Annotated in this window: 40 protein-coding genes and 1 pseudogene; 25 read left to right on the plus strand and 16 right to left on the minus strand. The window is 44.3% G+C overall.

The window, feature by feature from the left end:
• Positions 1–26: 26 nt before the first annotated feature.
• Positions 27–1,208, minus strand: a pseudogene (locus ACX5KA_RS15630) (M48 family metalloprotease); the annotation flags it as partial.
• Positions 1,209–1,554: 346 nt separating this feature from the next.
• Between ACX5KA_RS15630 and ACX5KA_RS15635 the strand changes: the two are divergent.
• On the plus strand, positions 1,555–2,628 hold the full coding sequence (locus tag ACX5KA_RS15635) for an AI-2E family transporter (RefSeq protein ID WP_039220808.1): 1,074 nt from the start codon (positions 1,555–1,557) through the stop codon (positions 2,626–2,628).
• A 160-nt stretch (positions 2,629–2,788) separates the two neighbouring features.
• Here the strand turns inward: ACX5KA_RS15635 and bcp are convergent, their stop codons facing one another.
• On the minus strand, positions 2,789–3,253 hold the full coding sequence (bcp, locus tag ACX5KA_RS15640; RefSeq protein ID WP_014949662.1) for a thioredoxin-dependent thiol peroxidase: 465 nt from the start codon (positions 3,251–3,253) through the stop codon (positions 2,789–2,791).
• Positions 3,231–3,794, minus strand: a complete 564-nt coding sequence (locus tag ACX5KA_RS15645) for a glycine cleavage system transcriptional repressor (RefSeq protein ID WP_014949661.1) — start codon at positions 3,792–3,794, stop codon at positions 3,231–3,233. The genes bcp and ACX5KA_RS15645 overlap by 23 nt, the downstream gene beginning before the upstream one ends.
• 178 nt (positions 3,795–3,972) lie before the next feature.
• Here ACX5KA_RS15645 and dapA point away from each other — a divergent pair, with 178 nt between their 5' ends.
• The 6 genes from dapA (at position 3,973) to ACX5KA_RS15675 (ending at position 10,389) form a co-directional block, all read left to right on the plus strand.
• Positions 3,973–4,857 (plus strand): 4-hydroxy-tetrahydrodipicolinate synthase, encoded by an 885-nt coding sequence (gene dapA, locus ACX5KA_RS15650; protein ID WP_014998514.1) that lies wholly within the window; start codon positions 3,973–3,975, stop codon positions 4,855–4,857.
• 12 nt (positions 4,858–4,869) lie between these two features.
• On the plus strand, positions 4,870–5,973 hold the full coding sequence (bamC, locus tag ACX5KA_RS15655; RefSeq protein ID WP_039220813.1) for an outer membrane protein assembly factor BamC: 1,104 nt from the start codon (positions 4,870–4,872) through the stop codon (positions 5,971–5,973).
• A 12-nt stretch (positions 5,974–5,985) separates the two neighbouring features.
• Complete coding sequence (purC, locus tag ACX5KA_RS15660; protein ID WP_039220816.1) at positions 5,986–6,699, plus strand: phosphoribosylaminoimidazolesuccinocarboxamide synthase; 714 nt, start codon at positions 5,986–5,988, stop codon at positions 6,697–6,699.
• 187 nt (positions 6,700–6,886) lie between these two features.
• Positions 6,887–7,765 (plus strand): DMT family transporter, encoded by an 879-nt coding sequence (locus ACX5KA_RS15665; protein WP_458731619.1) that lies wholly within the window; start codon positions 6,887–6,889, stop codon positions 7,763–7,765.
• A 51-nt stretch (positions 7,766–7,816) separates the two neighbouring features.
• Positions 7,817–7,990 (plus strand): GGDEF domain-containing protein, encoded by a 174-nt coding sequence (locus ACX5KA_RS15670; protein ID WP_458731630.1) that lies wholly within the window; start codon positions 7,817–7,819, stop codon positions 7,988–7,990.
• 65 nt (positions 7,991–8,055) lie between these two features.
• The gene (locus ACX5KA_RS15675; protein ID WP_458731620.1) at positions 8,056–10,389 is read left to right on the plus strand and encodes a sensor domain-containing phosphodiesterase; all 2,334 of its coding nucleotides are present in this window, start codon (positions 8,056–8,058) and stop codon (positions 10,387–10,389) included.
• 38 nt (positions 10,390–10,427) lie between these two features.
• Here the strand turns inward: ACX5KA_RS15675 and ACX5KA_RS15680 are convergent, their stop codons facing one another.
• Together ACX5KA_RS15680 and ACX5KA_RS15685 are read right to left on the minus strand one after the other, a co-directional pair.
• On the minus strand, positions 10,428–11,525 hold the full coding sequence (locus ACX5KA_RS15680; RefSeq protein ID WP_458731621.1) for an NADH:flavin oxidoreductase: 1,098 nt from the start codon (positions 11,523–11,525) through the stop codon (positions 10,428–10,430).
• Positions 11,526–11,791: 266 nt separating this feature from the next.
• On the minus strand, positions 11,792–12,148 hold the full coding sequence (locus ACX5KA_RS15685; protein ID WP_458731622.1) for a hypothetical protein: 357 nt from the start codon (positions 12,146–12,148) through the stop codon (positions 11,792–11,794).
• 226 nt (positions 12,149–12,374) lie between these two features.
• Between ACX5KA_RS15685 and ACX5KA_RS15690 the strand changes: the two genes are divergently transcribed.
• Positions 12,375–12,617: a DUF2164 domain-containing protein gene (locus tag ACX5KA_RS15690; RefSeq protein WP_039220826.1), complete on the plus strand. Its 243-nt coding sequence runs from the start codon at positions 12,375–12,377 to the stop codon at positions 12,615–12,617.
• A gap of 101 nt (positions 12,618–12,718) precedes the next feature.
• Here the strand turns inward: ACX5KA_RS15690 and yfaE are convergent, their stop codons facing one another.
• The 4 genes from yfaE to ubiG form a co-directional block, all read right to left on the minus strand.
• Positions 12,719–12,991, minus strand: coding sequence for a class I ribonucleotide reductase maintenance protein YfaE (yfaE, locus tag ACX5KA_RS15695; protein ID WP_039220829.1), 273 nt, complete (start codon positions 12,989–12,991; stop codon positions 12,719–12,721).
• Between the two features lie 12 nt (positions 12,992–13,003).
• Complete coding sequence (nrdB, locus tag ACX5KA_RS15700; protein ID WP_039220832.1) at positions 13,004–14,134, minus strand: class Ia ribonucleoside-diphosphate reductase subunit beta; 1,131 nt, start codon at positions 14,132–14,134, stop codon at positions 13,004–13,006.
• 122 nt (positions 14,135–14,256) lie between these two features.
• On the minus strand, positions 14,257–16,578 hold the full coding sequence (gene nrdA / locus ACX5KA_RS15705) for a class 1a ribonucleoside-diphosphate reductase subunit alpha (protein WP_136781687.1): 2,322 nt from the start codon (positions 16,576–16,578) through the stop codon (positions 14,257–14,259).
• A gap of 544 nt (positions 16,579–17,122) precedes the next feature.
• Complete coding sequence (gene ubiG / locus ACX5KA_RS15710; RefSeq protein WP_458731623.1) at positions 17,123–17,827, minus strand: bifunctional 2-polyprenyl-6-hydroxyphenol methylase/3-demethylubiquinol 3-O-methyltransferase UbiG; 705 nt, start codon at positions 17,825–17,827, stop codon at positions 17,123–17,125.
• Positions 17,828–18,129: 302 nt separating this feature from the next.
• Between ubiG and gyrA the strand changes: the two genes are divergently transcribed.
• The 10 genes from gyrA to pyrF all read left to right on the plus strand — a co-directional run bounded on the left by gyrA (position 18,130) and on the right by pyrF (position 31,110).
• Positions 18,130–20,844, plus strand: a complete 2,715-nt coding sequence (gyrA, locus tag ACX5KA_RS15715; RefSeq protein ID WP_458731624.1) for a DNA topoisomerase (ATP-hydrolyzing) subunit A — start codon at positions 18,130–18,132, stop codon at positions 20,842–20,844.
• A 143-nt stretch (positions 20,845–20,987) separates the two neighbouring features.
• Positions 20,988–22,073 carry a 3-phosphoserine/phosphohydroxythreonine transaminase gene (gene serC, locus ACX5KA_RS15720; protein ID WP_039220845.1) on the plus strand — a complete coding sequence of 362 codons (1,086 nt, stop codon included), beginning with the start codon at positions 20,988–20,990 and terminating at the stop codon, positions 22,071–22,073.
• Position 22,074: 1 nt separating this feature from the next.
• Positions 22,075–23,361 carry a 3-phosphoshikimate 1-carboxyvinyltransferase gene (gene aroA / locus ACX5KA_RS15725; RefSeq protein ID WP_039220902.1) on the plus strand — a complete coding sequence of 429 codons (1,287 nt, stop codon included), beginning with the start codon at positions 22,075–22,077 and terminating at the stop codon, positions 23,359–23,361.
• Between the two features lie 168 nt (positions 23,362–23,529).
• Positions 23,530–24,201, plus strand: a complete 672-nt coding sequence (cmk, locus tag ACX5KA_RS15730) for a (d)CMP kinase (RefSeq protein WP_014976668.1) — start codon at positions 23,530–23,532, stop codon at positions 24,199–24,201.
• A gap of 118 nt (positions 24,202–24,319) precedes the next feature.
• Positions 24,320–25,990, plus strand: a complete 1,671-nt coding sequence (gene rpsA / locus ACX5KA_RS15735) for a 30S ribosomal protein S1 (RefSeq protein ID WP_039220847.1) — start codon at positions 24,320–24,322, stop codon at positions 25,988–25,990.
• 76 nt (positions 25,991–26,066) lie between these two features.
• Positions 26,067–26,354, plus strand: a complete 288-nt coding sequence (ihfB, locus tag ACX5KA_RS15740; protein WP_014949641.1) for an integration host factor subunit beta — start codon at positions 26,067–26,069, stop codon at positions 26,352–26,354.
• A gap of 202 nt (positions 26,355–26,556) precedes the next feature.
• Positions 26,557–28,899, plus strand: a complete 2,343-nt coding sequence (locus ACX5KA_RS15745) for a PilZ domain-containing protein (protein ID WP_458731625.1) — start codon at positions 26,557–26,559, stop codon at positions 28,897–28,899.
• 76 nt (positions 28,900–28,975) lie between these two features.
• Entirely contained in the window at positions 28,976–29,236 is a 261-nt protein-coding gene (locus ACX5KA_RS15750) for a LapA family protein (RefSeq protein ID WP_240485789.1), read from the plus strand.
• Positions 29,236–30,405: a lipopolysaccharide assembly protein LapB gene (gene lapB / locus ACX5KA_RS15755; protein WP_039220853.1), complete on the plus strand. Its 1,170-nt coding sequence runs from the start codon at positions 29,236–29,238 to the stop codon at positions 30,403–30,405. Before ACX5KA_RS15750 ends, lapB begins: the two co-directional genes overlap by 1 nt.
• 6 nt (positions 30,406–30,411) lie before the next feature.
• On the plus strand, positions 30,412–31,110 hold the full coding sequence (gene pyrF / locus ACX5KA_RS15760; RefSeq protein WP_039220856.1) for an orotidine-5'-phosphate decarboxylase: 699 nt from the start codon (positions 30,412–30,414) through the stop codon (positions 31,108–31,110).
• Positions 31,111–31,259: 149 nt separating this feature from the next.
• On the opposite strand, the gene ald is transcribed toward pyrF, so the two are convergent.
• The gene (ald, locus tag ACX5KA_RS15765) at positions 31,260–32,393 is read right to left on the minus strand and encodes an alanine dehydrogenase (RefSeq protein WP_039220857.1); all 1,134 of its coding nucleotides are present in this window, start codon (positions 32,391–32,393) and stop codon (positions 31,260–31,262) included.
• A gap of 185 nt (positions 32,394–32,578) precedes the next feature.
• Here ald and lrp point away from each other — a divergent pair, with 185 nt between their 5' ends.
• From lrp to ACX5KA_RS15800, 7 genes are all read left to right on the plus strand, one after another.
• Positions 32,579–33,064 carry a leucine-responsive transcriptional regulator Lrp gene (gene lrp, locus ACX5KA_RS15770; RefSeq protein ID WP_039220858.1) on the plus strand — a complete coding sequence of 162 codons (486 nt, stop codon included), beginning with the start codon at positions 32,579–32,581 and terminating at the stop codon, positions 33,062–33,064.
• A gap of 287 nt (positions 33,065–33,351) precedes the next feature.
• The gene (locus ACX5KA_RS15775; RefSeq protein ID WP_371342149.1) at positions 33,352–36,141 is read left to right on the plus strand and encodes a DNA translocase FtsK; all 2,790 of its coding nucleotides are present in this window, start codon (positions 33,352–33,354) and stop codon (positions 36,139–36,141) included.
• A gap of 16 nt (positions 36,142–36,157) precedes the next feature.
• A complete protein-coding gene (gene lolA, locus ACX5KA_RS15780; RefSeq protein ID WP_039220863.1) occupies positions 36,158–36,970 on the plus strand; it encodes an outer membrane lipoprotein chaperone LolA in 813 nt (270 codons plus the stop codon).
• A complete protein-coding gene (locus tag ACX5KA_RS15785) occupies positions 36,957–38,264 on the plus strand; it encodes a replication-associated recombination protein A (RefSeq protein WP_458731626.1) in 1,308 nt (435 codons plus the stop codon). Before lolA ends, ACX5KA_RS15785 begins: the two co-directional genes overlap by 14 nt.
• Before the next feature lie 75 nt (positions 38,265–38,339).
• Positions 38,340–38,723 (plus strand): fluoride efflux transporter CrcB, encoded by a 384-nt coding sequence (gene crcB, locus ACX5KA_RS15790; protein ID WP_039220867.1) that lies wholly within the window; start codon positions 38,340–38,342, stop codon positions 38,721–38,723.
• A 10-nt stretch (positions 38,724–38,733) separates the two neighbouring features.
• Positions 38,734–40,032 (plus strand): serine--tRNA ligase, encoded by a 1,299-nt coding sequence (serS, locus tag ACX5KA_RS15795; protein WP_039220870.1) that lies wholly within the window; start codon positions 38,734–38,736, stop codon positions 40,030–40,032.
• Between the two features lie 101 nt (positions 40,033–40,133).
• Positions 40,134–40,847: an SOS response-associated peptidase family protein gene (locus tag ACX5KA_RS15800; RefSeq protein WP_458731627.1), complete on the plus strand. Its 714-nt coding sequence runs from the start codon at positions 40,134–40,136 to the stop codon at positions 40,845–40,847.
• Positions 40,848–40,924: 77 nt separating this feature from the next.
• Here the strand turns inward: ACX5KA_RS15800 and ACX5KA_RS15805 are convergent, their stop codons facing one another.
• The 6 genes from ACX5KA_RS15805 to ACX5KA_RS15830 form a co-directional block, all read right to left on the minus strand.
• On the minus strand, positions 40,925–41,362 hold the full coding sequence (locus tag ACX5KA_RS15805; protein WP_458731628.1) for a host attachment protein: 438 nt from the start codon (positions 41,360–41,362) through the stop codon (positions 40,925–40,927).
• A gap of 364 nt (positions 41,363–41,726) precedes the next feature.
• Positions 41,727–42,074 (minus strand): TusE/DsrC/DsvC family sulfur relay protein, encoded by a 348-nt coding sequence (locus ACX5KA_RS15810; protein WP_014949623.1) that lies wholly within the window; start codon positions 42,072–42,074, stop codon positions 41,727–41,729.
• Entirely contained in the window at positions 42,071–42,403 is a 333-nt protein-coding gene (locus ACX5KA_RS15815) for a hypothetical protein (protein WP_039220877.1), read from the minus strand. The genes ACX5KA_RS15810 and ACX5KA_RS15815 overlap by 4 nt, the downstream gene beginning before the upstream one ends.
• Positions 42,403–42,771 carry a DsrE family protein gene (locus ACX5KA_RS15820; protein WP_039220880.1) on the minus strand — a complete coding sequence of 123 codons (369 nt, stop codon included), beginning with the start codon at positions 42,769–42,771 and terminating at the stop codon, positions 42,403–42,405. The genes ACX5KA_RS15815 and ACX5KA_RS15820 overlap by 1 nt, the downstream gene beginning before the upstream one ends.
• Positions 42,771–43,160, minus strand: coding sequence for a sulfurtransferase complex subunit TusD (tusD, locus tag ACX5KA_RS15825; protein WP_458731629.1), 390 nt, complete (start codon positions 43,158–43,160; stop codon positions 42,771–42,773). The genes ACX5KA_RS15820 and tusD overlap by 1 nt, the downstream gene beginning before the upstream one ends.
• A gap of 55 nt (positions 43,161–43,215) precedes the next feature.
• Positions 43,216–43,881, minus strand: a complete 666-nt coding sequence (locus ACX5KA_RS15830; protein ID WP_014949619.1) for a Bax inhibitor-1/YccA family protein — start codon at positions 43,879–43,881, stop codon at positions 43,216–43,218.
• Positions 43,882–44,145 lie beyond the last annotated feature (264 nt).

The following is a 44,145-nucleotide window of genomic DNA, read 5'->3' on the forward strand; positions in this document are numbered from 1 at the left end:
AGAGGGGAAAATCCCTAGAACCCCTATTTGTTTGCGCTTATGTAAGCATTGGCCTGGTTTAATGCCAATACTTGATTTCTAGGGTTATGCGTAACGTGAGGTCTTAGCATTTCAACGGCTTTTAAAGGCTCACCTTGCGAAATATAGATATCTGTCATAGCGTCGAGATAAAAGAGGTTTCCTCTATCTTTTGCTATTAACTCATCCATAATGTCTTTGGCTTTTTCGATTTTTTCGGCGCGCATATAAGCAAGCGCTAAACCATATAATGACGCTTCTTTACTGCGCTGTACGTCTTGAGCCACTGCCGCTTCGAAATATTCTACAGCGTAATCAGCTTTAAACGAGTAGCGTGCCTTTATACGTGCTTTAGCCAACTCGAATTGCTTGTTAATGGGTAAGTAGCGTCTAGGATAGTCACCAGCGCGATTTCTCGCATCAGCAATACGGGTTTCGGTTAAAGGGTGAGTGAGCAGCCTTGCGGGTGGACGAGAAACCATACGGTATTCTTCTGCCATTGTTGAGAAAAACGATGCTGCAGCATTGGGATCAAAACCGGCTCTCGCCAGCATAGCAATGCCTATTCTGTCTGCTTCTTGTTCGTTGGAGCGGGTGTAGTCGATTTGCATCTGTGCTGAGGCTGCTGAACCTGCCTGCATGGCGGCAATGCCCGCTTCTGGGTTAGCCATTGCAATGAGTACACCGCCGATAAGTGACGCCAAGGCTAGGGGAGATGAGCGCTGCTGCGCCTGCATACGTCGCGCTATGTGGCGTTGAGTTACGTGAGAAATTTCGTGCGCTAGCACCGAAGCCAGTTCACTTTCATTTTCAGCACGACGCATTAAACCTGTGTGAACACCAATGTGACCGCCAAAAAACGCAAATGCGTTAATGGCATCATTATTGACCCAGAAAAATTCAAAAGGAAACTTGGCGTTGTCAGCATGGACAACCAATCGGTTGCCAACATCCTGTAGATATTCATCCAGAACCGGATCTGAGATTACTGGACTTTGACCGCGCATTTGCCGCATTACGGCATCGCCAACGATCATCTCCTTATCAAGCGATATGGCGTCTGACGCAACAACACCTATTTCAGGTAACGCATTTTTATTACTGTAATTGGCATCTTGTGCAACAGCCGTGAGGCTCGATGTGAGCACGAAGGAAAGGGCAACCAAAGATGCTGAAAACTTTTTTCTCATGAACCTACAATCATTGTATATGGTTAATACTGCTTAATCCTTAGAGCGCTAAGTTGCTAAACAGTTTCAATTTTTATTTATTTCTTATATGCGTTATTTTCGAATAAACGAGACAATATCGCCTACGCTATTTCGTTTATGACACGACGTTTGTACCAATGCGACACACAAACGCATCCAGTTTATTCTTTTACTGTTGTAACAACCACTCTACACATTAATGCTTATACTGTAAAAACATCATACCAGTTTGATTTTGAAAGATTCTTAACTACTACTTATTGCTAATTGCCTGCGCTATCAACTATGATGCGTGTCCTATTCTTGGTTATTTCTAGGCGTTCCTATGATTAGCGTTTTTGGTCGATGGTACCGACGCAAATTTTCCGATCCAGATGCAGCGATGCTGCTGATTTTGATTCTTCTAACTACAACAGTATTGCTGTTGTGGGGCGAACTAATTATGCCTGTGCTGGTTGCAGCGGTTATAGCTTATTTGCTTGACTGGCCGGTAAGTCGCTTAGTGAATGTTGGTGTTAGTCGCACCTTGGCATGTGGCGTTGTATTGCTCGGGTTTATCACCATCACTATTTTAACCTTGATTGGTCTGGTTCCCATTATTTCCAAGCAGAGTGTAAACCTTATTCAGGAAACGCCGTTAATTTGGCAAAAAGCTCAAGAGTGGATATTGACGTTGCCAGATAAGTATCCAGATTACGTGCAGGTGTATCAAATCCATCAAATGATGGAAGGGCTAAATGACAAGTTAGTAGAAGTGGGGGAAACCCTAATTTCTGCTTCGTTCAGCAATATCGCCAATTTAGCCGCACTGCTAGTTTATATGGTGCTGGTGCCCTTGATGGTATTTTTCATGCTGAAAGATAAGCTTTTCTTTCTAGACAGCATTTCTCGTTTGTTGCCAAAAGAGCGCCGCTTAATCACCCAAGTGGGCCACGAGATGAATTCTCAAATCGCTAATTATATTCGCGGCAAGGTGATTGAGATTATTATAGTTGGCGTAGTGAGTTGTGTAACCTTCGTGCTTATGGATTTACGTTACGCCATCTTACTTGGGGTTTTAGTCGGGTTTTCTGTACTTATTCCATATATCGGTGCTGCAGTGGTAACCATACCCGTCGCAATTGTTGCAATGTTTCAGTGGGGTATATCGCCAGAGTTTTGGTATCTAATGATAGCTTACGGCATTATCCAGGCGTTAGATGGTAATTTACTGGTTCCGTTATTGTTCTCTGAGGCGGTAAGTCTTCACCCGCTTTATATCATTGTTGCTGTTCTGGTGTTTGGCGGTCTTTGGGGCTTTTGGGGCGTCTTTTTCGCTATTCCTCTCGCTACCCTCGTGAAGGCGGTAATTACAGCGTGGTCTAGTAACCCCGTTATTGTACCCGAAGAGGCAAAGTAGTTATTCCCATTTGGCGAACCAGTCAGCGCCATCCAGTACGAGATTCAAAACGAGTACTGATTCAAATAGGCGTTATAGGTAAACACTGATACGAATTGAGTAAGTATAAAAAAGCCCCGAAAACATAATGTTATCGGGGCTTTTTAAATTCTATACCGGTTTAGCTGTTTAGATAATCAAGTACTACGGTGTGGTGTTCTTTTGTTTTGAACTTGTTGAAAACGTGCTCAATAACACCGTTTTCATCCACGAGGAATGTTTGACGATGAATGCCATCATACTCTTTACCCATAAACTTTTTAGGTCCCCACACACCAAAAGCGTCGGCAACGGCGTGGTCTTCATCAGAAAGCAACGTAAAGTTTAGGTTTTCTTTTTCGATGAATTTAGGCAGGCGTTTAACTGCATCAGGGCTAATTCCTAGCACAACCACATTTTTCGCCGTTAGTTCTTCGTTTACGTCGCGTAAGCCCTGGGCTTGTACTGTGCAACCTGGCGTCATCGCTTTAGGGTAAAAATAAACCAGTACTTTTTTACCTGCGAAATCAGCTAAAGATACGGTTTCATCATTTTGGTTCTGCAATGAGAATTGTGGGGCTTTATCACCAGCTTGTAACGTTTTCATTGGGATCCTTTTTTTGTTTGTCTACAACTTTGCCTGTCACATTTAACGAAGTGAACAGGGACATTAGATCAGATTCTAGTGCGTCTACATTTTCATTAGAGGGAAGAGAAACAACAAATTTGCAACGCATGTTGTCTTTACCCGATGTCTTGTCTTTAAATGTGCGTTGTCTAAATGCGCTTATCATTGCATGACGCTCGGCAAAAAAGCCGGTTACCGCTTTAATCAAGCCAGCTGCGTCTTCTCCGCTAAACTCGACATTAAAAAGATGGGCGAGGTTTTGCTTTTCGTGATGGCTAGTGCGCTTCATCATAGAAAGCAGGTCAAGGCGCTGAAATAGCGCAGGTAAAATACATTCAGCTTTTGTGATAGCGCTTTGCGTTCCTTCTATGATCATGGTCAGCGAGAACTCTTTGCCGTAAATGGCTTGCCTGCTATCTAGAATATTGCACTGAGCTTCTGATACCGTCGTTGCAATTTCGCTTAAAATGCCACTTTTGTCTGTCCCTAGAATGGTGACGATAAGTTGGTGTTTCGACATCTACTTCACTTCAATGTTAATAATGTCGGGATGTTAGCACAGAGTTTTTTTATAAGTCAGCGCCTTTTTCTGGCCTTTGAATAAGATATTGTCAAATTCTTGTCATTTTACTTGCGCTATTACTTGTGTTTAAGCACCGACATATTTACCATGTGCGCTTACATTTTTCGGAGAGATTATGTTTACTGGTAGTTACGTTGCACTCGTCACGCCGATGTTCGAAAACGGCGATATTGATTACAAGTCTTTAGAGAAACTTGTGAAGTTTCATGTAGAGCAGGGCACCCACGGAATAGTGTCGGTCGGGACTACTGGTGAGTCAGCAACGCTACCTTTCGATGAGCACATTGATGTGGTTAAAGAAACCGTTGCAATGGCATCGGGAGCAATTCCGGTAATTGCGGGTAGTGGCGCAAACTCTACGGCAGAGGCTATTTTTCTTACGGAGCAGTTAGGCTCTACAGGTATTGACGGTTTCTTAAGTGTTGTACCTTATTACAACAAGCCTCAACAAGCTGGCATGGTCGCACACTTCAATGCAATTGCAGACGCCAGCGACTTACCGGTTATTCTTTACAATGTACCTGGCCGTACTGTTGCCGACATGCTTCCTGAGACGGTAGCAAAACTAGCAACCCACAAAAATATCGTTGGTCTTAAAGACGCAACCGGTAATATCGCACGCCTTAAGGCTACTCAGCCATTGGTTCCAGATGACTTTGTACTACTAAGTGGCGACGACGGCTCAAGCTGCGAGTTTATGTGTGAAGGCGGCCACGGCGTTATCTCTGTTACCGCCAACATAGTGCCAAAAGCGATCGCGCAGATGTGTGAAGCTGCACTAGATAAGAATTTTGATAAATGTCGCGAGATTGATGAAACCATCAAGTTGCTTCATAGCGAGCTATTTATTGAGCCAAATCCAGTAATGCCCAAGTGGGCATTGTACAAAATGGGCATGATGGAAAGCGCAGTGATGCGATTACCTATGGTTTTACCGGAACTATCAAGCCAAAAACGTATCGAAGAACTACTAAAAAAATACGCATTGATTTCTGGTTAATAAGGAACACAGATGAAAAGAACGCTGGCTATAGCAAGTTCAGTAGCGATGGTTGCACTTGCAGGTTGTTCAAGCCAAATAGATAGAAAAACTGCGTCTGGCAGCTACGAATACTTAAAAACTAAAGAACAAGAAACGCTTAAAGTACCCTCTGACTTAGATGCACCTGCTTTTTCTCGTGATTTTACATTACCTGAGCTAGGCCAAGAGGCCGACCCGAAGCTAGTGGGCAAATCTTTGATGATTCGTTCGCCTGCGCTTGTTTTACCATTAGTAACTGGCTCTCACATTGAAGAGGGAAAAAGCTCAGCAACCATTTGGTTTGACCAAGTTGATGACAGCCAGCCATTAAGTCGAGCAATTTGGAATTCGCTTTTGAGCTTCCTTGATGAGCAAGGGATTGGTGTTGATAGCTTTAGTCCGGAAGAAAAAGTGCTGGTCACTGACTGGATGGTTATGACTAAAGAAATCGAAGGTCCTTGGTATAGCTTTATAGATGAAGAAAGCGAAATCGGTCGACGTTTTGAATTCAGCTTAGACGTTAAGCCTCATGGCCGAAGCGCTGCGTTGACCGTGGAACTTAAAGACTACATGCAAACCTTGGGCAATGATGTGATTGCAGAGGTATCTTCGATGGAAGAACGCCGTGAAGAGGTAGAAGTCTTAAACCAGGTTATTGGTCATTATGAATATCAGATTCAACTAGCAGAAACGCGAAGAATTGCTCGTATCCGTCAGGGTATCAATACCGAGATGGGCTTTAATGCCGATGGTGATGCGGCGTATATCGTAGAAGCTAAGTATGATGTAGCGTGGCCAAGAATGCTGTTAGTACTGCGTAAGCTTGGTTTTGACGTTAAAGATTTAGATAAATCAAACGGCCTATTATTTGTCACTTACAATGGTGATCAAGGTAGTTGGTGGGATGGTTTATTCTCAAGCGATAAAGAGTTACTAAAGAAAGGTGACTATCGTTTGAAAGTTGCAAGAGCGGGTGCAGATCGCACGTCAGTTACCTTCATGAATAATGAAAGTGTACCGTTTGAAGCAAATCAGGTTTCCGACCTTTACAGTGCATTTGCTGAGGTCATGTCAGAAGATAACCTTGATATATAACTGAGACTGAGAATGGAAAAACGCGACGAGCTTTACCGCGGTAAAGCAAAAACTGTTTATTACACTGATGATAGCGATAAACTTATTCTTCACTTTAGAAACGACACTTCGGCGTTTGATGGTGAGAAGATTGAACAGCTAGAACGCAAAGGTGAAGTAAACAACAAGTTTAATCACTTTATTATGACAAAGCTTGAAGAAGCAGGCATTGCAACGCAAGTTGAGGAGCTGGTTTCTGACACTGAGTCTTTGGTTAAGAAGCTCGACATGATCCCTGTTGAGTGTGTGGTGAGAAACTTGTCTGCTGGCTCTTTAGTTCGCAGACTGGGTGTGGAAGAGGGCAAAGAGCTTAACCCACCTATTTTCGAGTTTTTCTTAAAGAATGATGCACTTCACGACCCAATGGTAAATGACTACCATATTTTATCATTTGGTTGGGCAACCGAAGCGCAAATTGCTGAAATGAAAGCATTGACCTTCAAGGTTAACAGTGTTTTGAAAGCACTTTTTGATGACGCGGGTATGTTGCTTGTAGACTATAAACTAGAGTTTGGTGTCGACAAAGATGGCAATATCGTACTAGGTGATGAGTTTACACCAGATGGCTGTCGCTTGTGGGATAAAGAAACCCGTAAAAAGATGGACAAAGACCGCTTTAGACAAGGTTTGGGCTCTGTTGTCGAGACATATATTGAAGTGGCTGAGCGCTTAGGCTTATCGCTTTAATAATCTCATCTCTTAGATACTTGTTAAAAGAGGACCATGATGGTCCTCTTTTTTGTTTATACATTCTTTCTTCACTTTTCACCTGTTAAATCATTACATTATCCGTATGATAGTTTTCCTTACGGACTAAAACAGGATAAGTTAGTGCTGTTGCTGGATATTTCATAATTAAATAGGGAGTTTCAGGTTGTTGAAAACGTTTCTTTTGGTCGCTGTAGCGATGGGCGCTTTCGCTGCAAATTCTCTACTTTGTCGAATGGCACTTGCCAATACCGACATAGATCCAGCTAGTTTCACACTTTTACGCTTAACCAGCGGGGCGTTAGCGCTATTACTGTTATCTTCTTACTCTCTGCGTCGTGGCGTGAAAAGCGCGTCTTCTCAAAGCGTGTTTAAAGGTCTCAAAGCCAACGCAAGTGTGCTTGGTGGAATCACTTTGTTTGTTTACGCTATCTGCTTCTCATTTGCCTATATTTCTATGTCGACAGGGACTGGAGCGTTATTACTATTTGGCGCAGTCCAACTTACCATGATCACGGTAGGCTTAATAAACGGGGAACGATTTAACAGTCGGCAGTGGCTGGGTTTTGTTCTGGCGTTTATAGGTCTGGTAATTTTATTATTGCCCAGTGCATCAGCGCCTTCGTTACTTGCCGGTTCACTCATGGTTTTAGCTGGTATGGCATGGGGAGTCTATTCGCTGTTAGGTAAAAAAAGTAGCTCAGCCCTTATGTCTACCACTGGAAATTTCATTTACGCGTCTTTTTTGTGTGTTCCCCTAATAGGTGTTGTCTTATCAGTGGGAGCAGACCAATTTGTATTAGATAAAGTAGGGATGTATTACGCGCTTGCATCAGGAATATTTGCCTCGGGCTGTGGATACGCAATTTGGTATCGTGCGCTTCCTCTTATCAAGTCGACCACCGCCGCAACTGTGCAACTTAGCGTTCCTGTACTCGCTTCATTGATGGGATGGTTGGCGCTAGGCGAACAGTTTACAGCGCAAATAATGCTTGCTTCGGTAATGACGTTAGGTGGAATTTACTTAGTGATAAAGAAGGCATAGCATGGTTGTCATTGCTTATTGACCACATGTCGAGTGTAAGCCAGCCTCCAAATTAAGAGCACGAACCCATTAGATGTTAATAGAAAGTTTATTGATATCACAGTCAGTGCAGGTGTATCTTATGTAAAAGAGCATCACGACACTGTTGAGTCAGCACTATCGGAAGCCGATGACGCATTATATAAAGCCAAAGAGAGCGGCAAAAGTAATGTCCAACTGGCCTGATAACGCTATTGAAATCGCGCGGAAGTCCGAGCGTAATTCGACCGGGTGTGATTTAGGAGCGAATTGTGCGCGCACCACCGATAATTTCTAATGAAAATGAACGCGTTGCTGCACTCAAGCGACTGGGTGTGCTAGACACTCCGCCGGAAGAGCGTTTTGACCGTATAACGCGACTCGCTAGCAGCGTTTTTAATTGTAATTTCGCATCGATAACGCTTATTGACGAAAACAGGCAATGGTTTAAGTCTGCCGTTAATCTTGATATGGCCGAAACAACGCGGCACGTGGCTTTTTGCGCCCACACTATTGCGCAAGACAAAACTTTAATTGTGCCCGATACACTTAACGATCCTCGGTTTAACAACAATCCCTATGTAGTTGGCCATCCTCATATTCGCTTTTATGCCGGTGTTAGACTGATGGTTGAAGGATTCCCAGTCGGTACGCTGTGTGTATTTGACGATGCTGCAAAAACGCTTAATGACGCCCAAATACAACAGTTAGAAAACCTCGCGCAACTTGCTGAATCTGAACTTAAGAGGCAAGAATACAATGACCTTTCTCTTCAATTGGAAGAATACCAATATCGACTAGCTCAAACACAAAAAATCACCCGTGTTAGGAGCGCTATTTTAGAGAAAGTGGTAAATGCAGAATCACTACATACCGTGCTCCACGACATTGTGAATGCTATAGAGGCCGAATACACAGATCAAATTTGCAGTATCCTGCTATTAGAAGATGGCACGCTGAAAAAGGGTGCTGCGCCTTCTTTACCCGACTTTTATAACGACGCTATCGATGGCGTTGAGTTTGGTGTAGGCAGGGGATCATGTGGAAATACAGCCGCGACGAACTTACCGACCAATGTTGAAGATATCAGTACGCACCCCTTTTGGACCGATTGGAAAGATTTAGCATTGCGCGCTGGTGTGCGCTCGTGTTGGTCGCAACCGATTCAGGGGTCAAACGGTGAGGTCATTGGTACCTTCGCCATCTATCACAGAGAAAAGGCCATACCGACGGCCGATGAAATGTTGCTAATTGAGCAGTTCGCGCATATTGCCAGCATTGCCATTGAAAGAGAGCTCGCGAACCAACTTATTTGGAGACAGGCGAATTTTGATTCGCTAACTGGGCTTCCCAATAGAAATCTTATGTTGGACCACTTGCAGCTGGCATTAAAAACCGCTGATAGAGACAATGAAAAGGTAGCAGTGATATTTTTAGATTTAGATAATTTTAAAGATATCAATGATACGCTTGGTCACGATATGGGCGACAAGCTTCTTATTGAGTGCGCTAAGCGAATAAAACAATGTTTGCGTTCAGATGACACCGTATCCCGGTTAGGTGGTGATGAGTTCGTTATTATTCTGAACAGCATCAAAGGCTTGAGTTCTATCGAGCAGGTCATTCAGAAATTGCTTAGAACAATAGGTAAGCCTTACATATTAGAGTTAGAACGTGTGCATACTAGCGCAAGTTTAGGGGTTACGCTGTACCCTGACGATGCGAAAGACGTAAAAAGCCTCTTAAAGAATGCCGATCAAGCGATGTACGGTGCGAAAGACCAAGGTAAAAATAGTTACCAGTATTATACCCACGACATGCAAACTGCAGCAATCAAAAGAATGACCTTGTTGAATGATTTGCGCTATGCAGTTAAGAACAAAGAATTGTTTATTGAGTACCAGCCAATTGCATGTTTCAGTAGCCAGAAAGTGATGAAAGCTGAAGCGTTACTTCGATGGCAGCATCCCACGAAGGGGAGAATTACACCTGATGAATTTATTCCACTTGCTGAAGAATCTGGACTCATCATTGATATCAGTAATTGGGTATTTAATGAAGTCTGTGCCAATATCAAACAATGGAAAGCCGAAAACCGTCAAGAGCTGCAGGTGAGTATTAATACGTCACCTAGCCACTACTTCAATTTAGAATCTAATATAACTCAATGGTTAAACCTGCTTTTAGACCAGAAGATCTCTGCGCGTTCTATACTTCTTGAAGTCACGGAAAACTTATTAATGGAAGCCAACGAGATGGTGTCCAAGAAGCTTTTCCAGTTTAGGCAAGCAGGCGTTGATATCGCGTTGGATGATTTTGGTACAGGTTACAGCTCTATTTCATATTTAAAGCGCTTTCCTACAGACTTTATCAAGATTGACAGGAGCTTTGTGAAGTCGATGACTGACGTTAGCAATGATAAGGTGCAGTGTGAAGCCATTATTGTAATGGCAAAAAAACTCGGTATAAAAGTTGTGGCTGAAGGTGTAGAGACGCAAGAGCAATACGATATTTTAAGGAGTATGGGCTGTGATTACGCGCAAGGCTATTTGATTGCCGAGCCTCTGAGCAAAACTGACTTTGAGGCTTTCTGGCAAAAGCACTAGCACAGCTAGAACAGTGCTAGTGCTTGCAGAAATCCGCCCTAAGAAAGGGTTGCCAACGCTTTGCCTGAGTATTGCTCTAGTTCATCCGTCCGGTTTTCTTTTATCTTGTTCGCCCAATTAGGATCTTGTAAAAGTGCCCGTCCCACTGCGACCAGATCAAACTCGCCCGCATCCAGCCTCTCTAGTAAGTCGTCCACCGAACGAGTACTTGAATCTTGTCCTTTAAACGCACCGAAGAAGTCGTCATTTAAACCTACCGACCCTACTGTAATGGTGGGCTTACCTGTAAGCTTTTTCGTCCAGCCAGCAAGATTCAAATTGCTACCCTCAAACTCGTTTTCCCAGTAACGGCGCTGAGAACAATGGAAAACATCAACACCAGCTTCACTTAGAGGTATTAAAAACTGCTCTAACTCCTGAGGGGAGTGGGCCAAGCGTGCGGTATAGTCTTGTTGTTTCCACTGTGAATAGCGAAGAATAATAGGGAAATCTGGGCCTGTAGCAGCGCGTATAGCCTTAATAATTTCGACAGCAAAACGCCCGCGGTTCTCCATGCTGCCTCCCCAACTATCACTTCTTTGGTTGGTGCCTTCCCAGAAAAACTGGTCGATTAAGTAACCGTGTGCGCCATGAATTTCTATCCCATCCATACCGATGGATTTAGCATCAGCTGCAGCTTGCGCAAAGGCCGCTATCACAGACTCAATGTGTTGCACAGTCATCGGTTCAGCACCTTGTTTTCTAGGTTTGAATAAACCTGAAGGTCCTGCACTTGGTAGGTCAGGAAAAGGCGCTTTTTCTGCAACCCTTGCCATACCTACGTGCCACAGCTGAGGCATAATTTTTCCACCTACACTGTGAACCTCATCTACTACGGTTTTCCATCCGCTTAAGGCTTGTTCGCCGTGGAATTGAGGAATATTGGCGTCCATTGTCGCAACGTTATCGTTAACCGTGGTGCCCTCAGTAATAATTAACCCTGTACCACCTTGCGCACGACGCTTGTAATAAGCCGCAACATCAGGTGTTGGAACACCGTTCGGTGAGAACTGGCGGGTCATAGGGGCCATAACGATACGGTTGGTTAATGAAAGATTGCCATGTGAGTAAGGCTTAAACAGGGCGTTAGTTGCCATCTTTTATTCCTGAAATTTATTTTGCGTTTGGGCCTTTTGGTAGTATCACCTACTAGGTAACTTACTGGCCTGACTAAAATACTTCCAACATCCAACGGGGTAAGAGACATTGAAATTGAAGAAAATCAAACGGTTCCTTTTCGCAAAACCGTCAAGTACATTTGATACTACTGTGGAAGACAGCTAAGTCAATTTTCAAATGCTGATAGTAGGCCATAAGTAACAGTTAACTGTAGAGCACTACCGAAGTGCTCTAGACAAAATGCTCAATCGAGGATTTCGACAATTTCTCTTGTGGCTTGAATTAGTCTAACCACTTTGTTCTCAATGCGAACGGTAATAATACCGTCATCACCCATTGGGACTATTACTTTTCCATGTTCGTAAATATCGTGGTCCAAACGCTTGCCAACAATTAGTTTCTTTTCCCAACCTGGCGGTAGTTTGCCCGTGCGCTCATACTTCTTCTCTATGCCCGGAGGAAGTGTCTTATCCTTTTGTGGGTAATTGGGGTTGGCATCTGCTGGTAGACTGTTTATTGTGAATGCACACGCTATACCTAGAAGCGGTAAAATTTTCATGGTTAACCTCTCGTCTTGTTGAATAGCGACCTTCTTTAGCATTAGCTCTGCCAGAGCGCTATTAGGGTAGAAGCATACAAAGCTCAACGTCCAGCTACTTCCATTTGATACTCATTAAAAAATATAGCTGAGTGACGGATTTACTGCGAAAAACATACCAGCTAGATAAAACTTTTTAGGTAAATAGCTCAATAAAAATAAAATAGACATGTAATTTAAAATGCAATTTAAAATCATGTGCTTAGGTAAGAACGAAAGAGAGAATACAATGAGTGATATTCCATTTACACGAGAAGAGAAAGAAGTATTGGTCGCTAAATTGCAACAATATTTTGATGATGAATTAGGTATTGAACTGGGTCAGTTTGACGGTGACTTCTTGCTTGATTTCATTAGTAAAGAGATGGGTGCATCGTTTTACAACAAAGGAGTGAGCGATGCGAGAACCGTTGTTGCGTCGCGTCTGCAAGTGATTGATGAAGAGTTGTACGCGATTGAAAAGATCCTTTAATGCAAGATTAGGTTTCTTCTTTCCGAAATCAGGTGCTAAAAACTGAAGAGGTTCGCGGCAAAGCCATAGATAATACGATTTTTTCAGGCTTGAGTATGAAGTTAAAGAGGAACTTTTATTTTTAATGGGCGTTTAGCCACGCAACAACATGGAAGAATCTCATCGTCGTCAATGAAGGCTAGGGGATCGGTAGTGTACTCAACTTCGCCTTCAATAAGTTTTGTTCGGCATGCACCACAAAAACCTTCACGGCAATGGTAGTGAATATGAACGTCCGCTTCTTCAAGGGCGTGTAAGAGGGTTTTATCTTGGGGGGCAATAATCGCCCCCACATCGACAACGTCGATGCGGAGTGATTTATCGTTACTACTCATTAAGCTGTAGTTTTACAGCTCAAAATCAGCAAAGTCATCTTCGCTTACAGCAGAATCGATCTGTCCTACCAGATAAGAACTGATTTCAGACTCTTGAGGTGCCACCTGCACATTGTCTGAGTTCAGATAGTTGTTCATCCATGGAAGTGGATTACTGCTAACCTCAAATGGCATGTCTAGGCCAATGGCAGACATACGCTGGTTAGCAATATACTCGACGTATTGGCAAAGAATTTCCTTGTTCAGACCAATCATTGAACCGTTTTGGAACAAGTAGTCAGCCCACTGCTTTTCTTGCTCAACGGCGTTCATAAAGATAGCACGCGCTTCTTCTTTACATTCTTCTGCAATTTGCGCCATTTCAGGGTCATCTTTACCCTTAGCCCACAAATTAAGGATATGCTGTGTTGAAGATAAGTGCAGATTCTCGTCACGGGCAATCAAACGAATAATCTTAGAATTACCTTCCATCAGCTTCCGCTCAGCGAAAGCGAATGTGCAGGCAAAAGACACGTAGAAACGGATTGCTTCCAGTGCGTTCACCGAGTTCATGCATAGGTAAAGCTTCTTCTTAAGCTCATACATGTTGATAGTGTGTGCAACACCATTCACTGTATGTACGCCTTCACCCTGTGTCTGCCAAAGCTGAGTGGCGAAAATGAGATCATCGTAATATTTAGAAATATCAGCAGCACGTCGCTTAATTTCGTCATTCACTACGATATCTTCGAATATTTCGCTTGGGTCTGAGAACAAGTTTCTCAAAATATGAGTATACGAACGTGAGTGAATAGTCTCAAAGAAAGACCATGTTTCAACCCAAGTTTCTAACTCTGGTAGTGAAATAATAGGCAAGAACGCGATGTTCGGACTACGGCCTTGCACCGAATCTAACAGGGTTTGGTACTTAAGGTTTGAAATAAAGATGTGCTTTTCTGGGTCGGTTAGTTTTTGAAAATCAACACGGTCGCGAGAAACGTCAACTTCTTCAGGGCGCCAAAAAAAGCTAATTTGCTTCTCAATAAGCTTTTCGAATATGGCATGCTTTTGCTGGTCGTAGCGTGCAACGTTTACGGGGTTACCGAAAAACATCGGCTCGATCAATGGATTAGTACTTTGCTGATTAAACGTAGTGTATTTCATGATGGCCTAACTAAAAACTTAATGATTAACGCGTATTATTGTTTGTGTTCTTGCTGCGAAACGTTAATGGCAAATGCAGTTAACTCCTTTTATGCATTTGCCATTTAAACAGGGGGCGTGTTCTAAATCTTACACGCACCACCTGCACAATCATCATCTTCCTCTACAACCACTTCCTCTTGACGTGGCATAGGCTCGCTCGCTTTAGCATCGAGAGCAGAGGTGTCTGACGCGCCGTCGCGAGTGTTATGATAGTAAAGTGTTTTAACGCCCAGTTTATACGTAGTAAGAAGGTCCTTAAGAAGAAGCTTCATTGGTACCTTGTTACCTTCGTAACGGCTTGGATCGTAGTTGGTATTCGCTGAGATAGTTTGGTCGATAAACTTCTGCATGATACCAACAAGTTGTAGGTAACCATCGTTTGAAGGAATATCCCAAAGTAGCTCATATTGGTCTCTTAGCGTTTCGTACTCAGGTACAACTTGCTTAAGAACACCATCTTTGCTCGACTTAATGCTGATAAAGCCACGCGGTGGCTCAATGCCGTTTGTCGCGTTAGAAATCTGAGAAGACGTCTCTGACGGCATTAATGCTGACAGCGTAGAGTTACGCAAACCGTGAGTTTTGATTTCTTCACGAAGTGCATCCCAGTCGTAATGAAGTGGTTCATTACATACGCTGTCAAGATCTTTCTTGTAGCTATCAATTGGCATGATGCCTTGAGAATAGGTGGTTTCGTTAAACTTAGGACACGCACCTTTTTCTTTAGCAAGATTGTTCGACGCTTTAAGTAGATAGTACTGCATTGCTTCGAACGTGCGGTGAACTAGACCGTTCGCGCTGTGATCAGAATATTTAACGCCATTTTTAGCAAGGTAGTATGCAAAGTTGATAACACCAACACCCAGCGTACGACGTCCCATTGTTGCGTTATACGCAGCAGGAACAGGATAGTCTTGGTAATCAAGCAGGTTATCTAGCGCACGTACTGCAAGGTCAGACAGCTCTTCAAACTCGTCCAGTGATTTAATCGCACCTAAGTTAAACGCTGACAGCGTACATAGTGCAATTTCACCATTCTCATCATTAACGTGCTGAAGCGGCTTAGTAGGTAGCGCAATTTCAAGGCACAGGTTGCTCTGACGAACTGGCGCAACTTCTGGGTTAAACGGGCTGTGCGTATTACAGTGGTCAACGTTTTGTAGATAAATACGACCTGTGCTTGCACGCTCTTGCATGAACAAGCTGAATAGCTCCATGGCTTTAATTTGCTTTTTGCGGATGCTGTCGTCGTTTTCGTATTTAACGTATAGCTCTTCAAACTTCTCTTGGTCAGCGAAGAAGGCATCGTAAAGACCAGGCACGTCAGACGGGCTGAATAGTGAGATGTAGCCGTCTTTCATCATGCGCTGGTACATTAGTTTGTTGAACTGAACGCCGTAGTCTAGGTGACGTACACGGTTTTCTTCAACACCGCGGTTATTCTTAAGCACTAATAGTGATTCTACTTCCATATGCCAGATAGGGTAGAACAACGTAGCAGCGCCACCACGAACACCACCTTGTGAACAGCTTTTAACGGCTGTTTGGAAGTATTTGTAGAATGGAATACAACCCGTATGGAATGCTTCACCGCCGCGAATAGGGCTACCTAGTGCGCGAATACGGCCTGCATTAACACCGATACCAGCACGCTGACTTACGTATTTAACAATGGCACTTGCCGTTGCATTGATTGAATCTAAGCTGTCGCCGGTCTCGATAAGTACACATGAGCTAAACTGGCGAGTAGGCGTACGTACGCCAGCCATAATAGGTGTAGGCAACGACAGCTTGAATGTTGAAGCAGCATCGTAGAAGCGGCGAATGTAGTCCATACGCGTCGCTTTGTCATAATTTGCGAAAAGACAGGCAGCCACTAAGATATATAGGAACTGTGCACTTTCGTAAATTTCACCAGTAACACGGTTTTGGACCAAGTACTTGCCTTCAAGCTGCTTAACTGCGGCATAGCTGAAATTCATGTCTCGCCAATGGTCAATGTACGTGTCCATCTCAGCAAATTCTTCAGGCGTGTAGTCTTCAAGCAGGTGCTTATCATACTTGCCCATATCAACCATCTTACCTACATGCTCAAGTAGGGCAGGCGGCTCAAATTGACCATAGGCTTTTTTGCGAAGGTGGAAAATGGCCAAGCGCGCAGCTAGGTATTGATAATCTGGCGCATCGGTAGAGATTAAATCTGCTGCTGATTTGATCAGGGTTTCGTGGATCTCACTGGTGTTAATACCATCATAGAACTGAATCTGTGCCTTGATTTCAACTTGTGAAACAGAAACGTTTTTAAGTCCTTTCGCTGCCCATGTAACGACTTTGTGAATTTTCTCTAAGTCGATGGACTCTTTTTCACCGTTGCGTTTGGTGACGAATAAGTTGTTGTTCATGTTACTGGCCGTTTTTCTGTTAGCGCTTGAAGCGTGGACTATCATGAGCCCATTTTCGTTTTTAATTTTAATTGTGGGCGCTGTTATCGAACTTGGCTCACGCCAGATAACTACACACACTAAAGCGGCCTAAACCAATACTGGACGTATAAAGTAGAGACTGCCTTTTTAATTCTTTACTGCTTTGTATTTTCAGCGAGGTTAACGTTGCAGGCCATAAATGACACCACCAAAGATGATCTGCAGATCTGTTTGATCCCGAAAATCTGTGTTGGGATCGCGTGCTGAATTAAACACAAGATAGTGAGGTTTTGACTTGATTGCAACCCAATATCTGGTGGTATTTCGAGCACTCAATCTGGCATGAAATTTATGTTAGTAACAACTAACTTTTTAGCGTTCTACAAGCGTAAAATATCTGGAATGCAAGCGTTTTAAAGAAAATCTTAATCGTAAAAATTAATTTATTCTTAGAATTAAGTTTTTATATAAACACGATATATGGTGTTTAAAATATCGCCGCAGCCCAATATATAGTGTTAAATTAACTTTGCGCTACTGTATATAGTAAGTAGTTTACGTCTACATTATTAGACGAAAGATAAAAGCCCTGCGAAATTGGGTCCATGTGCAAACCCGTCATATCACGGGGTAAAAGACCTGCTTGGTCTGTCATCGACATAAGTTCAGACGGCTTTATAAATTTACTGTGATCGTGGGTGCCTTTTGGAACCAGTTTAAGGATATATTCCGCTCCTACGATCCCCATCAGATACGACTTTAGGTTTCGGTTAAGCGTAGAAAAGAAAACATGGCCACCAGGCTTAACCAACTTAGCACAGGCCAGCACAACAGAAGCCGGGTCGGGTACATGCTCCAACATTTCCATACAGGTCACCACGTCGAACTGTCCCGCATTTGCTTCTGCGAATGCTTCGGCAGTTGAACATACGTAGTCAACTTTTATACCTGATTCTAAACCGTGCAGCTTCGCTACTTCTAACGAGGCTTCTGCCATATCTAAACCTGTTACCGTCGCGCCTGCACGTGCCATAGACTCTGCTAGAATACCGCCACCACAGCCAATATCGACGACCTTTTTGTCAAACAGGCCTTCACTGTGTTGATTAATGAAGTCTAAGCGAAGTGGGTTAATAAGGTGCAATGGCTTAAATTCACCTTCTGGATCCCACCAGCGAGAAGCGAGTTCAGAGAACTTATTGATTTCTTGTTGATCGACGTTCGTCATGAGTAAAACAATCCTTAATCTATCTATTTTTAAGATATCGTAAATTACGGTTGTGTTTCACTGTTTTTAAACAGAAATAGACAAATTATAAGAAGGGTCGAACGAAAAATAATCGCTTGCCTTTTAGTTGATTAATAAGCGTAATTAAGCGCTACATAATTCTGTCATCAAGTGGTACACTCGAAGCACGATTATGACCCACATAATAATAACAGTGCGCTCCCACGCCTTGCTTTCACAACGATGTGAAGCGAAGTGCTGGATAACGCAGAACAAACCAAGATAAAGGGATTAAGCAGTTTATGTCTGATAACGCTAAAGAAATCCTCCCCGTTAATATTGAGGAAGAGTTAAAAAACTCTTACCTTGATTACGCGATGAGCGTTATTGTCGGGCGAGCCTTGCCTGACGTAAGAGATGGCTTGAAGCCAGTGCACCGTCGTGTGCTGTTCGCAATGAACGAACTGAAAAACGACTTTAACAAGCCATACAAAAAATCTGCCCGTGTGGTAGGTGACGTAATTGGTAAATATCACCCTCACGGTGACTCTGCAGTTTACGACACTATTGTTCGTATGGCGCAACCGTTCTCGCTTCGCTACATGTTGGTAGACGGTCAAGGTAACTTCGGATCGGTAGATGGCGACTCAGCTGCTGCGATGCGTTATACCGAAGTTCGCATGGCAAAAATTGCGCACGAATTACTCGCCGATTTAGATAAAGAAACCGTTGATTTCGTACCTAACTACGATGGTACAGAACATATCCCTGAAGTATTGCCTACGAAGGTGCCTAACCTTCTTGTTAACGGCTCCCCGGGTATCGCGGTTGGTATGGCGACGAATATTCCGCCACATAACCTCACCGAAGTGATCAACGGCTGCGTAGCGTTAATACAAGATCCATCAATTACCATTGATGATCTAATGACCCACATTCCAGGTCCTGACTTCCCAACGGCTGCAATGATAAGTGGTCGTAAAGGTATTGAAGATGCGTATCGCACAGGTCGCGGTAAAATTTATCTTCGCGCTAAGGCGGAAATTGAAACTGACAGCAACGGCAAAGAAACCATTGTTGTTAACGAGATCCCTTACCAGGTTAACAAAGCGCGTCTTATTGAAAAGATTGCTGAACTGGTAAAAGAAAAGCGCATCGAAGGCGTTTCTGCACTGCGAGACGAGTCTGATAAAGACGGTATGCGCATTGTTATTGAAGTGAAGCGAAACGAGTCTGCAGAGGTTCTACTTAACCACTTATATGCCAATACCCAGCTTCAGACGGTATTCGGTATTAACATGGTTGCGCTTGATAACGGTCAGCCAAAGGTATTTAACCTTAAAGAAACGCTTGAAGCGTTTATTCTTCACCGTCGTGAAGTGGTTACTCGTCGTACCGTATTTGAATTACGTAAAGCTCGCGACCGTGCTCACATCCTTGAAGGTTTGGCGATAGCGCTTGCGAACATCGACCCAATTATCGAGTTGATTAAAGCGTCACAAAGCCCAGCAGACGCCAAGAAATCGCTTGTAGCACAAGGTTGGGACTTAGGTGATGTAGCGCAAATGCTGGAGCGCGCAGGCGATGACGCTGCACGCCCTGATTGGCTAATGCCAGAATTTGGTATTCGCGACGGCAAGTACTATCTGACAGAACAGCAAGCGCAAGCTATTCTTGACCTTCGCTTACACAAGCTAACAGGTCTTGAGCACGAGAAAATTCTAGAAGAGTATAAGCAACTTCTAGAGATCATCGCAGAACTTCTTCACATCCTAAATAGCCCAGAGCGTTTGATGGAAGTGATTCAAGAAGAACTTGAAAAAGTACGTGATGAATTTGGTGATGAACGTCGTACTGAAATTACGGCAGCAAGTCACGATATTGATATTGAAGATCTTATAGAGCAAGAAGATGTTGTAGTAACGCTTTCTCGCGAAGGTTATGTGAAATATCAAAAACTTACAGACTACGAAGCACAGCGTCGTGGTGGCCGTGGTAAGTCAGCAACCAAGATGAAAGATGAAGATTTCATCGAAAGATTATTGGTAGCTAATACCCACGATCACATACTTTGCTTCTCAACCCGTGGTCGCTTGTACTGGTTGAAAGTGTATCAATTGCCGTTTGCTAGCCGTAATGCGCGCGGACGCCCAATTGTTAACATTCTACCGCTTGAAGAAAACGAACGTATTACTGCTATTCTTCCTATTAAAGAATTTGAAGAAGGCAAGTTTGTACTGATGGCAACGGCAAACGGTACAGTTAAAAAGACTGACCTAAGCCTATACTCTCGCCCTCGTTCAAGCGGTATTATCGCTGTTAACCTGAACGAAGGTGATGAGCTGATTGGTGTTGATATCACTCACGGTGATGACGACATAATGTTGTTCTCTGACGCGGGTAAAGTAGTTCGCTTTAACGAGAAGCTTCGCGACAGCGAAACCGGTGAAGTTAAGCGTGACCCAGAGACGGGTGAAGAGCTTCTGGCACTTCGTCCAATGGGAAGAACGGCAACAGGTGTTCGCGGTATTCGTCTGCAAGATGGACAAAAAGTGGTATCACTCATTGTTCCAAAAGGCGATGGTCCAATCCTGACAGCTACAGAGAATGGTTTCGGTAAGCGTACTCCGCTTGAAGATTACCCTGCGAAGAGCCGTGCTACACAAGGTGTTGTATCAATTAAGGTGTCTGAGCGTAACGGTAAAGTGGTTGGTGCGGTTCAGGTAGACGAAACCAACGAAATTATGCTTATTAGTGACCAAGGCACACTGGTTCGTACCCGTGTGGGCGAAGTGTCAGTAGTAGGCCGTAACACACAAGGGGTTCGCTTGATACGTACAGTAGAAGGTGAACACGTTGTAGGGTTACAGCGTATTGAAGAAGTGGAAGAGTTACAAGAACTCGATGAGGACGGTAACCCAATCATTTCTGAAGATACGCCAGAACAAGCAGAAACTGCTGTTCAAGAGCAATTGAACACCGCAGAAGACGGTGACGGCTCAACGACAGAAGAGTAGGGATAGGGCGCAGGTATCCATACTTGCGCATTATCAGTGTTCTTTCAAACAAGCGGCTTTAGCCGCTTGTTTACCTAATAGACCCGCAAAACGTTTAACAAAGCGGGTCAAACGGTAATTATCTACAGGTGTTGAAAAACGCGATGAAAGAGGTTTTTAACTTTAGTGCTGGCCCCGCCATGCTTCCAAAAGAAGTTATGGAAAAAGCACAATCAGAATTTACAAATTGGCGCGATTTAGGCTGCTCGGTCATGGAAGTTAGCCATCGTGGTAAAGACTTCATTGAAATAGCGGCAAAAGCCGAGCAAGATTTGCGAGAATTGCTGTCCATTCCTTCCAACTACCATGTGCTGTTTACGCACGGTGGTGGTCGCGGGCAATTTGCGGCTGTCCCTCTTAACTTATCCAAGGCCGATGACACTAGTCTGCATTTAGTCAGTGGCTCTTGGTCAAAGGGAGCGGTAGACGAAGCAAATAAATACAATCGTGCCGTTGTTGTGGGTCAAGTATCTGAAAAAGATGGCCTACATTATATTGCGCCACCTCAGTTGAGCGACATAGACCAATCTGCCGCGTATTACCATTTCTGTCCAAATGAAACCGTTGACGGAATTGCTTTCGATTGGCTACCAGAGTCGGGCAAGGTTCCGCTGGTTTCTGATATGTCTTCGACAATATTGTCACAGCCGTTAGATGTAGCAAAGCATGGCGTCATATACGCTGGAGCACAAAAGAATATTGGACCAAGCGGCTTATCAGTTGTTATTGTTCGCGAAGACTTGGTTGGCAAAGCACGTAAAGAAACGCCCTCTATCTTCGATTATGCATTAGCGGCAAAGTCTGACTCTATGTACAACACACCGCCAACGTTCTCATGGTACTTAGCGGGGCTTGTATTTGAATGGCTTAAAGATATGGGCGGCGTTGACGCTATGGCTAAACGCAATGCTGAAAAGGCGGCGTTATTGTATTCAGCTATCGATAGCTCTGATTTCTATTCAAGTAAAGTTCACCCTGACAACCGTTCAAAAATGAACGTGCCGTTTCATTTAGCCAATGCTGAACTCGACGGATTGTTCCTAAAACAGTCACAAGAAGCAGGGTTACTTGCTCTTAAAGGGCATCGTTCAGTAGGGGGCATGCGTGCCAGTATTTATAATGCAATGCCAGTAGAGGGCATTGTTGCGCTAGTTGAATTTATGCGCGAATTTGAAAGAGTGAATGGATAAAATGGAGCAGTTAACATTAGACCCGATTGCAAAAGTATCGGGAGAGGTCAATGTACCTGGCTCAAAAAGTCTGTCTAACCGCGCACTACTGCTTGCCGCGTTAGCTGAAGGTGAAACTGAATTAACCAACTTGCTAGATAGCGAAGATATTGAGCATATGCTTAATGCACTCACCAAATTAGGCATCAACTACCGCTTGAGCGAAGACAAAACTCAATGCGTTGTTCAAGGTAACGGTGGCGCGTTCAACGTAGCTGAGCCACTAGAGCTTTTCCTAGGCAATGCCGGTACTGCAATGCGACCTTTGTGCGCTGCACTCGCTGCTAGTAACGTCGACACAGTACTTACCGGTGAACCGCGTATGGAAGAGCGTCCAATTGGTGATTTAGTGGATGCGCTGCGCGAAGCTGATGCTGACGTCACCTATCTCAAAAACGAAGGTTTCCCGCCGCTTCAAATTAAGGGTAAAACTTTAAACGGTGGCGAAATGTCAGTAGACGGCAGTGTATCTAGCCAGTTTTTAACTGCTCTTTTGATGGCTGCGCCGTTATTTTCAGGTGATGTGACTATTCGTATAAAAGGTGAGTTGGTTTCTAAGCCTTATATCGATATCACGTTAGATACCATGGCAAAGTTCGGCGTTACAGTTGTAAATGATAACTACCAAACGTTCACGGTTTCTGGTGACGCTAAGTATATTGCGCCGAGTAAATTTATGGTAGAAGGCGATGCATCGTCAGCGTCTTACTTCCTTGCAGCCGGTGCCATTAAAGGTGGAACGGTACGCGTAACCGGAATTGGCCAAAACAGCATTCAAGGTGACATTCGTTTTGCTGATGTACTCGAGGCCATGGGAGCAACGGTGGTTTGGCACGATGAATATGTTGAAATAACGGGTGCGCCGCTTAAAGGCGTGAACATGGATATGAACCATATTCCAGATGCAGCGATGACCATTGCTACGACGGCATTGTTTGCTGAAGGTCCAACTACCATGACCAACATTTATAACTGGCGTGTCAAGGAAACAGACCGTCTAGCGGCTATGGCCACTGAGCTTCAAAAGTTGGGGGCGAAAGTAGAAGAAGGGCACGACTATATTAAAGTGTGGCCAACTGACTCGCTAAAACATGCTGAGATAGACACGTATAACGACCATCGTATTGCCATGTGTTTCTCGCTTGTTGCACTAAGCGATACGCCGGTAACAATAAACGACCCGGGCTGCACGCGCAAAACGTTTCCAGACTACTTTACCCGCTTTAAAACACTGTATAGCAATCAGTAAAGTGTGGCAACGACCTTGCGTAATCGTGTAAGGTCTTGGTCACATAACGCGTAACCGCGCCATATTTATCCAAATGTACAATGCCACCGCTAGTAGGTGGCATTGCTTATCTTGAACTAAAGCGTATAATTGCGCGCGATTTTTAGTAATTTAAACGATGGAGCAGGTATGCATTCCACACCCGTAGTCACGGTTGACGGTCCTAGTGGTGCAGGTAAAGGTACGTTAAGTAGCTTACTGGCAAAGAAATTAGGGTGGCACTTTCTAGATAGCGGCGCAATTTACCGCGTATTAGCAGTTGCCGCACTACACCACGACCTTCCGTGTGATGATGAAGAATGTGTTGTTCCTCTAGCAACCGGTCTTGATGTTAGTTTCGAGACGAATGGCGATACCACTCGCATAATCTTAGAAGGCGAAGACGTTACCGACGATATTCGCACCGAAGAAGTTGGCGCTGTTGCGTCGAAAGTTGCGGCATTACCCCGTGTGCGCGAAGCACTACTTCGCAGACAGCGCGCTTTCCAACAAGATCCTGGTCTTGTTGCTGACGGTCGCGACATGGGTACGGTGGTATTTCCCGATGCGCCTGTAAAGATTTTCCTTACAGCAAGCGCAGAAGCCCGTGCTGAACGCCGTTATAGCCAGTTGAAAGCAAAGGGCATGGATGTTAATATTGCGCGCCTTTTAACCGATATCAAGGCAAGAGACGAGCGCGATACACAACGTGCGGTGGCTCCTTTGGTACCGGCACAAGATGCAGTAATTATAGATTCAACGGACTTGGATATTGACCAAGTCTTTGAAAAAGCGATGGATATTATTTCCTCACGCCTTTAATGACGAGAGCTGATCGCATCCAAAGCAGTGTTGCTACAGGAAGTGGCGACTAATTTTAATAACCCCGCGTTATCCGGATAAGAAGCGTGGATATCAACTTAAAAGTTATTTGAGACTTATGACTGAAAATTTTGCACAACTTTTTGAAGAAAGCTTACAAGAACTAGAAACACGTCCTGGTTCAATTGTAAAAGGTACTGTTGTTTCTATCGACAAAGACATCGTTCTTGTTGATGCAGGCTTGAAATCAGAAAGTGCTATCCCAGCTGACCAATTCAAAAACGCTGAAGGCGAACTAGAAATCGCTATCGGTGACCAAGTAGACGTAGCACTAGATGCAGTTGAAGATGGTTTCGGTGAAACTATCCTTTCTCGCGAAAAAGCGAAGCGTCACGAAGCGTGGGTTGAGCTGGAAAAAGCTTACGAAGATAAAGCTACAATTAAAGGCGTTATCAACGGTAAAGTTAAAGGCGGTTTCACTGTTGAAGTTAACAGTGTACGCGCGTTCCTTCCAGGTTCTCTTGTTGACGTACGTCCAGTACGTGACACTACGCACCTTGAAGGCAAAGAGCTTGAGTTTAAAGTTATCAAGCTTGACGCTAAGCGTAACAACGTTGTTGTTTCTCGTCGTGCAGTTATCGAAGCAGAAAGCAGCGCAGAGCGCGAAACGCTTCTTGCTAACCTTGAAGAAGGTCATGAAATCAAGGGTATCGTTAAGAACCTTACCGATTACGGTGCGTTCGTTGACCTTGGTGGCGTAGACGGTCTTCTACACATCACTGATATGGCTTGGAAGCGCGTTAAGCACCCAAGTGAAATCGTGAATGTTGGTGACGAAATCAACGTTAAAGTACTTAAGTTCGACAAAGAGAAGCAGCGCGTTTCTCTTGGTATGAAGCAAATGGGCAACGATCCATGGCAAGAAATTGCTTCTCGTTACCCAGAAGGTACTAAGATCAACGGTCAGGTTACTAACCTTACTGACTACGGCTGCTTCGTTGAAATCGAAGATGGCGTTGAAGGTCTTGTACACGTTTCTGAAATGGATTGGACTAACAAGAACATCCACCCATCTAAGGTTGTTAACCTAGGTGACACTGTAGATGTAATGGTTCTTGAAATTGACGAAGAGCGTCGTCGTATTTCTCTAGGTCTTAAGCAATGCATTGCTAACCCTTGGGAAACATTTGCTGAGTCACACGAAAAAGGTGACAAGGTATCTGGTAAGATCAAGTCAATCACTGACTTCGGTATCTTCATCGGTCTTGACGGCGGCATCGACGGTCTAGTTCACCTTTCTGACATCAGCTGGAATAAGTCTGGTGAAGACGCGGTTCGCGACTACAAGAAAGGCGATGAAATCTCTGCAGTTGTACTACAAGTCGACCCAGAGCGTGAGCGTATCTCTCTTGGCGTTAAGCAAATCGAAGAAGATCCTTTCAACAAGTATCTGACAGATAACAAGAAAGGTGCTATCGTTACTGGTACAGTAACAGCAGTTGATGCGAAAGGCGTTACTGTAAACCTAGCTGAAGAAGTTGACGGCTACATCCGCGTTGCAGATCTTGCTGTAGAGCGTGTTGAAGACGCAACAGAAGCGGCAAGCGTTGGTGATAGCATCGAAGCGAAGTTTATGGGCGTTGACCGTAAGAACCGCACTGTTAACCTATCTGTTAAAGCGAAAGATCAGGCTGACGAAAAAGAAGCTATCGATAAAGTTAACCAGCAAGAAGATGTTGGTTTCGCTAACGCGATGGCAGAAGCATTTAAAGCTGCTAAAGGCGAATAATGCTTTTGTGGGTGTGCATCTGCACACCCAATTCGCGATAGCTGTTTAAACAATAATATTGACAATGAGGTTAAGCATGACCAAGTCTGAATTAATTGAACGGCTCGCGGATCAAGCGCGTCACATTCCGGCGAAGGAACTCGAACTGGCAATTAAAGAACTTCTAGAGCAGATGGCGCAAACGCTTCAAAAGGGCGAGCGTATTGAAATTAGAGGTTTCGGAAGTTTCTCTCTTCACTATCGCGCACCACGCGTTGGTAGAAACCCAAAAACGGGTGAGACGGTGAAACTTGACGGTAAATATGTACCGCACTTCAAGCCTGGTAAAGAGCTTCGCGAAAGGGTAGACGCCTCAATCGCATAATGTATTTTAAAAGCCGCTGAAAAGCGGCTTTTTTGTGTCTGATGGAAAGTATTATCACAATTAGCCTTTCATTTAACTCTCTGCCTAGCTTAAATTAACGAATGCCCTGAGATACTTTTGTTTAATTTTTAATACCTATTGACCCCGACTAAAGTAGGGTTATATATTATTCGAATAATAATAAACGGTATACGTAGAAGTAATGTCAGCCGGCGATGAACAAGCAATAATAAAACAGTACCAGCCGCTCATTCGCGCGTTAATTCCATATGAACAACAAAACAGGTTGTTAGAGGGAATTAACAAGTTTTCGAAGCGTTTGCCTAGTAGTGTCCGAAAAGTCGTGAAAGAAGAGGTCGTTCGATTAACATCGTTAACCGACGCTCCCGCCGATAATTCTGCCTTCGCCCAATTTCCTGTTATGAAGTTCAAGCACTTCGGTGTTCAGATGCGCCTCGATAAAGTTGGCGCGCAGATCCTCAAAAACGAAACATCGCTCTATCAAGACAGGTACACCGTAGGTGTGTTTGAGTCGGTAATGAACTCAGACTTCTACCAAAACCAAATAAAAAAAGAACAATTCAAAAAAATTGTCGATGCTTTTAATGTTGAAAGCCAATCGTTTACAGATATAGATTTTGGCGATGACATTGCTATCCGACCAAACTTTACTATAACTTCCCCCGAGTTCGAAAAAGGTCGCCATTGCTCAATCAGCTCTATGTCACATAAAGGCATTAGTTTAGAGACGAAAAGGCCACCTAATGCATCCACCGGCGACATCATCACGTTTACCATTCCTGAAGTTAAAGGGTTAACCAAAGAACCCACTGAAATTACCCTTGAATTAGAGTCTGTAAAATACAATAAACATTTAGGGAAATATGAAACGTCGTTTAATTTTTTAGATGACGTCGATAAGGGGTTCTTAGCAACACTTAAACGTTACGTAGCGGTTACTGCCTATAAGCAACCGCTGCAGCGAGATTTGGAAATAGAACGCGCCATGCAAGAACTAGAGCGCGACCGAATACTCGAAAATAGCCCGTGGATGCCGGTATTTCTCGCGCCAGAGAAAAAGTCGCTCAAACCTATCATCGCTCTTTTTACCAAAGCTAATGTTGAACACAACGATGCGGGCAAGCTACTGGCAAGCCTGCAAGATAAGCCTATATTCGAAACGTTAGTTGATGAGTTGCGAAAGTACAATGAAGCTTATGTATTTCACGGCAACATCAAAACCAAAAATGGCAACGTTCAGATAACCGCAACGCATAGGCAGCTCCTTGGGCTCAAACAACTTAATGCGCTTGTGTATTTGCTAGCTAAGGGTGGTGACTTCATTTGTACTCACTGTCGACTCGATAGTGTAACCCGCGAAGATAAACAAAAAGCCTTTGCGATTCACGATATTGCTAGTAAGGAATTTGAACAATTAGCGCAGATCTCGCACGTGTTGTACTGTAAAGACGTGTCTGCTTATCTTACAAATTTGACGCTTTCTGCTAAATGCGATTTCAAGCCGTTGTCTAAAACATTGAAAGCCAGCGGTAATAACTGGCGTATCGACTTTGTCATGGAGGAAGATTTAGATAGGCGTAGTGAGACGCGTTATGTTATAGATAAGCCCGCTTCTATTAAAGTGGGCTTGCTTACCTCCCTTGATGCTCGAGTTGCCGATTTAAGTGCAAGCGGTATGAAGTTGAAGGTTGCGCCCCATAGCGACCTGCAGAAAGAAATTCGCGTATCTGTGCCTGAACTGAAAATTAAAGGCGAAAAATACAAGGTCGTACATTACCAGGCTGATACGGGCGTTGTAAGGTTGTGTCTTGTAGAAGATACGCGCAAGGCGAAAGTGAGTTCTAGTGTCGATCACATGGTTGAAGAAAATACCGCCTATTTTAAAGTAAGAGATATTGCTCGTATTCAGCGTTCAACACATCGTTTCATCTGGGAGTTGGCGGTTAGGCATATGCCGTCTTTATCGGTACTATGTGTGATGAACCGCTTTACGTTAGACAGGCTGAAAACAGTCTATCAAAGTGACGCATCTGACGACCTTTATCCGTTTTCTCGGACCCAAAATATCATCCCCCTGCACGGCTTTTTTGCAGACAAAGGGCAGGCTAAGCCCAAGTCACAAATTTTAGAAGCCATGTTTAAGGAAACCTCTGAACAAGCCTTGGTGGTGCATTGTGTAAGAAAGAGCGACAACCGTCTTGTATATATAAAAGAACGTGATTTTTTGTTCTCTAAGCTACGTATGCAAATCAAAACCCAGTTAGATGAAGAAAAAATCCAGCTTAGTGCAACCGACGTTACGGCAATACGCTGCCACGGCGCAATCACGCCATTAACCAAAAAGAGACTTGCACAGTTATCGAAGTTAGACAAAGCCATGTACGATAAGCTTGAAACTATGCAAGCAGGTTACACTCACTGCATCTTCATCACGAATATGTCTGCGCTCCACCACGATTTAGTGGTGGACAACCTCATAGCAAAACCTCAGCGCCATGAACTGGAAAGTGAAGGCGCTGCTTAAATTTCCCATACGCTTTTAGTGTTATCTCTTTTCGCATTTTGCTATTCTTGTAAATAAATCAATTAAAAAGGGTTGAGTGTTGAAAGGGATCCTAGCGTTTCTCATCATCTTGGTGCTACTTGCCATCGCATTTGTGATTGGCTCTCAAAATGAAGCACAAGTAACAGTTAATTATCTAATTGCTCAGGCGAATCTTCGTCTATCGACATTGATAGCGATTACACTTTCAATAGGCTTGGGGATCGGCATTTTGATCATGTTAATGAGTTGGCTAAAGTTACGTGTTCAGTTAATGTCTGCGCAATCTAAAATACAGAGTTTGGAACAAGAACACTAATGCTCGAACTGCTGTTTCTCCTTTTACCTGTTGCGGCAGGGTACGGTTGGATAATGGGCCGAAATAGTGTCCGTCAAGCGCAGCGAAAACAGTCAAGTATCCTATCTAAGCATTATTACAAAGGCCTGAATTTTTTACTTTCAGACCAACCTGATAAAGCTGTTGATACGCTAATTAAAATGATTAACGTAAACAGCGATACGGTGGAAACTCATATTGCAATGGGCAGTTTTTTCCGTCATCGCGGAGAAATAGACCGCGCGATCAAAGTTCATCAAAATTTAGTGAGTCGTGACGAACTCCAGCCCGCCCAGCGAGAAAATGCGCTTCGGGAACTTGGCCACGATTATACGCAAGCAGGCTTTCTAGAGCGTGCGGAAAATGCCTTTCTTCAACTGCTTAACAGCGATAAACACTACCTTGTAGCTCAACAGCAACTTTTCAGTATCTACCAGACCACGAAAGAGTGGGAAAGAGCCATAGAATTGGCCGAGCGGATGGTGCAGTGTCATGGTGACAATGATGATCTGTGCGAACGCTTAGCACATTTTTATTGTGAACAGGCATCGGTTGAGTTGAAGAACGATAGCCAAGGTGCGGCATTGACCTTATTACAAAAAGCGGTAAACGCCGACGAACACGCGGTTAGGCCGTGGCTTATGTTAGGTGATATAGCGCTTGATCAAAAACGCTTTACCGATGCCAACGCGTACTTTACACAAGTGGCCGAACGCGACATCAATTGGTTCAGCGAAGCGGTGCCGAGCCTTGAAAAAATTGCTGAAGAGACGGATGACTGGGACAGCTTTCAGAAAAACTTGGAGGCACACTGGCAAGAGTGCGCCACGTCTTATTTGGCTATGGTCGATGTACTAATGAAGCGCGGAGAGACAGCACAGGCGGCAGAGTACTTACTTGAGCAACTTCGCAAGCGCCCAACTATGCGCGGTTTTAAAACCCTCATGGGGCTTTATATAGATCAGCTTTCAGATAAAACCACGGCTGATAGCTTACGCTTACTTAAAGAATTGGTGGAAAAGCAAATGTTACAGCGGCCTAAATATCGCTGTGGCAGCTGTGGCTTTTCCGGTCGAAAATTATATTGGTTATGCCCTAGCTGTAAAAAGTGGGGCGTAGTAAAACCCATTAAAGGGCTAGACGGAGAATAAAAGAACATGCATGACCCACGCGTTATTGTTGCATTAGACTATGACAATAAAGACACTGCATTGGCGTTTGTTGATAAATTAGATTCAAGCTTATGCAAGCTAAAAGTGGGCAAGGAGATGTTCACCTTATTTGGACCGGAATTCGTAAAAGCGCTAGTAGCTAAAGGCTTTGACGTTTTCTTGGACCTTAAATTCCACGACATTCCAAATACTGTAGCGAAAGCGTGTAAAGCAGCGGCAGAGCTCGGTGTGTGGATGGTAAATGTACATGCGTCAGGCGGTTTACCCATGATGCAAGCGGCTAAAGAGGCGATTGCAACAAGCAGCAACCCTCAAACTAAACTTATTGCGGTTACCGTACTTACCAGCATGGACGAAGCGCAACTGGCTGATGTGGTAAGCGGCGTAACACCAGAGCAACAAGTACTGCGCTTGGCAGCGTTAACAGAAAAAGCCGGATTAGATGGCATTGTATGTTCTGCGCAGGAAGCCAGCGCATTACGCGAAAAACACAGCGACGACTTTCTGTTAGTTACGCCTGGTATTCGCCCAGTAGGCGCTGACGCTGGTGATCAAAAACGCGTTATGACGCCACCTGACGCAATGAAAGCGGGCGTGAGTTATTTGGTTATGGGGCGACCTATCACTAAAGCAGAAGACCCCATTGCTGTATTAAAAGCTGTAAACGAATCAATAAACGGTTAGCACTACATCAGAAACCTTCTGTATAGCCGGTTATTAAGGGTTCAGGTACAAAAAAGCTCGGATGTGATGTTCACATACCGAGCTTTTTTATTCCGATATTTTTATTCAAGGATATGGCCACAGCCCCACCCGAGAATAATCTTAAGAAATTATTCGCCTTTAAGCGCTACTTCAGCGGGGGTATAGGTTAGACCTAGTTCTTCACCTAGTGCATCAACAACGGCTTTGTAAGTTACCTTACCTTCGTGCACGTTTAGGCCGTTAAGCAAGTGCTTGTCTTCTAGCATAGCTTTCGCTGGGCCTTTGTTCGCTAGTGCTAAACCAAATGGCAATGTAGCGTTGTTTAGTGCCATTGTAGAAGTACGCGCAACGCCCCCAGGCATGTTTGCAACACAGTAATGAACCACGTCATCAACAGTGTAAACAGGGTCTTGGTGTGTGGTCGCTTTAGAGGTTTCAAAGCATCCGCCTTGGTCGATAGCAACATCAACAAGCACTGAACCAGGCTTCATGGCTTTAATTTGTTCGCGAGTAAGAAGCTTCGGAGCTGCTGCACCAGGAATTAGTACCGCACCAACAACAAGGTCAGCTTTTGAAGAGTAGTGCTCGATAGCGTCAACGGTTGAGTAAACCGTTTTTACTTGTCCGTTAAAGATATCGTCGAGCTGGCGAAGACGAGGAAGCGAGCGGTCGAGAATAGTAACATCAGCACCAAGGCCTAGTGCCATTTTCGCAGCGTTAGTGCCTACAACACCACCACCAATAACTAATACCTTGCCTGGCGCTACGCCTGGGACGCCGCCAAGTAGTGTACCGCTGCCACCGTGCGCTTTTTCAAGGTAATGCGCACCTGCTTGAACAGACATACGGCCTGCTACTTCACTCATTGGCGCAAGTAGTGGAAGGCCACCACGGTCATCGGTTACTGTTTCATAAGCAATACACGTAGCACCCGACTCAACAAGTAGCTTAGTTTGTGTAGGATCAGGCGCTAGGTGTAGGTAAGTGTAAAGGGTCTGACCTTTACGAAGCATTTTACATTCGTTAGGCTGAGGCTCTTTTACTTTTACAATCATTTCCGCTTCAGCAAACACTTGCTCCGCCGTTGATGCAATGGCTGCGCCTGCTTCGACATACATTTCGTTAGTGAAACCTATTGCGTCACCTGCGTTAGTTTCTACTAAAACGCTATGACCGTGGCTAACAAACTCTTTTACAGCCGCTGGCGTCAAGCCAACACGGTATTCGTGGTTCTTAATTTCTTTTGGTACACCAACTAACATGTATAGTCCTCAATCTTATAGTGAGCTTCTAAGCGGCTCTGGTTGAACTTTTGATAAATAGTGTTCGGCTTTGAAGCATGTGAACATATTTGCGGAGTATACGTGATAAAAAAAAGAACTATCTGCTGAAGAATGGGTGTTTGTAGCATATAATTCTCCTAAAAGATGCTTTTAAGATATTTTATATGCTGGTAAAGACACCAAAACACCTAGACCGAATAGACAGGAATATCCTGGTACAGTTACAGAAAAACGGGCGTATATCAAACGTCGAACTTGCTAAAGAAGTGGGATTAAGCCCCAGCCCTTGTCTCGAGAGAGTTAAGAGGCTGGAGGCTCAGGGCTATATAAAAGGATATCATGCTGTCGTTGACCCAGAAAAGCTCGGCGCAGCCATGCTTGTCTTCGTAGAGATTACGTTAACGAAAACATCGGTAGATATCTTTGCAGAATTTTCTGCTGCGGTAAAATTGCATGACGATATACAAGAGTGTCACTTAGTGTCTGGAGATTTCGACTTTTTATTAAAAGCGCGTGTTGCCGATATGAGCAGTTACCGAAAATTGCTTGGTGATACCTTATTACGTTTGCCGGGCGTAAGCGAGTCGCGGACATACGTTGTAATGGAAGAAGTAAAAAGCACATCGTCGCTGCGCATTAATTTGAAGTAATGAAAGCGTGGCTCAAAAGCGTATTTTTGTGGTAGGCTGTGCAAAAATACAGTATTTGTGCGCAGCGAAGGAATTGTTGTGTTTCACAAATGTGGGGTAGGGGAGTAATTCATATTTTCATTATTATGTTCAGCTGCTTACCGAAAATTAAATAATTAATAATTATGTAGGGATTGCAAAGAGTTCGCTAAGCTCTTTGCTGCGTTTAGCGCAAAAGTGGTGCGTATAGGCTAATACCGATTGTCTATATGACTTCATGCGATAGAATTTTAAGGTTTTTTAGGGTTATGGCGCGATTAACAGGGGTTCAGCGAGTGTGGGAAGCAGGCATGATTATCGCCTGTGTTTTCGCCTTCTTCTTATTGCTGGCACTAGTATCTTTTCATCCAGGCGACCCAGGCTGGAGTCAGGCTGGTTTACAATTAGACATACACAATTGGGTAGGGGCAACAGGTGCGTGGGTGGCAGATCTGCTGTTGTTTTCATTTGGCTTTCTCGCCTATCTACTTCCGTTCGGTTCCGCCTTCTTAGGTTGGTTCTTATTTCAACACATCAAAGAACTTGATGAGTTCGATTACCTCACTATTGGATTAAGAATTATCGGTGGGCTGTTAATGGCTCTTGGTGCAACGGGCATCGCCAGTATAAATTTTGACGACATTTACAACTTTTCAGCGGGCGGTTTTGTTGGTGACGTCATTAGTTCGGCACTTATACCTTATTTTAATACCGCTGGAACGATCCTATTGTTGCTTTGCTTTTTCTGTACCGGTTTTACTCTATTAACAGGTATCAGTTGGCTTACCATTATCGATAGATTAGGGGAAGGGACACTATGGTTGGGTCGCAAGGGCCTGTCAGCACCTCAAAGTTTGTTAGCACTTGAAATGCCGCGTTTGGCGTTAGCCAATAAGTCTTCCAGCCGAGAAAGTTCTGACGGCGCGGAGTTGGATATTACCAGTATGCGGGCAGAGCCCTTGGCGTCTTCTCCACAGGTTGAGCCACAGCAAACGCATAAGGCTACTCCGACTCGCAGTGAACCTAACTTCGGTATCGACGAAGTCGAAGATGAACCGCCATTTTATACCTATAACAGAGACGAATCTGTTCAGAATACGTCGAATCATGAAACTGATGAAGAGGAAAATGATACCGCATCAGTTGACAGTAATAGTGAAACCAAGAAATCGGCTTTTTCTCTATCGGGCATGCGCGAAGTGGTTACGGGTGGTTTTAAAGATAAAGTAGGTTTGGGCAAATCCGGTCAAGAGGAGCCAACACATTCTTCCAGTGAAAGCGCCCAATATGAACATAATCAGCAGCATCAACAAAGCCCGCATATCAATTTTGACGATTTAGAGGAGTTTGATGAAGACCTGCCTTACGAAACAGGAAGTAAGCCAGTAGCGTCGACAAATAACACGGCTTTCTCAGCGGACGATAGCCAGCCTTCAGCGTCTGCTGCTGATACGCAACCAACGCACACGCAAGGTGAAGTTCAAGGCGCAACTCAGGCATTTACCCCCGCAGCACTTGGTGCTAAGCCATTAAAAGCAAGAGCAGGGCAAATTGACCCTGACTTGCCTCCTATGCCGTCGTTTGATTTGCTTGAACGCGCCGACAAACATGAAAACCCGCTTACGCCGGAAGAGATTGAAGGTATTTCTCGCCTTGTCGAAGAAAAGCTCGCTGATTTCAATATTGAAGCCACTGTAGTAGGTGTGTACCCAGGACCAGTAATTACGCGTTTTGAACTAGACCTAGCGCCTGGCGTTAAAGTGAGCAAAATTACAGGGTTATCAAAAGACTTAGCACGTGCAATGTCAGCTATTTCAGTTCGTGTAGTTGAGGTTATTCCGGGTAAGTCAGTAATTGGTTTAGAACTGCCAAATAAAAAACGTGAAATGGTGCGTTTGAGTGAAGTAATTAGCTGCGATACGTTCCAATCAAACAAGTCGCCATTAACCATGGTGTTGGGTGCAGACATATCAGGTCAGCCAGTCGTGGTCGATTTAGCCAAGATGCCGCACCTTTTGGTAGCGGGTACTACAGGGTCAGGTAAATCTGTGGGTGTGAATGTGATGATCTTGAGTTTGCTCTATAAGAGCACGCCTGAAGACGTTCGCATGATCATGATTGACCCCAAAATGCTTGAACTTTCGGTTTATGAGGGCATACCTCATTTACTTGCTGAAGTAGTTACTGACATGAAAGAAGCGGCCAATGCGCTTCGTTGGTGCGTAGGAGAAATGGAGCGTCGTTATCGTCTAATGAGCGCCCTTGGTGTGCGTAACCTCAAAGGTTACAACGCGAAAGTGGAAGAAGCCATTGCTAACGGCACACCAATAAAAGATCCCCTTTGGAAGAACGAAGAAAGTATGGATGCTGAGGCACCAGACTTAGCCAAGCTTCCAGCTATTGTGGTTGTGGTCGATGAATTCGCCGACATGATGATGATTGTGGGCAAAAAAGTAGAAGAGCTTATTGCACGTATCGCACAGAAAGCCCGTGCGGCAGGAATCCACCTTATTCTTGCTACCCAGCGCCCTTCTGTCGATGTAATTACAGGTTTGATTAAAGCGAATATTCCAACCCGCTGTGCATTCCAGGTTTCCAGTAAAATAGACTCAAGGACCATTCTTGACCAACAGGGTGCAGAAACCTTGTTAGGTATGGGGGACATGCTTTACCTACCACCTGGAAGCCCAGTACCTACTCGTGTTCACGGTGCGTTTGTAGACGATCACGAAGTGCATGCGGTAGTGGCAGATTGGCAGAAGCGTGGTGAGCCAGAGTACATAGATGAGATCCTGAATGGCGAGGCAACGGCAGAAGTCTTACTGCCAGGTGAGCAGCCTGAGGGTGAAGACCAAGAATTCGACGCATTCTACGACGAGGCTGTCGCGTTCGTTACCGAAACCCGTCGCGCGAGTGTCTCGAGTGTACAGCGTAAATTTAGAATTGGTTACAACCGTGCAGCACGCTTAGTTGAACAAATGGAAATGAGCGGTGTCGTAAGTGCACAGGGGCATAACGGAAACCGTGAGGTGCTTGCACCGCCGCCCCACAAAGATTAACGAATGGATTGAATAAATGAATAAAGCAGTTTCGGTTTATTTTGTGAGTGCATTGGTAACGGCAGGTACGGCAATGAATGCTGCTAATGCTGCGGTAGAATTAGGTAGTACAGGTTCAAATATAGGCAAGAACAATGCTCACGAGGTTGTCAGTGCTCATGACGCTATTCAGGCTAATGCCACAGTAAACACTAGTCAGCCTAAAACTTCATCGCTTATCAATGATTCTGCGAGTACGTCACTGCAGGCTTTGTTAAGCAATATGAAGCAGTTTCGCGCAAGTTTTGCGCAAACAGTAGTCGATGCACAGCAAAATGTCGTTCACGAAGCACAAGGCACGCTGACCATGACCCGCCCCAATAAGCTTCGCTGGGAAACTACATTTCCTGATGAAACTTTGTTGGTTGCCGATGGCGAAGCGGTTTGGAATGTGGATACCTTTGTAGAGCAGGTGACGGTGCTTTCTCAAGATAATGCGATTAAGGATAACCCTATCGTTTTGCTTACATCGACAGATGAAGCAATCTGGTCGAAGTTTTCTATCAGTCAAGTGAACAGTGGTGTATCTACCAACAATTTGGCAAGTGGCATCAATAACGATAATGCCTTGCAAAGTTATCAAATCACACCAAAAGAAGAAGGCGGTCAAATTCTCACGCTTACTTTAACCTTCAATCAAGACAACGAGCTCGCTTCGCTTAATATGCTCGATGCACAACAGCAAATCAGCACGTTAGTGTTCAATAATATTGAGACTCGCTTTCCTGTGCCGGCCGACACCTTCTCGGTTGATATTCCAGATAGCTTCATAGTTGATGACCAGCGTTAATCAAGAGTTCGCGCCGCTGGCGGCGCGAATGCGCCCGGTTACCATAGAGCAGTACAGCGGTCAAGACCATTTACTTGGCGAAGGTAAGCCTCTTCGTAAAATGTTAGAGGCAGGGCACTGTCATTCTATGATTTTGTGGGGGCCGCCGGGTACCGGAAAAACTACTCTTGCGGAGCTTATCGCTCAGTATACTAATGCATCTGTTTTGCGTATTTCGGCCGTAACATCTGGGGTGAAAGACATCAGGGCCGCTATGGACGCGGCAGAAGAAAACGCCCGCTACAATCAGCGAACACTGCTTTTTGTAGATGAAGTTCACAGGTTCAATAAGAGCCAGCAAGATGCGTTTTTGCCATTTGTTGAATCAGGTGTGGTTACCTTTATTGGTGCAACGACAGAAAACCCCTCATTTGAATTAAATAAAGCGCTTTTATCTCGAGTCCGTGTTTACGTGCTAAAAACACTTGAACAACATGCGTTATCTGAATTAGTCGATAGAGCGCTGAGCGATAGCGAAAAAGGCCTTGGCGACAGAGCTCTTGGCATTGATGAAATAGCAAGAAACGCCCTTATAGATTTGAGCGGTGGCGATGCCCGCCGTCTTCTTACGTATTTGGAACTAGCTGCGGACTTCACCGGAGAAAACGAAATAACCGTCAGCGATATTGAACATGCGGTAGGCGAGAAAGTAGCTAGTTATGATAATAAAGGCGATACCTTCTACGACCTCATTTCAGCGTTTCATAAATCCGTAAGAGGCTCAGATCCAGATGCAGCTCTTTACTGGTATGCAAGAATTCTCGATGGCGGTGGTGACGCGCTATATGTGGGAAGACGTCTTCTAGCTATCGCGTCGGAAGATATTGGCAACGCCGACCCAAGGGCTATGCAGCTATGTATCAATGCCTGGGACACCTTTCACCGTGTAGGGCCCGCAGAGGGTGAACGCGCTATTGCGCAAGCTGCGGTATATTGCGCGTTAGCTGCAAAAAGTAACGCCGTTTATATGGCATTTAACGAAGCTAAAGCACTGGCGCGCAAGACCTCAGATGCGCCGGTACCCATGCATTTGCGTAATGCGCCTACCTCGCTGATGAAAGAGCTAGGCCACGGCGATGGTTATCGCTATGCCCACAACGAGCCGAACGCGTTTGCCGCGGGAGAATCTTACTTTCCTGAGAACCTTACTGGTACTCGCTTATACAACCCCAATGAGCGAGGTTTAGAAAAATCCCTGAAAGCAAAGCGTGAATTTCTCGATTCACTTAATGCGAGAAGTAACAATAAAAGGTAAAGTTGCACAGATACACCTCTACTAATTCAAAGACCATGGATTAGTTACTAAAAAGAACGCGCTAGGGAGTTTTTCGTGCCTCAAGGGTTAGCTTTGTATTGTTTTATTGCCGCTGGCGGGGCAACTGGTGCCTGTTTACGTTATTTTGTTACTACAAGTGTAGATTCCTTATTTGGAAAACACATGCCGTTTGGTACACTAACGGTGAATGTGGTTGGGTCGTTCGCACTCGCGTTACTGTACGGTATTATTGAACGTCACGAGTTAAGCGACTCGCCTTACCGTGCGCTCATTGGTGTAGGCCTATTAGGTGCCTTTACCACATTCTCAACATTTTCCGTTGAAACCTTAACTTTATTAGAAAACGGGTTGTGGCTTAAAGCCGCAGCAAATGTATTTCTTAACGTTGGCGCTTGCCTAGTAGCAGGTTGGCTAGCCATTCAATTAATGAAAGGATAATTAGAAACACATGTTAGATCCAAAGTGTTTGCGAAGCGATATAGAACAAACAGCTAAGCGATTAGCTGCCCGTGGTTTTAACCTCGACGTAGCAGCTTTCAGTTCGCTTGAAGAAAAAAGAAAAACACTTCAGTCCAGAACACAGGATCTGCAAAACGAGCGTAACGTACGAAGTAAGTCCATTGGTAAAGCAAAAGCGCAGGGTGAAGACATCGCACCGCTTTTAGCTGAAGTGGGAAAACTGGGTGACGAGCTTGATGCCGCTAAAGCGGAACTTAGCGAACTGCTGGAAGAAATAAATACCCTTACGCAAGGCATTCCTAACTTGCCTCATGAATCTGTTCCTGAGGGTGAGAACGAAAACGATAACGTGGAAATTTCCCGTTGGGGTGAGCCTCGAACGTTTGATTTTGAAGTTAAAGACCATGTTGATGTGGCTGAAGGCTTAAACAATGGCCTTGATTTCGCAACGGCAAGTAAGCTTACTGGAAGCCGTTTCGTAGTGATGCGCGGCGATATTGCTCGCCTAAACCGTGCCTTAGCTCAGTTCATGCTTGATACCCATACCCAAGAACATGGTTACCAAGAAATGTACGTGCCTTATTTGGTTAATGCCGACAGTTTATACGGCACGGGCCAGTTGCCTAAATTTGGTGAGGACCTATTTCACACCAAGCCAGCAACTGAAGAGGGACAGGGGCTTAGCCTAATTCCAACGGCGGAAGTTCCGCTAACTAATATTGCAAGGGATGAAATATTAGATGCGAAAACGCTGCCTGTGAAAATGACTGCGCACACGCCTTGCTTCCGCTCAGAAGCGGGTTCGTACGGTCGTGATACCCGTGGCCTTATTCGTCAGCATCAGTTCGATAAAGTCGAGCTTGTACAACTGGTTAAGCCAGAAGAGAGCTTTGACGCGCTAGAAGCACTTACAGGCCATGCTGAAGTTATTCTTCAAAAGCTAGAATTGCCTTACCGTAAAGTGCTGTTATGTACCGGTGACATGGGCTTTGGTGCATGTAAAACCTACGATCTTGAAGTATGGCTACCTGCACAGAATACTTACCGTGAAATTTCTTCATGTTCAAACATGTTGGACTTCCAAGCACGACGCATGCAGGCTAGATTCCGTAACCCAGAGACGAATAAAACTGAACTGCTTCACACATTGAACGGTTCTGGCTTAGCGGTAGGGCGCACGCTTGTAGCGATTTTAGAGAATAATCAGCAAGCAGACGGTAGCGTTACCATTCCTAAGGCGCTTGTGCCTTATATGGCTGGCCAGGAAGTTATTAAAGCAAGCAATTAACCCACTTTGAAGTGGCGAATCATTTCCGCCAGTAATAATATGAAATCCGATATGAGTAATCGTATCGGATTTTTTTTGTGTATTACTGATGGATATTGTTTATGTGCGGATTTATACAGCGTATTACTGACTCACCAGACGTTATAGCGCTACTTGAAGAAGTGGGTCTCACACAAACGATACCGCTTTTTGTCAATGAATCTTCCTCAAGCAATGTCATTAACTTTTATCCCGCATTTGGAAAAGCAGCTGAACGGCAAATAACCAATATAATCGTATCTAGTGATAGCACAATAGATGCGACATGGTGGTTTGATGCTAAGCCTGTTGGCAACACGCTAGAGGTTGGGAACAGAACAACATTTAACGCCCGAAACTTAGATAGCCCTTATTGGGGAAAGTTTATTCGTGAACGGCGGGCTATAGTTGTAGCAACGGCAGTAGGTGAGTCAAACCCACTTGGAAAAGGAAAATCACATTATTTGATGAAGCCCAAAAGCGGCGCCTTACTTATTGGCGCGCTATACCGGCGGTTTAGTAATGGGTTGTTTTCCTGTGCGGTGGTGACACGTCCGCCCATAGATGGCTTTTGCCAGTATCATGAAAAATCTATTCCATGCTTTCTTCCTCACGATAGTCACGCTATTAATGCATGGTTAACCACTGACAAACATGGCTCGTTGAATGATGAGGTAGAGTATATTTTGAATAACCCTCGCATTTATACCGACCTTGAAGTAACGCGAGTAAAAACGTTTAAAAGCGCTCAAGCAATGGGGGAAGTCAATATATTAAAGGCTGACGAAAACGATTAATTTAAACTAGCAAGAGAGCAAAATAAAGGCGGCTATAACAACAGCCGCCTGTGACAACCTCTGTGCTAAATAACGCTTTATTTAAGGTAAGAAAGCAAGGTATCCTCGTCCGCACCTAAAACATTCTTTTTCACTTCTTTATCGACCACATCTGAACATTGAGATGACATTCCATTTCTCAATTTGCCAAGAAACCCTGGCCCGCTAATAATATCTATTGAGCCTAGCGCACCTCGTTTACGCTCGCCATCCAGCCAGTCAGCAATGTCACTGGCAAATCGTTCATCTTCGAGTTCAGCGGCATCTTTTCGATTCATGCTATCAACGCCTGGTACTTGCGAAGCGGGAGCCGATTGCCTGCCGGGTTTATCTGTATAAATGTCTTGGTCACTCGCGCCACTAAACTCATTGTGCCATTTCTTTACTTTAACAAGCGCACTTCCGTGGTTGATATAGGTGTAAGCTGTGGCGTTGTCGTGGTTGGCCACAATTACGTAGTGTTTCTGAACTGTCATACAGCCTCCTATGTCCATTTATGTAAAACATTCACGTTTATGGTGTTCGGTGAAAGACGAGTATGAAAAATGTGCCTAAAACCTCAGTTAAAACGCTAATGTAAAAGAGGTGTTGCAATATCAACACCAAAGCCAAGAAAGATAACAATAGGGTGGCGCTTCTTATAGTTACCTCGAATTAAGCTTCAACCCGAGCAGCAACTTAACGAGTGCTTTTAGTAGAAGGCTAGTAGGTGGGGTTAAGCCCGTCGATACACAACAATCGATACTGCGATATCACGAGTAAGTAATCTCAAGGAATATGCGAAAGGGAAAAAGGCTAGCAGAGGGGCGCTAGCGCTTTAAATACAATGCGTAATCGACTTTACAAGCATTTCGCAGGTTTAGGTAATCCTGCCAGTTTGGTCGCTTGCTTAGCCGGGCCTTTTTTAAAGAGTCGCTGCAGGTAGCGGCTATTCCCTTTTTCTGGCCCAAACTTATTGGCCATAGCTTTCACCAAAGCACGAATTGCTGGGCTGGTTTCGTACTCTTCATAGAATGCGCGTACGAAGCGCACCACTTCCCAGTGGGCTTCGGTTAACTCAATATTTTCTTCTTGCGCCAGCAACTCAACCATATCTTCTTCCCAAAGGGTATAGTCGAGTAAATACCCGGCTTTGTCTGTAGGGATCGCTTGCCCTTTATAATTGAAGCTATAGGTTTCTTGTGTCATGAAAGGGGTATCCAGTGCTGATTTTTTGCTGATATTGCAGCAAGTTCTTTGTGTGAAATTGGATTAAAATGTTCGGGAAGATTTGCGCCCCTGGTATCCGCATCTGTACTCAAGAACGACAGGTTTAGCGTTGGTTTGTCTTTTGCCGTGCTCTCTACCGTGCTTTTTACCGTATTGGCCAGCTGCTCAAAAAACGCGGTGTTTAATGCAGGGGCATAAACGCCATCACCAACAAATACAATATAAGTAGAAGTCGATTGCTCAAAAGTGGCTTCAATAAGCTGTTTGTATTCAGTGCTCAAATTTGGCGTTGAAATAGTAATAAGCATTAGAATGTCACCACATGATCTACGCTTTGGATAAGCGTGACCTTTTCTTCTGGGGTTATCCACTCACAGTCTAACTCATCAACTAAACTGTTATTAGAAAGAACCTGATCAATGTCGTATGTATCTGCACTTGCTTTACACACAAAGCATTCTTCGATATCGAAAAACGGCATGCTAGCTAAACGTTTGGTGTGATTTTTTAATCCTTTGGTAGACGCTGCCTTAACAAGCTGCAGTACACCTTGGCTTTCAAAAAGCACTTTAACTTCGTGCCCATAGTTTGTTGCAGCAAGCGCAAAATCTAAACCGTCTTGGCTTTTAGCATTGGAAAAAGGGCTTTGCGTAAACCTAATAAGTAGTTGCGCCATTAGAATTGTACCAACCTGTTGCAATCGTGGAGCGCAGTGAAGAATTCGCCCAAGCCAGCTTGCTCGAAAGGCGCGGATAAGTTGGCCTGAGACAACCCATTCTCTTTCGCCTCTAATTCACTAACAATACCTCGCTTAACGGCGGCGGTAATGCATACAAGTAATTTCACATTGTGCTCAGTCGCTAGAGCCTTCCAACCACCAAATGCGAACAGCTCGTCGCCCGTCTTTAGCATTAAGTTATTGGTGTGGTGTACACCTTCGCTGTAAAAGAAAACGTTGTTAACTACGTCGCCGTTATCTATGGCGCCTTGCACAAACGCAAGGGCGCGCAAAGCCGTGTCACCTTGAAAAGGTGATGATGTGATAAGTACTGAATATTCTGCCATACAAATAAAAACACCCCGGTTAAGGGGTGTTTCTCTTTAAACCTTTAACGCTGTTTTAATCGTCGCCACCAAACGCACCTAAAAGGTGAAGGATAGACGTGAACAAGTTGTATATGTTCAAGTATAGCGAAACTGTTGCACGAATGTAGTTTGTTTCACCACCGTGAATGATACGGCTAGTATCGAACAAGATGAAACCTGACATAATAAACACAATCGCTGCACTGATTGCTAAGCTTACCGCTGGAACTGCGAAAAAGATGTTCGCAATTGCCGCCACAAGCACAACCACTAAACCTACTACCAAGAAACCGCCCATAAATGAGAAGTCTTTCTTAGTGGTTAGGGCGTAGCCAGATAGCGCGAAAAACACGAGGGCTGTTGCACCTAATGCTTCCATGATTAGCCCTGGACCAGCAACGCCTAAATAGAAATTAAGCGTGTAACCTAGTGAAGCACCCATTAAACCTGTGAATGCAAACACCCAGTAGATGCCAGATGCTGAATCAGCTTTTTTCTGAACTACAAAAAGAGTTATAAAAGCGCCGATAGTCATAACAAGAGACATCATAGGAGAAATGCCTACTGCCATTGCTATACCAGCACAAACTGCACTAAACGCCAGTGTCATCGCAAGCAGCATATAGGTGTTGCGTAGAACCTTGTTCGTCTGCAATACCGATGGTTGAGATGCACTTGAATACATCGAACGTTGATCCATTGTTTCCTCCAATAGGACTTATGATATGACCAAAATGGTTCACAATTATTTAGTGTATGTTGTATGGGTTTTAGTTCCCATTTTCAAGTAGTTTCAGATGAAAATGGTGTCAGGTGAATATAAAAACATCTCTTGTACGTGCTAAACAGTCTATTTGATTGAAATCTCGGCACTTAGACAACTTTTTTAATTTTTCGCTTTACAGTCATAAAAATATCATTAAGATACGCAGCACTTCAGGAGAGTTGGCAGAGCCCGGTTTAA

It is taken from the genome of Alteromonas alvinellae (genome assembly GCF_902705805.1).

Coding starts and splice junctions, on each gene's coding strand:
- ACX5KA_RS15635 (WP_039220808.1), top strand. CDS start 1,555: ATGATTAGCGTTTTTGGTCGATGGTACCGACGCAAATTTTCCGATCCA.
- bcp (WP_014949662.1), bottom strand. CDS start 3,253: ATGAAAACGTTACAAGCTGGTGATAAAGCCCCACAATTCTCATTGCAG.
- ACX5KA_RS15645 (WP_014949661.1), bottom strand. CDS start 3,794: ATGTCGAAACACCAACTTATCGTCACCATTCTAGGGACAGACAAAAGT.
- dapA (WP_014998514.1), top strand. CDS start 3,973: ATGTTTACTGGTAGTTACGTTGCACTCGTCACGCCGATGTTCGAAAAC.
- bamC (WP_039220813.1), top strand. CDS start 4,870: ATGAAAAGAACGCTGGCTATAGCAAGTTCAGTAGCGATGGTTGCACTT.
- purC (WP_039220816.1), top strand. CDS start 5,986: ATGGAAAAACGCGACGAGCTTTACCGCGGTAAAGCAAAAACTGTTTAT.
- ACX5KA_RS15680 (WP_458731621.1), bottom strand. CDS start 11,525: ATGGCAACTAACGCCCTGTTTAAGCCTTACTCACATGGCAATCTTTCA.
- ACX5KA_RS15685 (WP_458731622.1), bottom strand. CDS start 12,148: ATGCTAAAGAAGGTCGCTATTCAACAAGACGAGAGGTTAACCATGAAA.
- ACX5KA_RS15690 (WP_039220826.1), top strand. CDS start 12,375: ATGAGTGATATTCCATTTACACGAGAAGAGAAAGAAGTATTGGTCGCT.
- yfaE (WP_039220829.1), bottom strand. CDS start 12,991: ATGAGTAGTAACGATAAATCACTCCGCATCGACGTTGTCGATGTGGGG.
- nrdB (WP_039220832.1), bottom strand. CDS start 14,134: ATGAAATACACTACGTTTAATCAGCAAAGTACTAATCCATTGATCGAG.
- nrdA (WP_136781687.1), bottom strand. CDS start 16,578: ATGAACAACAACTTATTCGTCACCAAACGCAACGGTGAAAAAGAGTCC.
- ubiG (WP_458731623.1), bottom strand. CDS start 17,827: ATGACGAACGTCGATCAACAAGAAATCAATAAGTTCTCTGAACTCGCT.
- gyrA (WP_458731624.1), top strand. CDS start 18,130: ATGTCTGATAACGCTAAAGAAATCCTCCCCGTTAATATTGAGGAAGAG.
- serC (WP_039220845.1), top strand. CDS start 20,988: ATGAAAGAGGTTTTTAACTTTAGTGCTGGCCCCGCCATGCTTCCAAAA.
- aroA (WP_039220902.1), top strand. CDS start 22,075: ATGGAGCAGTTAACATTAGACCCGATTGCAAAAGTATCGGGAGAGGTC.
- cmk (WP_014976668.1), top strand. CDS start 23,530: ATGCATTCCACACCCGTAGTCACGGTTGACGGTCCTAGTGGTGCAGGT.
- rpsA (WP_039220847.1), top strand. CDS start 24,320: ATGACTGAAAATTTTGCACAACTTTTTGAAGAAAGCTTACAAGAACTA.
- ihfB (WP_014949641.1), top strand. CDS start 26,067: ATGACCAAGTCTGAATTAATTGAACGGCTCGCGGATCAAGCGCGTCAC.
- ACX5KA_RS15745 (WP_458731625.1), top strand. CDS start 26,557: ATGTCAGCCGGCGATGAACAAGCAATAATAAAACAGTACCAGCCGCTC.
- lapB (WP_039220853.1), top strand. CDS start 29,236: ATGCTCGAACTGCTGTTTCTCCTTTTACCTGTTGCGGCAGGGTACGGT.
- pyrF (WP_039220856.1), top strand. CDS start 30,412: ATGCATGACCCACGCGTTATTGTTGCATTAGACTATGACAATAAAGAC.
- ald (WP_039220857.1), bottom strand. CDS start 32,393: ATGTTAGTTGGTGTACCAAAAGAAATTAAGAACCACGAATACCGTGTT.
- lrp (WP_039220858.1), top strand. CDS start 32,579: ATGCTGGTAAAGACACCAAAACACCTAGACCGAATAGACAGGAATATC.
- ACX5KA_RS15775 (WP_371342149.1), top strand. CDS start 33,352: ATGGCGCGATTAACAGGGGTTCAGCGAGTGTGGGAAGCAGGCATGATT.
- lolA (WP_039220863.1), top strand. CDS start 36,158: ATGAATAAAGCAGTTTCGGTTTATTTTGTGAGTGCATTGGTAACGGCA.
- ACX5KA_RS15785 (WP_458731626.1), top strand. CDS start 36,957: ATGACCAGCGTTAATCAAGAGTTCGCGCCGCTGGCGGCGCGAATGCGC.
- serS (WP_039220870.1), top strand. CDS start 38,734: ATGTTAGATCCAAAGTGTTTGCGAAGCGATATAGAACAAACAGCTAAG.
- ACX5KA_RS15800 (WP_458731627.1), top strand. CDS start 40,134: ATGTGCGGATTTATACAGCGTATTACTGACTCACCAGACGTTATAGCG.
- ACX5KA_RS15805 (WP_458731628.1), bottom strand. CDS start 41,362: ATGACAGTTCAGAAACACTACGTAATTGTGGCCAACCACGACAACGCC.
- ACX5KA_RS15810 (WP_014949623.1), bottom strand. CDS start 42,074: ATGACACAAGAAACCTATAGCTTCAATTATAAAGGGCAAGCGATCCCT.
- ACX5KA_RS15815 (WP_039220877.1), bottom strand. CDS start 42,403: ATGCTTATTACTATTTCAACGCCAAATTTGAGCACTGAATACAAACAG.
- ACX5KA_RS15820 (WP_039220880.1), bottom strand. CDS start 42,771: ATGGCGCAACTACTTATTAGGTTTACGCAAAGCCCTTTTTCCAATGCT.
- tusD (WP_458731629.1), bottom strand. CDS start 43,160: ATGGCAGAATATTCAGTACTTATCACATCATCACCTTTTCAAGGTGAC.
- ACX5KA_RS15830 (WP_014949619.1), bottom strand. CDS start 43,881: ATGGATCAACGTTCGATGTATTCAAGTGCATCTCAACCATCGGTATTG.